Below are 56,178 nucleotides of genomic sequence, written 5' to 3' on the forward strand. Positions count from 1 at the left end.
GCCTCCCCGGAGCATCCGGTATTAGCCGCCGTTTCCAGCGGTTGTCCCGGAGCGCGGGGCAGGTTGGTCACGTGTTACTCACCCGTTCGCCACTCTATATCTGGCCGAAGCCAGTTTAATCGTTCGACTTGCATGTGTTAAGCACGCCGCCAGCGTTCATCCTGAGCCAGGATCAAACTCTCCGTTCGAACAGCGCCCGGAGGCGCCGTAGGATCGATGTGAGTCTCGATTCTGTTTGAAAACTCTCCGTCGGGGCCCCTCGGCCCCTGACAGGGAAAAAGTTAAAGCTTGCTCTCTCGAATGTCCGTCTGACATCCGAGAAGACGTATTGTCCGTCTCTCGAATTCCATCCTCAGTATCCGGTTGTCAAGGTTCCGCGGGAGGCTTCCCGCCCCGCCGCCCTCGCGAGCGGCGCAAGGAAATACTTTACGCTGTTTCGAAGTCCCTGTCAACCGCTTCACAAAACCTCAACAATTTTGTTTCAACGCTTGACAACCTCGAAGGTTCGTCAGAACCACTGTCTTTCGTACTTCCGAAAAAGACAGCTTGCATATAATACAGCTCCCCGGGTTTCGCGCAAGGGGTTTTTTGAAATTTATTAAAACTTTTTGCCCAGCTGCATCACGCTGTATCTTCTTATCTCGCAAAAGCCCTGTATAATAGGGATAAATCACCGATCCTAAGGACAAGCTCTATGACTGCCGCTCACCGCAACCCCAACACATCACCGCGTCCTTATCGCTTCTCCAACGACGCATCGCGGCCTTCAGACGCGACAAAGCCCGACGAGACGGTCGCTGTCCGTGCTGGACGTGAAAACAAATTCGCTCCCGGCGAAGCGATTCGGGACGATCTTCCCCAAGCGCTGCCCCTTCCTCTTGCCGCCCATGATGCTCTGGAAATCATCGAGGAGGCCGGAGGGGAGGCATGGTGCGTGGGCGGCTTCGTTCGCGACGCTCTGCTCGGGCGGCCCATCCACGATGTGGATATCGCGACGAGCCTGCCCTGGCCCGCGGTGCAAGAGGCCTTTCGTGATGCCGGCTGGGGCACCGTGGAGACCGGCGTCGCCCATGGCACGCTCACGGTAGTGCGCGACGGCGAGCCGTTGGAGATCACCACCTACCGCACCGACGGCACCTACAGCGATGGGCGCCACCCTGACTCCGTGACCCAAGCCTCCTCCATTGAGGAAGATCTGAAACGGCGCGACTTCACCATAAACGCCCTGGCTTACCACCCTGCGCGCGGGATCATCGATCCCTTCGGCGGCGTGGCCGACATGGAGCGCGGCGTCCTGCGCAGCGTGGGAGACCCGACGACGCGCTTTTCCGAGGACGCACTGCGCATCCTGCGAGCCTGTCGCTTCGCCTCACAGCTCGGTGTGGCCATCGACCCTGCCACCTTCGAGGCCATGATCGCCTGCAAAAACCTGCTGCGCCAAGTGTCCGGCGAGCGCGTCTACCGCGAGCTGGAGCGCTTCGTCTGCGGCGACTATGTGCACGATGCGCTTATGGCCTGCGTCGATGTACTGGCCTTCGTGCTGCCGGAGCTTGTGGCCATGAAAGGCTGCGCCCAGGTGACGAAGTACCATATATACGATGTGCTCGAGCACACCGCCTGGGTGGTGCAGCGCACGCCGCCCGAGCCGCTGCAGCGCTGGAGCGCCCTGTTCCACGACATGGGCAAGCCCGCAGCGGCGTTCTTCGAGGAGACCGACGAGGGGCCCGTGGAGCACTTCTACGGCCATGCCGCCGTCAGCGTGTCATTGGCCTGCGGCATCATGCACCGCCTTCCCTTCCCTGCCTGGCTGCGCCGGGACGTGCCGCCTCTCGTGCGGGCCCACGACGACGTGGTGCCCCCCAACGCCCGAGCCGTGCGCCGCATGCTGGGGCGGCTCGGGGGACGCACCGACCTGTTCGCGGCCCTCTGCGACATCAAGCGGGCCGACGCCCTGGCCCAGGCGCCGTTCTGCGCTCCCCGAGCCGATACCGCCGACGAGCTGCGCGCCCTCATGGAGCAGATTCTGGAAGAGGAGGCCGCTTTCACGGTGAAGCACCTCGCCATAAACGGCCGCGACATCATGGCCCTCGGCGTGGCGGCCAGCCCGGAGGTGGGCCGTCTGCTGGATGCGTGCCTGGACGCTGTCATCGACGAGCGCGTCCCCAACGAGCGCGAGGAGCTGCTCGCCTTCGCGGAAAAGCTTCGCAGGGAGACGTCCTAGGCCAGAAGGTCGGTAACGAGGCGAATGGCGAACAGGACAATGACGACGAGCATGATGGGGCGCAGGATGAGCGCCCCTTTCTTGTCGAAGAAGGTGGAGCCGAGCCAATTGCCGGCGATATTGAAGGCCGCCGCGGCGAGCCCCAGCGGGATGAGCACCGCACCATTGACGAGAAACACCGCCAGGGCGGCGACGTTGGTGGCCAGGTTGATCGCCTTGGTGGTGCCGGCGGCCGTGCGCACGTCCTGGTGGGCCACGGCAGCGAGCAGCAGCATGAGGATGGTGCCCGTCCCCGGCCCGTAGAACCCGTCGTAGACGCCCACGGCCAGGGCGATGAGGGCCGTGGCCGCAAGGGCCAGGCGCGGGGGCAAGGGACGTTCGGCGAAACGGTCGAGGTTCTTGGAGCGGAACACGAGGAACGCCACGGGGGGAAGTGCCACGAGCATCACCACGGTGAGCACGGTGGCGTCGGCCAGAAGCGCCAGATTCGCGCCGATGGCCGAACCGACCAGGCCGCAGGCGACGCCTGCGACAACGAAGCGCTTCACCATGTAACCGAACAACGCATAGCGTACGGTAGCCACCAGCGTGCCCAAGGTGCTGGAGAGCTTGTTGGTGGCGATGGCGGCATGGGGCGGCAGGCCGGCAAAGAAGTAGGCGGGCAGGGAGATGAGCCCTCCCCCGCCGGCGATGGCGTCCACGAAACCGGCGATGAGCGCCAACGGGCACACGATGAGAAACTCCACGACGCCTTCCCTTCTCGCCTCTCCGCCACACTCGCCGGACGCAAAAAGAGCCGCCCGAGGGCGGCTCGTGAGTTCTTGGTAGCTCCGACCGGATTCGAACCGGCGACCTCCGCCTTGAGAGGGCGGCGTCCTAAACCGCTAGACGACGGAGCCACATGGGCGCTTCATGAAGCCGGGAGACGTGGCGCCTCCCGGCCCGGATTCCTTGGTAGCTCCGACCGGATTCGAACCGGCGACCTCCGCCTTGAGAGGGCGGCGTCCTAAACCGCTAGACGACGGAGCCACGAAATGCCACGCGAGAAAATGGCTGGGGTGGAAGGAGTCGAACCCTCACATACGGCACCAGAAACCGCTGTCCTGCCATTAGACGACACCCCAACATAACTTTCTCGCCACACCGCCCGAAAGCGGCGAGCGCAAGTGAGTATGTTACGGAAGCAAGCGCCCCCCGTCAAGCCCCAATTTTGGGAATTACGAAAAATGCGGGGAGCGGCCGCAACCGCATCGCGTGAAAAGCTCGCGCGAAAACCCCAGTACGACAGAGCTGTTCTCGCCCTAGCAGGGCATGGGGGTGCCGTACTGCCACATGTGGTCGAGGGGACCCGAGCCACGCCCCAGGTTCAGACCGGCCGCGAGGGCGCCGGCCACGTAGGCCTTGGCGTCGCGCACGGCCACGTCCACGGAAAAGCCCCGGGCCAGGCCGCAGGCGATGGCCGAGGAGAGGGAGCAGCCGGTGCCGTGGGTGTTGTCGTTGGCGATGCGCGTACCCCGCAGCCACACCGATTCGCCGTCGGCCATGCGCAGGTAGTCGTCGGCGGCGTCCGGCTCGTCCACCCCGTGGCCGCCCTTGATGAGGATAGCGGGCACGGAAGGCGCTGCGTCCGTGAAATCCGACGCGTTCTCCCAAACGGCGACGCAGCGGTCGGCGATCAACGACGCAGCCGCCTCCACGTCTTCCGAAGATGCGATGGCCCTGCCCGAGAGCACCTCGGCCTCGGGGATGTTGGGGGTGATCACCGTGGCCCGGGGAAACAGCTGGCGCACCAGCGCGTCCACGGCGGCGTCGGCGATGAGCGCCGAGCCCGACGTGGCCACCATAACGGGATCGACCACGACATTGGCGGCTTTGTGGCGATCGAGTCCATCGGCGATGGCGCCCACGATGGCCGACGACGACACCATGCCGATCTTCACCGCATCGGGCCGGATGTCGTCGAAGACGGCGTCGATCTGGGTGCCCACGAAAACGGGATCCACCTCGAGCACGTCGGTAACGCCGAGCGTGTTCTGGGCCGTGAGCGCCGTGATGACGCTCTCCCCGAACAGATGATGGGCGGCGATGGTCTTCAGGTCGGCCTGGATACCCGCTCCCCCGCTGGAATCGGATCCGGCAATGGTGAGAACCGCTTTCATGGCATTCCTTTCGCGACGGCGTCGACCGCTTCCCGAACGGCCGCATGAAACCATCATTTCACACGAAAGGGGCGCGCCTGCACGGCCGCCCCTTTCTGGCAATCAACCGTTGATGAGACGGGGGCTACCCCTCGATGAGATTCACGGCCTCATTGGTGTCGACGACCTTGGCAGCGTAGCACACCTTCATGTATTCGAGGCCCTCCTCCTGGTTGCCCACGAGGAAGGTGGCCGTGGCGTCGCCCACCACGATGATGTTGAAGTTGTTGAAATAAGCGTCGGCCACCGTGTGCTTCACGCAGATATTCGTATCCATGCCGCAGCAGATGAGGGTGTCGACGTCCAGCTCGTTCAACAGCAAAAGCAGTCCCGTCTGGAAGAAGCCGCTGTAGCGGCGCTTCTCCACCACGTAATCGGTGGGCTGAGGATCGAGCAAGGGCGACGTTTGGGCCTCGGGGGTTCCGGCGATGCCGTGGGCGCCCCACAGGGCCAACTCGCGATCAATGCCGGGGAGGTGGGCGTCGTTGGTGAAGACGACGGGCATACCGACGGCGCGGGCGGCCGTCGTGAGCTTGGCCGTCTGCTGGATGGCAGGCAGGAGCACCGGCTCGAGCGGGCCTCCCGTGGGATCGCCCAGCTCGTCGATGACGAGCAGCGCGCACTTCGCGCGATCGATGGAAGTGAGGTCGATGAGGTCGTTGTTGTTCTCGTCGCCGAGCATGGATGTTCCTTTCTCGCTAACGGGTCTTCCGATTCCCGTCCCGTTTCTCCCTGCGCGTTGCCCGAAGCCAGGAGCGCCGCCCCTTTCGCGGCTGCGGCAAGCAGGCGACCATGACTTAAATACTCAGGGTTTCGTCGATGATACGGGAAAGCTCGCGTGTTGCGGCCTCAATATCGTCAGCGGCGAAGATGGCGCTCACCACGGCGGCGCCGTCAACGTCCAGCTCGGACAGGCACGGCACCGTGGCGGCATTCACGCCGCCGATGGCGACGACGGGGATGTCCACGGCAGCGACGATAGCGCGGAACTCCTCGGCTGCGAGCACCCCGGCCTCGGGCTTGGTGGCCGTGCCGGTCACGCCGCCGACGCCCAGGTAGTCGGCACCGGCCGCCTCGGCTGCCCGCGCCTGCTCCACCGTCTGGGTAGAGACGCCCACGATGGCGTCGGGGCCGAGCAGCGCCCGCGCCCGTTCGCAGGCCATGTCGTCCTGGCCCACGTGCACCCCGTCGGCGCCCACGGCGAGCGCGCATTCCACGTCGTCGTTCACCACGAAAGGCACGCCGGCCGCGCGGCAGAGCGCGAGCAGCTCCTCCGCCTCGGCCCGCAGCGCATCGCCGGTCGCCTGCTTGTCGCGCAGCTGCACGAAGGTCGCACCCCCGGCAAGCGCTGCTTCCACGCACTGCGCCAGCGACCTCTCCCCCAGCCACGCGTTGTCCGTCACCGCGTACAGCTTCAAGGCACAGCGAATGGCCTCCGCCGACCACTTTCCACGTTCCCGTACAGGCATGTTCACTCCTTGTTCCAAACTGGGTGTTCGTTCTGGTCACTTTTTTCGAGTTGTTAGACATTGCGCAAGCGCGATGCCGAGCAAACAGGAGGAAACACTACGAAAATGCCTGGTCAGACCTTTTTAGTTCATTGTTTCCGCAAAATGCCCTGCTGAAAAAGTCTAACAACTCGATTTTTCTGCCTCAATAGGGGGCGAAGATCGACCCGACTCTGCGCCTCGCGCCCCATTCTCTTCCAACGCCTCCTTGGCGCCCCTACTCCGCATCCAGGTCGACCACGAGACCGTCCATGATGTCGTTCACGGTCTTCATGGCGCACATCTTGCCGCACATGGTGCAGGTGCCCTCGGTGGAAGGCGGGGCGCTCTCGAAGACGGCGCGGGCGCGGACCGGATCCAGCGACAGCTCGAACATCTCGTCCCAGGCCACGCGGCGCCGCGCATCACTCATGCGATTGTCGCGATCGCGCGCGCCGGGCACGCCTTTGGCGATGTCGGCGGCGTGGGCGGCGATCTTCGTAGCCACCAGCCCCTCGCGCACGTCGTTCGCGTCCGGCAGGCGCAGATGCTCGGCCGGCGTCACGTAGCAGAGGAAGTCGGCGCCGGCAGAAGCCGCGATGGCGCCTCCGATGGCCGCCGTGATGTGGTCGTAGCCCGGGGCGATGTCAGTCACAAGCGGCCCCAGCACGTAGAAGGGCGCCTCGTGGCACAGCCGCTTCTCCAGCTTCATGTTGGCGGCGATCTCATCGAGCGCCATATGCCCGGGGCCTTCCACCATCACCTGCACTCCGGCGTCCCAGGCGCGGCGCGTCAGCTTGCCAATTTCGATGAGCTCGGCGATCTGCCCGGCGTCCGTGGCATCGTAGCCGCTGCCGGGACGCATGGCGTCCCCAATGGAGATGCACACATCGTGCTCGTGCAAGATGGCGAGCACCTCGTCGTAGTACTCGTAGAAGGGGTTCTCGCGACCGGTGGCCTCCATCCAGGCGAAGATGAGGGAGCCGCCGCGGGACACAATGTTGGTAAGCCGCCCCGTCTCCTTGAACGACTCGATGACCCGGCGGTTCATGCCGGCGTGGATGGTGACGAAATCGACCCCGTCCTCGGCATGGGCGCGCACCACCTCCAGGAAGTCCTCGGGCGTGATGGCGATCAGCGCTTTTTCCAGGTAACCGATGGCGTCGTACATGGGCACGGTGCCGATCATAGCCGGCGACTTCTCAACGAGCGCGCGGCGGAAGGCGCGGGTCTTGCCGGAGTTGGAAAGATCCATGATGGCGTCAGCGCCCAGTTCCAGGGCCACGTCCACCTTCTCCCATTCCAGAGCCTCATCGGCCAGATCGCCCGAGATGCCGAGGTTCACGTTCACCTTCGTGGAGAGAGGGACGCCCTCCAGGGTGGAACCGACGCCGGCGGGCGCGAGGCTTGCGTGGTGGATGTTGGCCGGAATGGCGATGCGGCCGGTAGCCACGGCGGCGCGGATGTCCTCCGGCTCGCGACCCTCGGCAGCGGCAACGGCGGCCATTTGAGGCGTGACGACGCCGGCGCGGGCGAAGTCGATCTGCGTGATCGGCTGTGCTGCGTCGGCAGACTGGCTGTCAGTCATGAAAACTCCCTTCGTTGGCATTACCCATATCAGGTTTTGCGGGTCGGGGCGAATTCGGCGCCCCCTCTCAGCCTGCCCGGCCGCCACGCGGCTGCAAGCTCCCCAAGTCTATGGTTGTAGTGCCAGTATAGGGAACGGCACAGCGCTAGAGCGGCAAAAACACTGCCAGCGTGCCGCTTTCCAGGGCAATGCGGGCCGGCGTGCCGACAAGCTCGTTGGAAAGGCCCCAGCTCGTGCGGTTCGTGAGGGCCACGCCATCGAGGCCGTACTTCAGGCCCTCTTCCACAACCCCCGTGGAAACGTCGGTGAGCGAGAACACCGACACGATACCGCTCGGCAACGCGGGAAGGCGCAGCTCGCCGGGGCCGACGAGAAACGCGATAAGCTCGCGCTCCCCCACTGCGGCCACAGCGAGCCCCCGCTCGGCAAAGGAGGCCAAGAGCTGCAAGTTCGCCACCGTGTGGTCGAGCCGCCCCCCGAGCGCGCCGTACACCTCCACGGCATCGGCGCCGCGCGCGAGGGCCTCCTCCAAAGCCAATTCCATATCCGACGCGTCCTTCTCCGGCGAAAACGCCTTCACGGACATGCCCTCGGGCACGTATCCCAGCGAGTCGAAGTCGCCCATGGCCAGATCAGGCGCGCAGTCCACAGCTGCCAGGGAGGCAAACCCCCCGTCCACGGCGATGACCGCATCGAAGGCGCCCTCTTTCCAATGGGCGGCAAAGTGAGCGGCATTGAAATCCGATGCGCCAACTAATGCGACCGTGCTCAAAACATATCCTCCATTCACATTCACCATGTCATCCTTAAGCGAGCGCAAGTCGAAGGATCTCATTGCGGGGAGCCGCTAGATCCTTCGACCTCGTGCTGCGCGCTCCGCCCAGGATGACACGGTGTGTCACTCGTGTGGTTCGACCAGGGTGAAGCAAGTTCTGCTACAATACCACAGGCGAGCGAGCCAGACGGCCGCGTACCCTTTCAGGGTGCGAGGAAAGTCCGGGCTCCGCAGGGCAAGATGCCAGCTAACGGCTGGGCGGGGCGACCCGACGGATCAGTGCCACAGAAAAGAAGACTCCCCTGCTCGGAACATGCTGCGATGCGCAGCATGCGCGACACAGGAGAAAAGCTGAAACGGTGCGGTAAGAGCGCACCAGCGCGGCGGCAACGTCGCGGCTTGGTAAACCCCATCTGGAGCAAGCGCAAATAGGAGCGCCATACGGTGGCCCGCCGTGCGCTCGGGTTGCGTGCTAGAGGCGCGGGGCGACTCGCGTTCGAGATAAATGGCCGTCCCAAGACAGAACCCGGCTTACAGGCCCGCTCGCCTTTCTGTTTGCACTGCCTCTCCATGAATCAAAACGGTCCACTGCGACTACGCAGCGGACCGTTTTTAAGGAAGGGGATCACCCAAAGGGGTCGAGGGGGCTATCCGAGTAACTGCGACACCGCATCAATTACCGGGTCGGCATGAAGGCCGGCCATAACGATGATGAAGCGCAGAGCGCAGCCGCCGATCATGGCGCCCAAAGCACCCCAGAGCGTGGCGCCCTGGGCCTTGTCGGACTTGCCCACCAGGGCGACAAGCGCCGCCGCAAGGGGGCAGACCAGTCCAACCAGGACGACCAGCGCCCAGAACGGCAGAGCCAGATCGCCTCCGATGATGAGTGCGGCCGATTGGGCGGCAACGGCGGCCTCGTGGGACTCCTGAACCGGCGAGCCCGCCATGGAGACCAAAAGGAGGGCCAACACTGCCAGCTCCAACACCACCAGCGCCACGACCGCGTACTCCAAAATGCGGTTCGTCTCCTTGGAAAGCGCGGCCTTCTTACGGTTGGCCAGCGCGATAACCTCCACCAGAGCCACGCCGGTATCCAGCGCCGACACCGTGAACAAGCACGGCAGGAGCAATGTGTTCCAGAGCGGAACACCCGGAGCGCTCATGAGCAGAATGCCCGTGTACACCGCCACGCAGAAGCCCAGCACGCAGCTGACGACGCCTAACGCGCGCGCCAGCTTCGGCGCATACCCGTCGAAGCCCTTGATGCGCTTCGCCAAAGCCCCGGCCGTCTTCTCCCAGACGACGATGGCCTCAAGAGCGAATACCACGAGAGCCGCGAACACGATCCAGGCGCCGAAGGTCATCCACGAGCCGAAGTTCGAGAAGCTCTGCCACATCATCATACCGCGCAAGGGCGTGATGAGCTCGCTCAAAAGCAGCAGCAGGCCCACGGCGAGGCAGACAACAGCGGCCACAAGCGACGCGAACACCGTGGAGCGCGCCTTGTCGCCCTCCCTGAAGTACACCACCATGGCAGCGATGAACGCGCCGGCGCCCATGCCGCCCAAAAACAGGTACAGGGCGGGCTGCCAGCCCCAAATATCTTGCAATCCTTCCATTCTCTCTCCTTAGCACGAAATGGTTTTCACGGTGGGGCGCGGCACTCAGGCGCGCCCCGGTCATCTATCGGCTAGGCCAAATAGAAGGACGGTTTCGTGGACGCCTCCACCACCTTGGCGTCGGGACACTGGGCCAGAAGCTCGTCTACCGTGCCGAAGTGAAGCGCCCCGAACTTGCAGGCCTCGGCGCAACGCGGGGCGTTGCCCGGGCGCGTGCCGCCCAGGGTGCAGCAGTCACACTTGTCCATAGCGGCCGAGCTGTAGGTGGGCACGCCGAAGGGGCAGGCCTGGTAGCAGTACTTGCAGCCGATGCAGCGATCCTTATCGACGTAGACCACCCCGTCCTCCGCCTTCTTGATGGCTCCGGCAGGGCACACCGACGCGCAGGCCGGCTCCTCGCAGTGCATGCAGGACGTCGACACAAACAGCGCCTCGCCGTCTTTCTCGTACTTGGTAATGTGGCGGCGAGCCGGGCGCGATTCGGGGGTCTTGTTGAACTTGCGACAAGCCTCAACGCAAGCTTGGCAGTTGAGACAATTGTGCGGCTTCACGAGAAAGCCCACGCGGCCAGCGTAGGGACCCGTTTCCCTGCCGCCCTCGGCCCGACCCTCGTCTTCGGCGTGTGCCGCGTCCACCATGAAGATGCACGCTCCGCCGGCGGCAAGAAGGGAAGCGGCCGCCGCGATCTTCACAGCGCTGCGTCTATCGAGAGCAGTCGTCGAGATACTCATCTTACGCACTCCTTTTCAATGATTCGTGGAGCCGCCTAGTGGCAGGTACCGCACTCGTAAACGTTCTCGTGGTGGCAGCTGAGGCACTTGTCGGTGGCTGTTTGATAGGCCTCCCCCTCCTTGTGCGTCAGATGGCAGTCGGAGCACTTGATGTCCCCGTGGGAAGTGCCCACATTGTGAATCTCATGAGGGTTCACCGTCGTGCCGTTGGCATCCACCAAAAGCTTGTCGTCGGGAATGTTCGCGATCATCTCGTCATAGTTGTGGCAGTCTTCGTTCAAGCAGGTCTGATCGGTCACCTCTGTGCGCTTCAGACTGTCGGCCTCCTTGCTGTCAGCCGAAAGCTTGCGGTGGGCCCCCTCCAGAGCCTTATCCTTCGTATGGCAATCGAGGCAGCCAATGTCCTGGTGGTCCTCGATGCCGGCAAGGCAGAGCTCGTTTTGAGCGGAGGCCACTTCCGAGTCATGGCAGGCATCGCATTCCGACTCCTCGGTCAGCTTGAACTTCACCTTGTCCTTAGGTGTGGCTTGAACAGACGTTATGCCGTTCCAGTCAATCGCGCTTCCTGTGGAAGAGAGTGCCTGCTGCGCACAGCCGGCCAGCGCCGCCACGAGCGCCACGCCCAAAAGCATGCTGCCCAGAAATAGTTTCTTGTTCATGATGGTACCGTCCTTGTTCTCGCTATTGAGCCGAAATTACTCGAGATCAAAGTCCCACGGCTCCAGCTCGGCGATGCTGCTGATCGCCACGCCGGCCTGGCCCCAGCAGCCGTTGACGGCGATAGGCTGCATATAGGTGACCACGTTGCCGATGTTGCCCGCGCTGTACAAACGGGGAATGGGCTCGTTGCGCCATGTGAGCGTGCGACCGTACTCGTCGGTGGTCAGACCGCCGATGGTGTAGATAATGGAAGGCGCAAGCTCGATGGCGTAGTAAGGGCCATCGCCCAAAGGAGCCATCTTCTCGGGGTTGCGGCCAAAGGCATCGACTCCGGCAGCGCAATCGGCATTGTACTTGTCGATGGAGGCCTGCAGCTTCTCAGCGCTGATGCCGATGGCCTCGGCGATGTCCGCCACCGTCTCGCCGCGCATGATCCAGCCCTTCTCGAGCTCGGCCTGGTTGTCCGCGCTCCAGATGTAGCCGCCCACCTCCTCGGGCATGCAGTTGGCCCAGCTGCAACCAGCGTTGGCGTTACCCAAGGTGAAGGCATCAAAAGTCGCCTGATCCACGATCTCGAACATCGAGGAGTTCACATAATGGGCACCGTCGGCGCGGCACTGCATCATGTCGCCTTCGAAGTCGAACAGCGGCAAAGTGGATTTGTTGTGGGTGAACGAGCAGAACTCGTCGATGAACCGGTCGCCGTTCTGGTTGACGATCATGACGCTGCCGTTGTCGGGGGGCAAACAGAACATGCCCGTACCGATCTCCTTGCTAGCCGCTTTGGAAGTAAGGTACATGATCTCGTAGCCCTTGGCCAACTTGGAGAGCTTCGCCCCCAGCTCGCCAGCCATAATGAGGCCGTCGCCCGTCAGATGGGGCGAGCCGACCGAGAAGTAATCCATGCCCATGAGGTGAAAGTTCGCCATGAGCTCCTTATTCATGGTATAGGCGCCTGTGGCCAGAAGCACGCCGTAATGCGCCTTCACATTGAGGGGCTCGTCCTTGGTGCCGGCCACCACGCCAACCACCTCCCCCTCGTCGCTGGTGATGAGAGATAAGCCCGGGGTCTCGTAGAGAATCTCGGCCTCGGCGTCGATCGCCGCCTGCAGCAGTCCCTTGTAGATGCCCGGGCCCGCGCCATCGATGACCACATAGGGCTGATCGGCCCACTCCATGTACTTGTGGGCAACGAGCCAATCGATGGCGTCGGTACCGTACTCGTCGATGCCGTAGACCAGATCCTCGTTGGCTTCACCGAACGAGCCAGTGCTCATCAGCACGTTGGGATCAGTCGATATGGGGAACAGATAACCGCCGCAGCAGCGCACATCGCCGCCGGCCGACTCCTCGGGCTGCTTTTCCAGCACAATAGCGGAGAGGTTGTTGTCGTAGGCTTGCACGGCGGCCCAAAGCCCCGCCGCACCGCCGCCCACGATGACGACGTCGGCCTCCTTGTCCCACTTAATGCCGGTGGTGTCCTGCTTCGCGTAGGCCTTTCCGGCGCACCCGGACAAAGCTGCGGCACCTACCATGCCCGCTCCAGCAATGAGGGCACCTCCGATAAAATTCCTGCGGCTCAATGCGTTTTCCATCATTCCTCCTCTGATCGAGCTTCGAAAAACCCTTCCGTCTTCCTCAAGACTAACCACAGTTTGCGCTTCAGAACGCTCGATTTCCAGGCAAGGGTTGGCAATGCGGAGCATCAGTTGGAGAAGTTTTCGTTTAACTGATATTTTCGCTATCGAACAATTCTTCCCACACAACCCGTGCAAGAACGCGTTGGTTCCCGTAATATGTGACATGAAGGTTTCCGGGCGGGACGGAGGGGTCCTCTGCCGGCACTGGAAAAGGAAGCTTCCCGAAATGCATGCGAACAATGCGAGGAGGCAGGGCATGGAAAGCGCAGCTCCTATTTCCGACATGATCACAGGATTGACCCTTTACTGCCGACTCGTCGAGGACATCATCGAGGGCGAAACTGAGCTCACTCTAACCGAATACCGTATGCTCTTTTTCCTCAGCATGACCCCCGACAAGCGGGCGCGCATCCATACGCTGGCCGAGGCCCTGTATCTCAGCGCCAGCACCATAAGCGATGCCGCCAAGAATCTGGAAGCGCTGGGATTCATCGAAAAGGCCGACAGTCGGAACGATCTCAAGGCTGTTTGGGCGGTCGTTACTAAAGACGGCGAGCGAGAGCTCGGCCGATGCACAACGGCGCTCGTCGAGTACTCCCAAGAATACTGGAGCCTCATCGGCCCCCAAACTACGCAGATTTATCTCTCCTCGGGTGCAAAGCTCATCGAGCATAGCAACTACCCCATTCAAGCCGCCCTCGAGCTGCCGGGACAAGCCTTCTACCCCTTCGTAACGAGGATCTATCTTCTCAGCGCAGTCAGTTGGTTCAAGAGCACCTACAACCTAAGCCTCCTCGACGCCCGCATCCTCATGCTGCTGCTCGAGCGAGGCACCGTGCTCACGTGCGCGGAGATATCCCATCTTCTCAAGGTATCCAACAGCGCGGTATCGAACGCCGTGCGCAGCCTCAGTCGCGTAAAACACTACGTCGAACGAGAGAAGGTAGCGGGATCCGGAAAGATTAAAGTGCAGCTTACAGAAGAGGGCGTCTCTACCGCGCAGGAGATACGCGAACGGTTCATCACTCGCTACATGAAGCAGTTCGACGTGACCCGCGAGGAATTCGAGGAGGTGCTGAAAGCGGTGCATCCGCGCCACCGGAAGAGCTATATGCAGAAGGTCTTCGGGGAAAGCTTCGCGGGCATCTAAAACATTGCTTGCACCATAAAGAAAAGGCCCCGTGGGGCCTTTTCCGTTCTACCAGGGAGATTTCCTCGGTTGGTTAGTCGATCTCTTCGAACTCGAAGTCGTCGGCGTCGCCGAAGCCGGAGAGATCCTTCTCGTAGGGAGAGGCAACCGGGGTGGCGGCGGCCACGACGGCGGCCGGAGCCTGGGGCGTCACGTAGGCGGAAGGCGCCACGTACTCGTCGATCTCGAAGTTGCCGGTGAGGCCGGGCACCACGTCGTACTCGCCATCCAGCGCCGTGGCGGCAGCCGGCACGTTGGCGCCGATGTCGGCCAACTTGCGGGAAGCGTCGGAGATGATGTCCTTCAGCAGGTCGGCGTACTCCTCGCGGGCGTCCTCGCGGTCGTCCTGCAGCTTGCGGATGGCATCGATGACGTCCTGACGGTCGGTGTTGGCGCGATCGATGATGCGCTGGGCCTCGTCACGGGCGTCCTGAATGGTCTCGGTGGCGTTCGCGTTGGCCTTGGCGAGAATCTCGTCGGCCGAGCGCTGGGCGATGATGAGAGCCTGGGCGATGGCATTGTCGTCGGCGCGCTTGTCGGAAAGCTGGCGCTCCAGATCGGCGATGATAGCGTCCTTCTGGGCGAGCTGAGCGTCGTACTCGGAGGTGTCGACGGTCGCCGCGGCCACCTCGGCGATGGCCACCGTGGAGGCGGCAGGCGCGTCGAAGCCGCTGAAACGATCGGCCTCCAGCTGATCCTGAAGGTGCGCGATCGTGTCGTTCAAAATATCGATCTCGTCGGCGACATGCTCGAGGAACACGTCCACTTCATCCACATCGTAGCCTTTGCGGTCGATGGAGAAGCTCTGATTGTGGATGTCGGAAGCGGTGATTGCCATGTAGGTACCTCAGTTTCTTACGATGTTACGTCGCTGACACGTCGGAATGCCGGCCGTCTGAATTTAGAAAATCATCACCAGCAAACGTACCCCGAATTGTAATACAAGCAGAGCGATGATGGGAGTCACGTCCACCATTCCTCCAAGGGGCGGAATCAATTTTCGGAACAAGTTCAAATACGGGTCGCACAGCTTTCCCAGAGCGCGGTAGATGTCGCCGATGATGCCGCTTTGGGTGTTCGGCAGCCAGGACATCATCACGTAGATGAAGATGATCATGGAGTAGGCGTCGGCCAGTCTCACGAGGAGGTAGGTCAGCATAGTTCAAAGGCTCCTTAGTCGGAAGGTCTTAAGGGCGCGCCAAGCGCTAGATGATGCCCTGAGTGCGCAGGTAGGAGCGCTCGGCCTCGGTGAGCTCGTCGATGCGAGTGAGGGCGAACACCTTGTTGCCCACACATTCCACGTTCGCATCCAGCGCGCTGGCCACGCCGAAGGAGAAGTCCAGGATGCGCTTGGCCAGCGTATCGGGAGTGGCCGCCAAATTCAGCACCACCGCATTGCCGAGCTTGAGCGCCGTGGAGACGGCCTCGGCGTCGTTGTAGGCGCCGGGAGCCACCACCTTCAGCGTGCGAGAGGGGGTGAAGCGCGAACCGGAAGCGGAGGCAGAAGCGCCCCGCGAGCTCGTCGGGCGCGTATCGGTCGGAGGCGTGGTGGATTCGAACAGTGAGTTCAAACCCTCGGAGCGGGCGTGATGCACCGCCGAGGCGGCGGCCGAGGCAGCGGCCGTGCCCTCCGGGGTCATCTGCGGCGGCAGCGAGGAATCGACCATCGTGCGGAACGAGCTGGAGGAGCCGCGGCGGCTCGCGGGCGCATCGTCGTCGGGCAGCGTGGGGACCGCCGTGCGGGCGCGCACGTCGTCGATGGAGACGAGACGGGGCATGGAGGAGCGGCCACGGGAACGCTCGCCGGGCTCGCGGGTGGTCACCGAGTCGTAGGGGTCATAGGCCGAGCCGGACGTGCGCTCGTAGGACTCGTCGTAGCCGTACTCGCCGTAGTCGTCGCCCTCTTCGAATTCCTCGTAGTCCTCGTAGAACTCCTCGTAATCGTTCTTACGGCCGAAACCCAGCTTCGACTTGATATCGCCGAACATGCTCTTGCCGTCCATGGAGCCTCCTGCTTCGTGTGGGCGGTGCCGCCCGCCGTGGTTCTAAGGTCTAAAGGGGCGCTTGCGGCCCCGCAGTGTTCTCGATCATCATACCAGCTTGAAGGCTACTCCTGATAAGATTCACTAAAGATGGCCCGCCCGACGCGAACAATGGTAGCCCCCAGGGGCACCGCCTCGCGCCAGTCGTCGCTCATGCCCATGGAGAGCTCCGTGAAAACGGCGGCGTCATCGGCGGGAAGCTGGGAGCGAATCTGGGCGGCAAGTTCAGCTAGTCCCGCGAAGGCCTCGCGGGCCGCCTGCGCGTCGCCGGCAGGGGCCATGGTCATAAGCCCGCGCACGGACACGTGGGGCAGGGCGGCCACTGCGCGCACGAGCTCGGCAGCCTCGGCCGGCGCCACCCCGCTCTTCGACGCCTCGCCCGACACATTCACCTCGATGAGCACGTCCTGCACCTTGGAAAGCTCCGCGGCCGCGCGGTCGATCTTCTCGGCATGGCGTCGTTGGTACAGGGAGTGGATGAGCGTTGCGGAGGCGACGATCTCGGGAATGCGGCGCGACTGGATATTGCCGATGAAGTGCCAGCGGGCCTCGGGGAAGGCGGCGGACTTCAGTACGATCTGATCGGGACGGTTCTCCCCGAAATCCCGGGCGCCGCCCTTGATGGCCTCGGCCACGCCCTCAGGCCCGACCGTCTTCGACACGGCCACAAGGAGCACGTCCTCGGGCGCGCGGCCCGCAGCCATCGCTGCCTCGGCCACCTCCGCGGCCACCCTCTGATAGCGCTCGGCAATACTCACAAGCTCATTCCTTTCGACCGGCGAAGGCGCTGTGGCGTCCGCAGCGGCCTCCGCTTTTGCGATACGAGAAGTAAAGGTCGTCGCGGCAGGCGGTGCACTCCCCCGACGACGCGATGCGCTCCGGCGCGATACCGGCCTCGGCGAGGCTGGCGCGCACGGCAGCTTCCAGATCCAGGTGATCGGCGCCGCGGGCGCACGAGGCCCCGAAGCGCTCGACGAAACGGCCGACGAGGTCGGGGCCGCACTCGTAGCACTCCGCGCCGATATGCGGGCCGACGTAGGCGTTGTATTCGGAAGGATCGACGGCTCGTCCCGCACGGACATCGAGGGCTGCCAGCGCCGCCACGGCCTTGGCGGGAATGCCGGCGAGCGCCCCGCGCCACCCCGCGTGGGCCACGGCGTAAGCCCCCGACGGGGACACGACGATGACCGGGGTGCAGTCGGCGAAGCACAAAAGCGCCGTCACATCCGGCGCGGCCACGGCCACGCCGTCGGCACCGGCGGCCCCGGCGCGCGCCACCGCTTCCCATGCGGCAGCCGCATCGTCATCCAGAGAGAGCACGACATCGCCGTGCACCTGGTTGAGCGTAAGCAGCCGAGTACTCCCAAGGCCCGCGGCGTCCAGGAGGAGCGCACGGTTCTCAGCCACGGCCATCGGGTCGTCTTCCACATGATCGCCCAAATTGAGACCGTCGTAAGGGGGCTCGCTCACCCCGCCCTGACGGCGAGAGAAGCCCAGGCGCACGCCTGTGGCCGCAAACAGGGACTCGTCGGTTAAAAAGGACAGGCCCGCTGACGGGCGGGCCTGCAATGTCGGCTTGGGAAGTGCCATGGGATTCGAACGTCGGCCTCTCCCCTAGCGGGCACGCTTCAAGAAGTCGGGGATGTAGTCCTCGTCCGTGAAGCGGCTCGTGGGTGCGGGAGCCGAAAAGGTGACCGGCGCCTGCTGAACCGGCTGGGGCGCGGGCTCAGTGGAGGCGAACAGGTCCTTGCGCGGCGCGAAGTCCATGGAGGACTGGGAGGCGCCCACCTTGAAGCCCGTGGCGATGACTGTGATGCGCACGGCGTCCTTCAGCTCCTCGTCGATGATCTGGCCGTAGATGATGTTGGCGTTCTCGTCGGCACAGGCCTCCACCGTGCGGGCCGCCTCGGAGACCTCGGTCAGCGTGAGATCCGGGCCGCCGGCGATGGAGAACAGCACACGCGAGGCGCCGGCGATGGAGGACTCCAGCAAGCTGGAAGAGGTGGCCTGCTGGGCCGCGTCCAGCGCGCGGTTCTCGCCCGTGGAGATGCCGATGCCCATCATGGCCGTGCCGGCATCCTTCATGACCGTGCGGATGTCCGCGAAGTCGAGGTTGATGAGGCCGGGGATGGTGATGAGGTCGGTGACGCCCTGGATACCCTGGCGAAGCGTGTCGTCGCAGATGCGGAAGGCGTCGATCATGGACGTCTTCTTGTCGACGATCTCGAGCAGGCGGTCGTTGGGAATGACGATGAGGGTGTCGACCTTCTGGGAGAGCAGATCGATACCCTGGTCGGCCTGATTGCGGCGAAGGCGCCCCTCGAAGGAGAAGGGCTTGGTGACGACGCCCACGGTAAGGGCGCCGATCTCCTCGCGGGCGATCTCGGCCACGATGGGGGCCGCGCCGGTGCCCGTGCCGCCGCCCTCGCCAGCGGTGACGAAGACCATGTCGGCCTCGGCCAGAGCCTCGCGGATCTCCGCGCGGCTCTCCTCGGCGGCCTGACAGCCCACCTGGGGGTTGGCGCCGGCGCCGAGACCACGGGTCAGCTCCTCGCCGATGTGGATGGTCTTGTCGGCATCGGACATGAGAAGGGCCTGGCGGTCAGTGTTCACGGCGATGAACTCCACGCCGCGCACGCCGGCCTCCACCATGCGGTTCACGGCGTTCGTGCCGCCGCCGCCGACACCGACGACCTTGATGACGGCCAAATGTTCAGAGCCTGGAATGTTCGGCATTTCGTCCTCCACACCTGTTGCGTTTTACTGCTGCGTTTGTCTCGTTTCCGCGCGTCGTTGCTCGGGCGCGCCCTGCGGTCCGCCCAAAGGCGGCATTTATGCAGGACATTGTACACGATGCCCATTCGTTTGCAACGCAAATCACCGCCAAAGGAGCCTGCAGATACACGAATACGACAAGAAACCCACCGCATCGCGCTTCGCAGGGCGGCAAAGCGGGCAACCGCGCCGTGCTTCGCAGGGCTCCGAAGCGAGCGACCGCATCGTTTTCTCGCTTCCTGGGAAAACTCTCGGTCGGCGAACCTCCCCGTTTCTGCAGCAAATCTTGAGTTATAAGCGTCTCGATGCGGGAGAGAAGGCCCGCAGAAGTTTCCATATTTGCAAAACCCCAGGTCGTGAGCATTGGCTGCGGGGGTTTCAAAAAGTTCCGCACCCCCTAGACGCTTACAACTCGCGATTTGCTGCAAAAACGGGGGTGTTCGCCGACCGAAGACCGCGACACCTGCTCGGTAGACGCGGTTGGGAGGGGCGACCAAGGTCGCCCCCTACGGGAAAGATCGCTCACGGTTTCGCCCGAGGAAGTCAGGGAGAAGCCAACCGGTGCCTGTCGGGCGCGCAGCGTCGGCAGGGACGTTCGTCCCGTAGGGCGAGCGAAACCTCCTAGACGGCGCGCCAGGTGGGGCGGTCGGGGACGCGGACGTTGATGTAGGAGACTTTGCCGGGGTTGTCGGCCATGATCTGCAGGACGATGCGTTCCTTGTCGCGGATATCCTCGGCGGTGCCGAAGGCGATCTCGATGCCGTTGTCCAAGGTCAGGCACGTGGAGGCGGCGTCGGTGGCCGTCACCGTCTTTACCTGCTCGGCAAGTTCCGTGGAAAGGCCGTCCAAGATGGCCAGGGCGTTGTTCACGTTGCCGTCGGCGCAGTAGGTGCCCACCTCGGGCGTGAGGCCGAAAGGCACGCCGGTGATATGCAGCACCCGGTCGGCGTCCTCGTAGATCTGCGGAGAAATGGTGGCACCAAGTTCGGAATCGCGGGCGGGAATCTCCATGAGCCACATGCCGTCGGAGGCGATGGCCCACATCTGGGTGACCTTCGCGTTGTCGGCCGCCACTTCCACGATGGCGGCGATCTCGCGCTCGGTGACGTTGATCTCCAGCGTATCGGGGAAGATGCGGTTCACGGACACGTCGGCGACCCAGGCGTCGCGGTCGACGCTGTTGGCCACCGAAGACGTGTCCACGTTCAGAAGCGTCGTACCCTGAGGCACGGCGGCGAGGATGGCCATCTCGTCGTTGGTGAGGTGGTCGGCGCCGTTGACCTTCACCGACGTGATGGCGAAGGCCCCGCTGAAATAGAGGGCCGCATAGGTGATGCCCAGCACGCAGACGAGCACAAGCGCCACGATAAAGGCTTTGAAGGCGCCGGAGCGCTTCGGGCGGGCGATGGCCCGGGCCGCCGGCGCGCGGCGGTCGCCACGAGACGCGGGCAAGTCCCCCAGGCGCACCGATGTCGTCACCGTGCGGGGCGCGGGGCGCGCGCCCGAGGCGCGACCGCCGGCAGAGCGGCCGGCCGCCGAAGATGCCGCCGAGCCGAAATGTGCGCGCGAGGTCGGGCGCACGGACGGGGCAGGTCGGGACGAAGCCGGGCGCATCGGGGCCGACGCGGGGCGCCGCGACGGCGAGGCGCTGCGCGAAACGCCTCCGCGCGCACTCCCCCGCGAGGTGGAGCCCCGGGGAACCGAGACGTTGCGGTTGCTCGATCTCCTAGCCACGGCGACCGTCCTCGTCGCGCCCCTCGACTGTGGAAAGCGCGCCAGCCTCGCCAGCAGTCTCGCCAGCGGCCGCGTCAGCGGAAGGCGTGCCGCGCTCGCCGGTAGAAGGCGCGGAGCCCGCCGTAGAGGCAACGCTCGCGCCCGTGCCAGCAGTCTCGCCAGCGGCACCGCGCGCGCACTCGTCGCCAAATGCCTCGTCGGCACCGCGCGCACTCGGGAAATCTTCGTCGAAGCCCAGCATGCGCACCTCGGGCACAAGCTCGACGCCGGCGCTCGCGAGCACGGTCGCGCGCACCTGTTCCATGAGAGCGCGCACATCGGCGGCCGTGGCGCCACCGCGGTTCACTATGAAGTTGCCGTGCAGCTCGGACACTTTCGCACCGCCCACCTCGGCGCCCTTGCATCCCGCCCCCTCGATGAGGCGCCCGGCCGAGGCACCCTCGGGGTTCTTGAACACGCTGCCGCAGGTGGGCTCGGAAAGCGGCTGGCAGCCCTTGCGCCGGGCGAGGTTGCCCTCCATCTTGTCGCGCACCCGATAGGGATCGGCGCCCTCGGCGGCCAGCTCGCATTCCAGAATCACCTCGTCCGGCGCAAAGGAACTCGCGCGGTAGCCCCAGGAGATCTCGTCGCCGCGTCGTCGGGCCAGGCCGCGCCCGGGCCGGTAGGTGGTGACGGAGACGACGCGCTGGCCTATCCACTCGTCGGCCGTGCCGGCGTTCATGCGCAGGGCGCCGCCCACGGTACCCGGAGTACCAACGGCGAACTCGAAACCGCCGATAGCGCGCTTGAAGGCCTCCTGCACCACTGCAGAGAGCGAGGCGCCCGCGCCCACGATAAAGCGGTCATCATCGAAGCGCAGGGTGCGGAAGTCGCGGCCGAGCACAATGGCCACGCCGGCGAATCCCGCATCGGCCACGAGCACATTGGAGCCGCGGCCGAGCACGACCCAAGGCGTGCCCTCGGCCGCGCAGACGTCCACCAGCCCCGTGAGCGCCCCCACGGAATTCGCGCGCACGAAGAAGCGCGCCGGACCTCCGATGCGGTAGGTGGTGTGGCGACTTAAGGGCTCGTGGGCGTAGACGTCGCCGTCGAAGCGGTCGTCCACAAGCAGCGATTGTACGGGCGAGGCGTGACGGGCCATGGGGCTCCCTTAGCGGCCCAGTTCGTCCACAAGTTGTGGCGCGATGGCGGTCACGTCCCCCGCGCCCATGGTGATGACGAGGTCACCGGGCTCGGCCACTTCCAGCATATGGGGCACCGTGTCGATGCGGCGCGGCACGAAGACGGCATGGGGATGCCCATGGTCGGTGACCACGTTCAAGAAGGTCTTGCCGGTAACGCCCGGCACCGGCGCCTCGCCGGCGGAGTACACGTCCATGAAGGTGACGGTGTCCGCTTCATCGAAGGCGCTGCCGAACTCGTCGCGCATGATATCGGTGAACAGGGCGACGCGGGAATAGCGGTGCGGCTGGAACAGCACGTGCACACGGTTGAAATCCAGGGCCTTGGCCGCCTTGATGGTGGCGGCGATCTCCGTGGGGTGATGGGCGTAGTCGTCCACCACCGTGACCCCGCCGGCCTCGCCGATAAGGTCGAAGCGGCGACGAACGCCGGCGAACTCCTGCAGCTTCTCGGCCGCCAGATCGACATCGAGGCCCAGAAGCGAGATGAGCGTCAGCACCGCGGCACCATTGGAGACGTTGTGCAGGCCCGGGTTCTGCTTGATGCGGCTGGCCACCACGCGCCCGTCGGGCAGCCGCAGGGTGAAGCGGGTGCCCACGCCCTGGGCCTCCGTGGCCAGGATGCGGGCGTCGCAGTCCTCGGAAAAGCCGTAGGTGGTCACGGTGCGCCCGATGCCGCGGGCCACTTCCACCAATTTCGGGTCATCGCCGCACACGACGATGGGACCGCCCTCTCGCACCCCGGAAAGGAACGCGGCGAACTGGGCGTAAATCTCCTCGAGTCCCTCGTAGTGGTCCAGGTGATCCGCCTCGATGTTCGTGACGATGGCCGCCGCCGGGGAGAGGTAGGTGAAGGACTTGTCGGACTCGTCGGCCTCCACCACGTAGGAGCGGCCGCGCCCGGAATGGGCGTTGGTGCCGTAGGCCCGCACGATGCCGCCGATGAGGAAGGTGGGATCGTAGCCCATGGCGTCCAGCGTGCTGGCGAGCATGGAAGAGGTCGTCGTCTTCCCATGGGTGCCCGCCACGGCCAGCGTGTCCAGATCGCGCCCGAGGCGAGCGAGCATCTGGGCGCGGTGCACGATGGGAAGGTTGCGCCGGCGCGCCTCGATGAGCTCGGGGTTGTTCTCCAGGATGGCCGTGGAGACGACCACCGTCACGTCGCCGTCGGGGATGTTCGCGCCGTCCTGGCCGATGAACACGGTGACCCCCGCATCGCGCAGCTGCTTGGTGTAGCGGCTCTCCTTGATGTCCGAGCCCGACACGGCCATGCCCTGGTCGTGGGCGACCCGGGCGATGCCGCTCATGCCGACGCCGCCGACCCCGATAAAGTGAAGCTGCTCTTGTTCGCTATTCACGTCGCCTCGCCTTTCGTCCTCGTTGCAATCCCGCTATTGTAAAGCATCAGCGCGCCGTGGCGACGCCGACCACAACATCTGCCAAGGCGGCCGCCGCCTCGCCGGTCTTCTGGGCCCGGGCCGCCGCGACCATGCCCTCGCGCACCGACGCGTCGTCGATGAGCGCGAAGAGCTTGGCTTTGAACTCGTCGCTTCCCAGCTCGTCGTCGGGCATCATGAACGCGGCGCCCGATTCCACCCACGCGCGGGCGTTGGTGGTCTGATGGTCCGCCGTGGCGAAGGGATAGGGCACGAGCAGGGCCGGAATGGCCAGCGCGGAAATCTCCGCAAGCGAGGTGGCCCCGGCGCGCGACACGATGGCGTCGGCCGCGGCCAAAGTCTCCCCCATGCGATCCTGGTAGCCCAGAAGGTGCCAGCGGCGCGCCTCGTCATCCGTGAGCGCCAGCGCCTCGGTCACCGCATCCAGCTCCTTGGGGCCCGTGATGTGCACGATGTGCAGGTTCGGGCGCGCGAGCAGCTCGTCTTTCAGGGCGACGACGGCCTCGTTGATGTGGCGCGCGCCCAAAGACCCACCGAAGACGAGCAGCATGAAATCATCCTCGGCAAGGTCGAACAGCGCCCGGCCCGCGGCGCGATCGGCCTCGATGACCGAACGGCGCACGGGATTGCCCGTCACGGTGACCGGCGCGGCCGCGCCCAGGCTCTCCGCCGAGCACTCGTAGGTCACGCAGACGGCGTCAGCCCGCCGGGCCAGATACTTGTTTGCCATACCCGCCACGGAATTCTGCTCGTGCAGCACCACGGGCACGCCGGTCTTCTCGGCCGCCCGGGCCACGGGAATGCACACGTACCCGCCAAAACCCACGACGACGTCGGGCTTGATGTCGGCAAACCACTTTTTCGCCTTGCCCGTGGAGGCGGCGATCTTCGCCACGCCCTTCGCGAGGGAGGCCGGATGCGATCGGTCGAACCCTGAGGCCTCGAAGGCCGTGAACGGGATGCCGGCGGCGGGCACGAGGCGCGACTCCACCCCGCCGGGGGTGCCGGCGAAGCGCACGTCCCAGCCGCGGCTTACCAGCTCGTCGGCCAGAGCGAGGGCGGGGTTGATATGCCCGGCGGTGCCTCCGCCGGAAAGAACGGCCAGCATGAGCTTACCTCCTGTAATTGGAACGGTTAGATGGGCGCGCGGAGCGGGATCGGGCCGAAGCATCGATGCGACCGGATCCGCTACGACTCGAGGCGCCCGCGGAACGCGAGCGCAAAGACTCCCCCGACCGCGTTCGGCCCGACGGCGCAGGGGGCGCCGGCTCCCGGCGCACGAGGCGCAGATCGGCCCGGCGCTGCTCGTAGACGGACGGGGCGGCCGGCGCCGCGGACACGGAGAGCACGAGCCCCACCAAGATGAACGAGGCGATCATAGACGTGCCGCCCGAGGAGATGAAGGGCAGCGGCTTTCCCGTCGTGGGAAACACGCCGATGACGCAGGCGATGTTCAGGAACGCCTGGAACACGAGCATCACCGTGGCACCGCCGGCGATCATGGCACCGATGTCGTCGGCCGCCCGCTCGGCGATGGCGAGCCCCGCATACAGCACGCAGAAGAACAGCCCGATGACGAAGAGCGCCCCCACAAGCCCCAGCTCCTCGCCGATGACGGCGAAGATGAAGTCGCTCTCCGAGGCGAACAGGTACTGGAACTTCTCATGGGAATTGCCGAGCCCCACGCCGAAGATACCGCCCTCGGCCAGCGCGTAGTAGGAGCGGATGATGTTGTAGCCGGTGCCGTAGCCGCCCTCCCCGTCGTTCCACGGATCCATGAACACGAGGCGGTCGGAACGGTAGCCGGTGCCGAAGATGGCCACGAGACCGCCGAGCACGGCCACGCCCAGACAGGCGAAGATGACCCGGCGCGATACCCCGCCCATCCACATGACGGCGAGAATGCCCACGAAGCAGATGGCCGTAGTACCCAAATCGGACTGGGTGCGGTACATGAGCGCGATGGGGGCGATGATGAAGATGAGAGCGCGCACCATGGTGGCCCGGCTCTCCACGAGCCCCGCCCGCCAATCGACGACGAGGCGCACGGCCACCAGGATGAAGGCGATCTTGCAGAACTCCGAGGGCTGCAGCCCGACAGGCCCGATATAGAGCCAGCGCTGGGCGCCGTAATGGTCGGTGCCAGCGAGCCACACGGCGAAGATGAGCGCCACGGCCACGGCCCACACGGCCCATACAATCGGCCCCACCCAGAAGCGGTAGGGCACGACTTTCCACAAGAAGAGGGCGCAGGCCGCGCCAAAAACCACATATAGGAGCTGGTCGGTGAAGAAGTCCGTCGCCGGCTTGCCGGCATCCAGCGCCTTTACCATGGAGGCGGAATACACCATGACGAGCCCCACCAGCACAAGCGCCAGCACACACAGAAGCAGCAGAACGCGAGGCCCCTGACTGGAGGGGCCCGCGGACGTCTCGCTATGTCGGGAGGAGCGGCTCAAAGGCCTAGGCCTTCCCGGCCCGGTCGGCCACGAGGCGCTTGAACACGTCGCCCCGCTCCTCGAAGCAGCTAAACTCGTCGAAGGAGGCGCAGGCCGGCGAGAGCACGACCACGTCCCCGTCCTCGGCGATGGAAAGAGCCGCATCGAGCGCCTCCTCCATCGTGCCGGCAGAGAGCACCGGGGAGACCGCCGAGCCCGCGAAAGCCGCCAGGAACCGCTCGCGCGCCTCGCCGAAGCAGACCACGGCCCGGGCGTTCTCTTCGCAGGCCGCCACGAGCGGGGCCAAATCGGTGCCCTTGTCGCGGCCGCCGAGCAGCACGATGGGGCGCGTCGGCAGAAAGGCGGTGAGCGCCACCAGCGTGGCGTCCACGTTGGTGGCCTTCGAATCGTTGTAGCAGGCCACGCCGTCCACGAGCCCTGCCGGCTCGATGCGATGCTCCAGGGGGCGGAAGGTGAGCAGACCCTCGCCCACCGCCGTGTCCGTGGCGCCCAGTACGAGCGCGCATGCGGCGGCGGCCAGGGCGTTCTGTTGGTTGTGGCCGCCCTTGATCTGGAGATCGTCCACGAAAACGAGGTCGGAGACGCGGCCGTCCCACGCCACGACGAGCTGACCGCCGTCGCCGCGGAAGGCGGCGGCGCCAGTGCCGCAGGTGGCGCGCATGTCGGCGCCGAGACCGGAGGCGCCCCCGATAGGGATGTAACGGAAGGGAACGCCGCCTCGGGCCCGCAGCTCGCGGATCTTCGCGCGCACGGCGTCGTCGCAGGCATCGAGCACGGCCACACCGCCGCTGACGCCCAGATTGGCGAGCACCTTCCACTTGGCCGCGGCGTAGGCCTCAAGGCTGCCATGCCAGGAAAGATGATCCGGCGTGATGTTGAGCACCACGGCCACATCCGGCGCGAACAGGCGCGTCGAGGCCAGCTGGTAGCTGGAGGTCTCCGCCACGTACACGTCGGTGTTCCCGGCGGCCACCGCATCGATGCAAGTCTCGCCGATGTTGCCCACGGCGGCCGCGTTCATGCCCGCCTCCCGCAGCAAATGGCAGGTGAGCGCGGTCGTAGTGGTCTTGCCGTTGGTGCCAGTGATGGCGACCCACTTCGAGGAAGCGTCGCTCTCGCGCCAGGCGAATTCCACCTCGCTGATCACCTCGGCGGAGGCCGCAGCGGCGCTCCGATAGAACGGGGAGTTCTCGGAAATGCCGGGGCTCGCGATGCACAAATCGTAGGCGCCTTCGATGGTCTCGTGGTCGAAGAGCACCACGGCCCCGCGCTCGCGGGCGCCCTCGGCCCAGGCCAGCGCCGCCTCGCCCGGCGCGCCGGCGGCCACGGCCAGCGTCTCCACGCGGCTGCCCAGCGCATCCAAGCAGTACTCCGCCGCCGCTGTGCCCGACTTTCCCAGCCCTAAGATAAGCACGCGCCCGAGGTTCTTCGGGGCGTGTTTCTTGCCGGCGATCATCTCCACGTTTTCCATGCCTTCCCTAGCCATTGCCTCTACGCCCCCAGCGTCGTCGCGAAGTACAGCACAAAGCCGCAGGCGGCCAGCATGCCCGAAACGATCCAGAAGCGCACGACCACCTTCGTCTCCGACCAGCCCTTCTTCTCGAAATGATGGTGCAGAGGCGCCATGAGGAAGATGCGCTTTTTGGTCTTTTTGTAGTAGAACACCTGGATCATGACCGAGAGCGCCTCGGCCACGAACAGGCCGCCGATGATGATGACGACGAACTCCGTCTTGGTCACCACGGCGAGGCACCCGAGCGCCATGCCGAGGGCGAGCGAGCCGGTGTCGCCCATGAAGATGTCGGCGGGATGCGAGTTGAACCAAAGGAAGCCGATGCAGGCGCCGGCGAGCGCCCCGGCGAACAGGGCCGGCTCAAGCACGCCCGCGCGGAAGGCGATGGCGGCCATGACGAGCATGACCACCATGACCGTGCCCGCGGCCAAACCGTCAAGCCCGTCGGTGAGGTTCACGGCGTTGCAGAGCCCCACGAGCAGGATAAGGCAGTAGATAAGGTAGAGCCAGGGAATGGCGATGCCGTCGCCCACGGGCACCACCGTGGTGAGCACGCCCAAATCGAGGGTGGCCACAAACGGGATCTCCACGGTGGGCTTGATGCCGAGCAGGTTCACCGCCACCAGCACGAAAACGGCAGCGATGAGAAACTGGCCGATCAGCTTCGCCTTGGGCGTGAGCCCGAGCGATCGCTCGTGGGCCACCTTCGAGGCATCATCGATGAGCCCGAGGATACCGGTGGCCACCGTGGCGCCGAGCAGAAGCCACAGCTCCGCGGTAGGGGCGCCCACCGAGGCGAGCAAGGTGAAGACGATGACGGCGATGAGCATGATGACGCCGCCCATAGTGGGGGTTCCCTGCTTCACCAGATGGCTCTGGGGGCCGTCGGCGCGCACCTGCTGGCCGATGTGGCTCGTCTTCAGAAAGCGGATCCAGGCGGGCATGAGCACCATGGTGATCACCATGGCGATGGCCACGCCGAGGAAGATCATGAACGTGGGGTAGGCGGAGAACAGAGAGAACATTAGTTGACCAATCCTTCGACGATACGGGTAAGGCCCATGAAGTGCGAGGCCTTCACGAGCACGGCGTCGCCCGGCTCGAGCAGCGCGTCCAGCTCCTCCAGCACGTCGGCGACGGTGTCGGCGCGGCTGATGCGCGCCGCGTCCATGCCGGCGGCCTCGGCGCCTGCGGCGATATGCCGCGCCAGCTCGCCGATGCAGATGAGCTTATCGAGATGGTGCGAGGCAGCGGCGGCGCCGACGCCCTCGTGGCAGGCGGGGGCGAAGCTGCCGAGCTCGCCCATGTCGCCGAGCACGGCGATGCGCCGGCCGGCCACGTCCGTGGCGGCGAAGGTCGCGAGCGAGGCGCGCATGGAATCGGGGCTCGCGTTGTAGGCGTCGTTGATGACCGTGAAGCCGCCGCGGGCGGCGATGATTTCCTGGCGCCCCGGCTCGGGCACCGACGCTCCCAGCGCGGCGGCGATGGTGGCCAAATCGAGCCCCAAGGCGAAGCCCACCGAGGCGGCGGCGCAGGCGTTGTCCACGTTGTGGGCGCCGGTGAGGGAGAGCGCGCAGGGCACGCGTTCCACGGTGGCGAATAGGGCGCCGTCGTCGTGGTCGGCGGCATCGCGGGCGCACAGGGTGAAGCGGGGGCGGCCCTCGGCGTCCAGCGACACGTCCTCGGCCCAGACCGCCTGATCGCAAGCGGCGCTCTCGCGCTCGAGCGCCCCGCGGAGGGCCGCATCGGGATGCCCGGCGAAGCCTGAGAGGGCCACAGAGCGCTCGGACAGGCGTCCGCGCTCGGCCATAAAGGCGGCGAAGTCGTCGTCCAGGTTGGCGAAGGCGCGGCCCACACCGGCGGGCAGGGCCTCGAAGAGCTCGGACTTGGCCCGGGCGATGTTCTCCCGACTGCCCAGAAGCTCGATGTGGCTCTCGCCCACGTTGGTGATAAGGCCCCACACCGGCCGCACGAAATCGCACAGCTCGGCAATTTGCCCGCGGCCGCGCATGCCCATCTCAACGACGACCACGGCCGTCTCCGGATCGGCGTTGAGCAATGTGCGGGGAACGCCCAGCTCGTTGTTCTGATTGGCCTTGGTGGCCACCACGCTGCCGTAGGCGGCGCACACGTCCCGGGTGAGGTTCTTGGTGGTGGTTTTGCCCACCGAGCCGGTCAGCCCGATGACGCGGCCCCGCAAATGGGAGCGCCAGGCCCGGGCCAGGTCGGTGATGGCCGAGGCGGTGTTGGGCACCTCGATGATGGCGGCCCCCAGCTCCCGGGCCAAAAGGGCGCAGGATTGCGAGGGGCCATCGGTGACCAGCGCGCCCGCGGCGCCGGCGCGTAGGGCGGCCTCCACGAACTGATGCCCGTCGACGCGCTCGCCGGGCAGGGCCACGTAGAGCCAGCCCGGGCGCACTTCCCGCGAATCCCAGGTGATGCCCGTCATGAGGGCGCTGGCGTCGATGGGGTCTACAAGGAACTGGCCGCCGGTGTATGCTGCGATTTGTTTTGCGTTGAGGCGCACGCCGAGTCCTTTCGCCTAGTCCGAACACGCACCGCCGAAGGCGCGCTCCAACTCCTCGGCCGCCACAACGCGGTCGTCGAAGGAGAGCACTTCATCGCCCACGAGCTGGTAGTCCTCATGGCCCTTGCCGGCCACGAGAATGGCATCGCCCGGGCGTGCGAGCGCGATGGCGGCCGCGATGGCACTACGGCGATCGGGCTCCACGGTGAAGCGCTCGGCGTCTTCCATACCCGCCACGATATCGGCGATGATGGCATCGGGCTCCTCGTGGCGCGGGTTGTCGCTCGTCACCACGGCGTAGTCGGCGGCCAGCGCCGCAGCTCCCATGATGGGGCGCTTGGTGGCGTCGCGGTTGCCGCCGCAGCCGAAGACGACGATGGTGCGTCCGCCCGAGAGCTCCTTGATGGAGGCGATGGCCTTGGTGAGCGCGTCGGGGGTGTGGGCGTAGTCCACGTAGACGGAGACCGGTGCGTCCACCGCAGGGCGCACGCGCTCCAGGCGGCCGGGAACCGCCGGCATGGTGGCCAGGGCCTCGGCGATGATCTGGGTCGGAATCCCTAAGGCCAACGCGCAGCCGAAGGCCGTCATGACGTTCTCCACGTTGAAGCGCCCCACGAGCGGGTACTCCACCGCGATGCGCGTCCCGCGCACCTCGAGCACCGCCTTGGTGCGGGCGGCCTCGTAGGTGACCTCCACCGGATGGATCTGGGCGGAGACGTCGAATCCCGTGGTGATGACCTCGTCGCCGGCCGCGGTGCAGCGGCGCAAAAGCTCGCGCCCCCAGGAGCCGTCGATGGAGATGACGCGGCGAGCCGGGTAGTCCTTCGAGAACAGAAGCGCCTTGGCCTCGAAGTAGTCGTCGAAGGTGTGGTGGTAGTCCAGGTGGTCCTGGGTGAGGTTCGTGAACGCCGTCACGGCGAAGTCGGTGTCCCAGGTGCGGCGCAGATCGAGCGCGTGCGAACTCACCTCCATGGCCACCACGGTGCAGCCCGCGTCGCGCATCCGTGCGAACAGCTTCTGCAGGTCGGGCGACTCCGGCGTGGTGCGCTCGGCGTGTTCCATGACGCCGGCGATCTTGTTGCCCACGGTGCCGATGACGCCGCAGCGGTTGCCGGCCACGCTCGCGATGTGCTCCACCAGATAGGTCGTGGTGGTCTTGCCGTTGGTGCCCGTGATGCCCACGAGCGAGAAGGCCCGGGAGGGGTTGTCGTAGTAGTTCGCCGAGGCGTAGGCCATGGCCTTGCGCGAGTCGGAGACGACGACCTCGGTGACATCGGTGGCGTCGGCCAGGTACACCTTGCGCTCGGCCACCAGCGAGGTGGCCCCGCGGTCGATGGCGTCCTGGGCGAAGGAGTGGCCGTCGACGACGGTGCCGACGATGCAGAAGAACATATCGTTCGGGCGAACCTCGTCGCTGCGGAACGCCAGCCCTGCCACCTCCTCGTTCCCGTTGCCGATGATAGTGCAATCCATCCCTTGGAAGAGCTCTGAGCAGGTCTTGGTCATAACGGTATCGTTCCTCTAATTCGACGGCATCGAAGTAATGTTGTACTGCTTGACAGCATTCTCCATTATATCGTTGAAGATCTGCGTGGTCTGGCGCATGGCGTAAACCTCGTTGGCTCCTACAAAACAAACTAAATTGCTTGACGAGTTGTCAATGAAGCCGCAGAAGCCGATATTGTAGACTTCCTTCTTGTAGCCGCCCTCTTCCGAGGCGATTTCCGCCGTGGACGTCTTGCCGCAGACCTCGTAGCCCTCGATGTCGGCGGCGGCTCCCGTGCCGTCGGTGACCACCGAGCGCAGCATCGAGCGCATATCGGCGAGCACCGCTTCATCGACGCCCGTCTCCTCGCTTTCCCATTCGGCCACCTCCCCGCTCTGGGGCTTCGAGATGAGGAAGTGCGGGGTCACGAGCGTCCCGTCGTTGGCGATGGCGCTGTAGAAGCGCACCATCTGCAGCGGCGTCACCGCGATGCCCTGGCCGAAGCTCACGTTGTAGCCGGTTATCTTGGCCCAGTTGTCGAAGTCGAGCACGTTGCCGCCCGCCTCGCCGGGATAGTCCACGCCGGTGGGCTCGGTGAAGTGGAAGCGCTTGATGTTGTCGTAAAGCTTGTCGAAGCCCGCCTGTTCCGTGGCCAGCGAGATGCCCACGTTCGACGAGTGGTTCAGGATCTCGCGCAGCGAGTAGGTCTCGCCGTCGCGCTCGTGGGAGTCGGAGACGTCGTAGTCGTCGGCGGAGATGGAGCTCGGGCAGAACATGGTGTCCTCGGGGCCCATGGTGCCTTGCTCCAGGATGGTGAGCGCCGAGACGGACTTGAAGGTGGACCCGGGCTCGTAGGCCTGGGTGATGGCCTTCACCGATTCGCTGCCCACCTGCGACGAGGACATGTCGGCCGGGTTCATGTAGGGCAACGAGCATGCGGCGTAAATCTCGCCGGTGGCGGCGTCCATGACGATGGACGAGCCCTCCTCGGTCTCCAGGTCCTTCACGCCCTCGGCGAGCGCCTGTTCCACGGTGTCCTGCAGCTTGATGTCGAGGGAGACCATGATGTCCTGGCCGTTGACGGCCGGCGTCTCCTCCTTCACGCCGCCGGGAATGGGGAATCCCTGCTCGCCGCGCTCGGCGGTGTAGGTGCCCGGCGTGCCGGAAAGGATGTCGTTGTACTGCAGCTCGAGGCCGGTGATGCCCTCGCCGTCGACGTTGCAGTAGCCGATGACCTGGCCGCCGATGGAGCCGTTGGGGTACTCGCGGCGGGTGTCGGCGATGAAGTAGACGCCGTCCAGCTTGAGTTCTTTGACCTTATCGGCCACTTCCACGTCGGCCTGGCGCTTGATGTAGACGAAGGTGGTGGAAGGAGTGGACAGAAGCTCGCGGTAGTCGGCCGCATCTCCCCCGAGCACCGAGGCCAGAGACGCCGCCTCGGCCGCTGCATCGGTCACCTCCACGGGGTTCGCGTAGATGGTGGTGGCCTCCACCGAGGTAGCCAGCACGATGCCGTTGCGGTCGTAGATGGTGCCGCGGCGCGGCGTCGTCTCGAAGCTGACCGTGCGGGACTCCTCGGCCATGGCCGAGTACTGATCCGATACGATGACCTGCAGAAACACCAAGCGCAGGAAGAACACGGCCGCTATGGCGGCGAAAGCCAGCAGCAGCACCTTGGCGCGCCCGGAGACCGTCGGCATGGCCGCGTCGATGGCGGCGCCCACGCCTGGGCGGCCCGGACGAGCGGCGCCCGCGCGCCCCGAGGGGCGGCCGGACCGGTTGCCGCCTGCAAAGCCACGACCCTGCGAGGAGGCCGAGGCCCGACCCGTGCGCGAGGAGGCGCGCCGGGGCTCGTCGAAGGCGCGTCCGCGGACGCGCCCGGTGCGCGAGGCATCGGCGCGGCCGCCGCGGCCGCTTTTGTCGGGGTAGCGGTAGCGTTCCATGGGATTAGAGCCCCTTCATGCGCGCCACCGACTCCGACAGCGACAGGCTGCCGGCGCCATCGGTGGCGACGATATCGGGAGACAGCGTGATCTGCTCGCTGTATTCGGGGGCCGGGGCCGCCATGCCGAGGGCCGTGGCCTGGGCCTTGATGCGCGAGGGGTTCGCCAGCACGCTCTGGGACACCTCAAGCTCGTTGCCCTCGGCCCGGGCGGTCTCGATGCTCGTCTGCAGCGAGCGCGTCTCAAGCGCGCAGGAAGCGGCAGCCGAGGTGATGGCCACGCGGGCCATGGCGATGAGCGCTATGACGATGCAGATGACGGCGCAGGCCTTCGCCAGGGAAAGCGCGGCCGTCGAGATGCCCTCGCTCCGGGCGCGGCGACCGGCACCGGGCACCACCGAGATGGAGGGCGCCTCTTCGAAGGAGAGTTCCTCGGCCAGAGACGAGGAGACGTAGCGGGCGCCGCGGTAGCCGGAGGCAGCGCCGGCGCGTCCGGCGGAGGAGCGACCGTAAGAGACGCGGTCGGTGCGGGGGCGCGACGTGCGCGAATATGATGCGGCGCTCATCTTGGCCCTCCTCACTCATTCTGCGGCTCAAGCGTCCATTAAGGCTTAACAAGCCCGATGACAGCGTCCTCGGGCTTGCTTTTGTTCTCTTGTCGGGCGACTCCCCTAGCGCTTGTGCGCCACGCGCAGCTTGGCACTGCGCGAGCGGGGGTTCCGCTCGATTTCCTCCGCCGTCGGCAGCAGAGGCTTGCGGGTGATAAGATCGAGTACCGGCTGCTTTCCGCACACGCACACCGGAATGTCCGGCGGGCAGGTGCATCGGTTCGCGAATGCCGCGAAGGTGTCCTTCACGATGCGGTCTTCCAAAGAGTGGTAGCTGATCACCGCGATGATGCCGCCCGGATTGAGCCAGCGGACCGCCGCATCAAGGCCGCGACGCAGAACGGTCAGCTCCGAGTTGACTTCAATCCGAAGGGCTTGGAAGGTGCGCTTGGCGGGATGTCCCCCCGCGCGCCTCGCCGAGGCGGGTATGGCCGCCTTGATCACATCGACCAGCTGACCACTCTCGGTTATCGGAGCGTCCGCCCGCGCCTTCACGATGAAGTCCGCGATGCGGCTCGCCCACTTCTCGTCCGAGTAACTGCGAATGATCCGAGTGAGATCTGCTGCGTTGTAGGTGTTGACGATCTCTTCTGCGGTTAGGGTTTGTTTCCCCGGATCCATCCGCATGTCGAGGGGGCCGTTCTCCTTGAAGGAGAAGCCACGTGATTGCGTGTCTATCTGCACCGACGAGACGCCCAGATCGAACAGTATCGCGTCGATGCCGGGGATCTCGCAACTCGCGAGCAGTTCATCGAGGTCGCCGAAGTTGCCGCGCAGAAGCGCGAGTTCGGGACGATCGCCCGCAGGTATCGTTTCCAGCTTCGCGGCGGCCTCGGTGAGCGCCACCTCGTCCTGGTCGATGCCGATGAGCAGGCCGCCTGGGCCCAATTGCTTGGCCGCCTCGAAGGAGTGCCCCGCGAAGCCGAGCGTGGCGTCCACGAACACCGGATGGTCCGGAAGGTCGAGGGCGTCGATGCATTCGGTGAGAAGAACGGGTATGTGCCGGTATTCGCTTGTCACGGTTCGCTCGCTTTCCGCCTAGCTGTAGAACAGCCCCAGATCGACTTCGTCGCTCATGGCCTTGAAGCGGTCAGCGTCCCAGATCTCGAAGCGGCCCGTGTTGCCCACGACCACGACTTCCTTGTCGATGCCGACGGCGGCGCGCACTTCCGGGGACAGCATGATGCGCCCCGAGGCGTCCACCTCGACATCGCGGGCGCGGCTCTTCAGCACGCGGCGAAGCTTGACGTGCTCGCGGTCGGACTCCTTGTACTCGCCGAACCGGTCGATGAACAGCTTCTCGACCCATTCGTTGAAATCGGGCGTCTCGAACACGTACACGCACTCGTTGGTCAGCTCCGGCGTCACCACGAGATCTTTGGAAAGAACCTTGCGGAACTTCGCGGGAAGGGCCATGCGACCTTTGCCGTCGACCTTGAAATGGAACTCGCCGTTGAGATCTACCCCATGTTGGGGCAGCTCGCTTGTCCCTTCGGTGTCGGCAGTGGCGGCCACGTGTTCCTTTCCGTGCTGCGTTTTGAGGGGGATTTGATTTCGTTTGGAGTGCGTTTCGAAATCCCGCTCGGTCGTTTTCCACAGCACGCATATTACCCCATAATGCCCCACTTCGCAACATTTTCTCCCACTTTTGCCCTATTTTCGCCCCACTTGTCATCCTCAAGATATGGAAGGGTAACCAAAGGAAAATGAGAGTATTTCCCATATCTTGTATTCGTATTGAGGTATTGCGCACAATGGCCACTAGATATGCCCGACCCATGGGGATGGTGGGGCGCGGTGGGGCATGTACCCGCGCACGCGCCACCTGTGAACGAGATTTGAAGAGGCGCGCCAAGACGGGCGCTGAGCGGCTACAATGAGGCTCGCGCACCCTGCGCCGAGTCCTGCGCCGCCCCGACCGGAGGCGCAGCGAGAAGTCGGAAGATCTCCCGAGAGAAGGAGCCCCGTGTTCGAATTAGAGAACGCCCTGGACGAGTACTTGTCCCATCTGCGCATCGAGCGCGGGGCATCGCCGCGCACGGCCGAGGCCTACCGACGCGATCTGGAGGACTACCTCGCCTTCCTCGACGGCGAGGGCGTGGAGGGCTTCGGCGACATCGACCGCGAGAAGGTGGCCGCCTTCGAGCGCAGCCTCATGGAGCAGAACCTCGCCGTCACCACCGTGCGCCGGCGCATCTCCGCCGTGCGCGGCTACCACCGGTTCCTCGTGCGCGAGGGGCTCACCGATGCGAACCCGGCCGACGCCGTGGACATTCCCAAGGCCGCCGACCGGCTGCCGGACGTGCTTTCCATCGAGAAAGTGGGCGAGATGCTGGACGCCTTCGTGGGCACCCGGCCGAGCGACTTGCGCGACCGGGCGCTTCTGGAAGTGCTCTACGGCTGCGGGCTGCGCGCCAGCGAGGCCGTGGGGCTCGACATGGAGGCCGTCAACTTCGACGACGGCTTCCTGCGCGTGTTCGGCAAGGGGTCCAAGGAGCGCATCGTGCCCATTGCCGGCGCGGCCGAGCGCGCGCTGCGCCGGTATTTGGCCGAAGGGCGCCCGGCCCTCGCGCGCGCGGCCGCCAACCCGACCGCCGATGCCACGGCTGCGGTGTTCCTGAACCAGCGGGGCGGCCGCCTCGGGCGCCAGAGCGTCTTCAACCTGGCGCGCAAGGCCGGCCGCGTCATCGGCCGCTACGATCTGCACCCCCACACCCTGCGCCACTCGTTTGCCACCCACATGCTGAAGGGCGGCGCCGATCTGCGCGTACTGCAGGAAATTCTGGGCCACGCCGACATGTCCACGCTGCAGGTGTACACGCACCTCGACCGCACCCACCTCCACGAGGAATACGCCCACGCCCATCCCCGCGACAAAATGAATATCTAGACCGTCATCTCCCCGGCGAGGGGGCGCGCCACGGCGGCGGCCACCTCGGCCGCCGTGAGGCCCTGGCCGAACAAATGCATGAGCTTGGTGAGGGCCGCCTCGCAGGTCATGTCGTAACCGGACACGACGCCGGAGCGCGCCAGAGCGTCGCCGGTGGCGTAGCGTTTCTCCTCCACACCGCCCGCAGGGCACTGGGTCACGTTCACGACCACCTTTCCCGCGCGCACCGTATCGGTGATAAGCTCGGTGAACCACGACTCGGTGGGCGCGTTGCCGGCGCCGAACGTGCGCAGCACGACGGCCTTCACGGCCTTCGATTCCAGCTGGGGCCGCAGCACCGCCTCGGTGATGCCGGGATACAGAAACACCACCGACACCGCATCGTCCATGGAAAGCGCCGGCGCCAGCGACCCTCCCGCAGCGGGCCGGGCGAGCAGGCGCTCGCGGAACACAATGTGCAGGTCCATGTCGGCCAAGGGCGGATAATTGAACGATTGGAAGGCGCCGAAGTTCGTGGAGCTGACCTTCGTCGCGCGGTTGCCGCGCCACAGATGGCGCCCGAAGGAGATGGTCACCTCCTGCACCATGGGTGCGCCGGCCTCGGTGCGGGCCGCGGCGATCTGCAGCGCCGTGATGAGGTTCTCGGTGCCGTCCTCGCGGATCTCGCCGATGGGCAGCTGGCTTCCCGTGAGCACCACCGGTTTGGCCAGACCGGGCAGCATGAACGAGAGCGCCGAGGCGGTGTAGGCCATGGTGTCGGTGCCGTGCAGCACGACGAAGCCGTCGAAGTCCTCGTAACGGTCGGCGATCGCACGCGCTATTCGGGCCCAGCAGGCCGGGTTCATGTTCGAGGAATCGATAGGCGGGTTCATCTCCACGTGATCGAGGTTAAAGCCGAGACGCCCGATCTTCGGTACGTTCTTCATCAGATGATCGAAGCTGAAGGGCACGAGCGCACCGGTGGAGAGATCCTCGGTCATGCCGATGGTGCCCCCGGTGTACACGATGAGAATGCGCGGTTGCATAAGCTAATCCTTTCGATGGCGAAACCACGAGGCGCGGGTAGCGGGCTCCTTCTTGCGATGCAGGGTGGCGCGGCGAAACAGCTCGGCGCAGAAGTGCTTGGCCGTTCGCGCGCCACGGGCCACCTTCGGCGTGAGGTCGGCCTCGTCGGAGGTCTTCCAATCGTAGTACACCGACAGGTAGCGCAGAAACACCACGGTGAACACGCAGGCTGTCGCCGCCAGCACAAGCGGTGCCTTCGCGAAAGCCATGGCCGCGAACACGAACGCGCCGCCGAATCCGGCCACCGCGTAGAAGTTCGAGCGCTGGAACACGCCCGGCGTCTCCCCCACCGAGATATCGCGCAGAGCGCCGCCGCCCACGCTGGTAAGCGCGCCCAAAATGACCACCATCACGAAGCCCTCCCCGCAAGCGAAGGCCTTGTTGGCCCCGGCCAGGGCGAACAGGGCCACCGAGAGCGCGTCGGCGAAGAACAGCACCTGGCCCGTGTGGCGAAACAGCCCCCGGAAGTAGAACACGAACACCGCCAGGCAGATGCATATGAGGATGACCTCGGGATATTCCATGAAGTAGACCCCGTGATCCTGCAGCAGCAGATCGCGGATGATGCCGCCGCCGTAGGCCGTCACGAGCCCCAGCACAATGGTGCCCACGATGTCCAGCTTGCGATCGCAGGCGAAGATGGCCCCGGTGAGAACGCCCACGGCGACGCTGAAGAAGTCGGCCCCGAAGGGCACCTGCAGGGCGCCTCCCCCGGCGAAGAGCTGCTCCATGGCTTACTTGTGGTAGTAGCGATGCTGCTCGTACTTCGGCTCGCAGCACACGTTGATGCCGAGCGTGCGGTAGAGCTTCTCGTCGGCCGCCGAAATGATGACCGAGAAGTAGGCGTCGCAGCCGCGCAGCTTGTCCACGTTGTCGATGAGCCTCTCCGCCAGCGGGTTGTGCACCGAGGAGATGGACAGCGCCAGCAGCGTCTCGTCGGAGTGCAGGCGCGGATTGTGGCTGCGCAGATGGGCGGTCTTCAAGTGGCAGATGGGCTCCAGCACGTCGTCGGAGATGACGTACAGCTCGTCGTCGACCCCCGAGACACCCTTGAGCGCATTCATGAGCAGAGCCGACGCCGCGCCGAGCAAATTGCCCGTCTTGCCCGTGACCACGCGCCCGTCGGGCAGCACCATGGCGCCGGCGGGGCCTCCGGTGGTCTCCTCCTTCAGCAGCGCCGCGGAGCGGGCCGGCGAGAGGTTCTGGTTGATGCCCGCCTGGTTCATCAAAAGCTCGATCTTCTTCAGGGCCGCCTCGCCCACGCCCGTGCGTTTGATCTCCTCGGCCGTTTGGAAATAGCGGCGCACGATCTCGTTGTTGCCCGCCTCGCGGCACACGGCGTCGTCGGAGATAGCAAGCCCCGCCATGTTCACGCCCATATCCGTGGGCGACTGGTACGGACATGCGCCGGAGATGCGCTCCATCGTGGCGCGCAGCACCGGGAAGATCTCCACGTCGCGGTTGTAGTTCACCGTGGTCTCGCCATAGGCCTCCAGATGGAAGGGATCGATGATGTTGTCGTCGTCCAGATCGGCCGTGGCCGCCTCATAGGCGATGTTCACCGGATGGGTGAGCGGCAAATTCCAAATGGGGAACGTCTCGTACTTCGCATAGCCGGCGGTGACCCCGCGCTTGTGCTCGTGATAGAGCTGCGAGAGGCAGGTGGCCATCTTGCCCGAGCCCGGACCGGGAGCCGTCACCACCACGAGCGGACGTTCGGTCTCGATGTACTCGTTCTTGCCGAAGCCCTCATCCGAAACGATGCGATCGATGTCGTTGGGGTACCCCGGAATGGGATAGTGCAGATAGCTCGTGATGCCCATGGCCGTGAGGCGGCGGCGGAACAGGTCGGCGTTGGGCTGGTTGGCATAGCGGGTGATGACGACCGAGCCCACCTTGAATCCCATGGAGCGGAAGATGTCCATGAGGCGCAGCACGTCCTCATCGTAGGTGATACCCAAGTCCCCGCGCACCTTCGAGCGCTCGATATCGTTGGCGTTGATGGCGATGACGATCTCCACCTCGTCCTTCATCGACTGCAGCATGGAGATCTTCGTGTCAGGCTTGAAGCCGGGCAGCACGCGGGAGGCATGGTAGTCGTCGAAGAGCTTGCCGCCGAATTCCAGGTACAGCTTGCCACCGAACTGGTTGATGCGCTCGCGGATGCGCTCCGCCTGCAACTCGATGTACTTGTCGTTGTCGAAACCTTCGCGCATGGGCGACACTCCTTTGACGACCGAGATCCCACCACCGGCGCCACTCGCTGGCAGCGCCCCGATAACCGATTCAGTATAGCGCAGGGCCCATCGCCGTCGCCGCGAAATCACCACGTTCGCCGCTTCTGCACAGACACCGCAGAGAGGCCCCGGCCGGGCACATACAAAGAGCGCCGGCACAGGGCCGGCGCATCGAATCAACGATTCACGCGGAAGGAAGTGGTTAGCACTTGCCCAGCTCGCACTTGAGTTCTTCCTCGTCCTTGATGGAAAGAGAAGTCTGCAGCACGTCGCCGCCGAAGGGGCGCATGGCGTCGACGAACTTGTCCTCGGTCATCTCGTTCACCACCATGAACACGGCGGCCTCGTCCTTTTCGGTCAGCAGATTGCGCACGCGGTTCTGGAAATCCTCGTCCACGCCGCGCTTCACGAAGAACCCGGTGATGGCTCCCAGCCCGGCGCCGATGGCCGCGCCCCAGAAGGGAATAAGGAAGATAAGGCCGAACAGCATGCCCCAGAACAGTCCCCACACGGTGGAGTTGCCAATGGGCTGGCCGGGCGTGACCACATCGAACTTGCCGTTGTCGCGCTTGGCCACCACGGCGACCGACTGCAGGTTCACGATAAGATCGTTGTCGAGATTCAAGACTTCCTGGTAGGCCTGCTTGGCCTTATCCTCCGTGGGGTACCCCAGAACAAGCAAAGTTGACATGAGTGCGTCCTTTCTCTGATGTATCAGCGACTCCCTCACTGTAAAGAAAGCCCGCTCGCCTTTTTCGCGCGGAGGGCTCGCCGTTGCCGCCCCTCCCCCATTCAGTCAACGCCGCGTCACCTATCCCTCCATGCCCCGCGGCTCTAAACCCCGAGAGCGGAGCTCACCCTTCGTCCGAGCCGTTTTCGAATTTCCGTGAGAAAATGCCAGTTCGACCCCGAAATGGCACGAAGCCCCCTCGTTCGTCCGGCCATTTCTGGGCTCAACTGGCAATTTCTGCCATTTCGGTCCCCAACTGGCAGCTGTTCCTTGCCATTTCGACCCTCAACTGGCACCTACTTCGGGAAATCCAAAAAAATGGAGGACAAAGCGCTCTCCAACACAGGAAAGGCCCGCGACGCGGGAGGAAAGCCATGGGAATTCGGAAAGACGCGAGAAGCCGTGGGACTGAAGCAACATAAGAAAGCCACGGCAGAAGAAATACCCTGTAAATCCGTTTCCTGTTGGAAACATTTCGGGGCTATGCTGGATAAGCGTTGGGAAGTTGCGCGGGCGCGCGGCTTCGGGCGCATTTTTTATGCCCGGAGCCCGCAACAGGCGCGCTGCCCCATGGCAAGAGATTCGCTCGCAATGATAAGGAGACTCGTATGGCCAAGCACATCTTCGTTACCGGAGGCGTCGTCTCGTCGCTGGGCAAGGGCATCACCGCCGCTTCGCTCGGCCAGCTTCTGAAGGCCCGCGGCTACAAGGTGACCATGCAGAAGATGGACCCGTACCTGAACGTGGACCCGGGCACCATGAGCCCCTTCCAGCACGGCGAGGTGTTCGTCACCGAGGACGGCCACGAGGGCGATTTGGATCTCGGCCACTACGAGCGGTTCATCGACGAGAACCTCTCCCGCGAGAGCAACTTCACCCAGGGCTCCATCTACCAGACGCTCATCGCCCGCGAGCGCCGCGGCGATTTCCTCGGCGGCACCGTGCAGGTCATCCCGCACGTGACCGAGGCCATCAAGGAGCGGATCCGCCGCGCGGCCGAGCAGTCCGGTGCCGACATCGTCATCTCGGAGATCGGGGGCACCATCGGCGACATCGAGGGCCTGCCCTTCATCGAGGCGGCGCGCCAGTTCAAGAAGGAGGCTGGCCCGGGCAACGTGCTGTTCGTCCACGTGACGCTCGTGCCGTATATCGCCGCGGCCCACGAGGTGAAGACCAAGCCCACCCAGCACTCCGTGAAGGAGCTGCGATCCTTAGGCGTGCAGCCCGACTTCATCGTGTGCCGGTCCGATCACGAGATCACCGACGGCGTGCGCGAGAAGATCGCGCTGTTCTGCGACGTCGATACCGACGACGTGCTGGCCTGCCCCGATGCGCCGTCCATCTACGAAGTACCCATCAGCCTCTACGAGCAGGGATTCGACATCTCAGCCCTGGCGAAGATGGGACTCGCGCCCCGCAAGATAAAGCTCGCTCCCTGGCGCGCCTTCCTGAAGGCGAAGGACGCCTGTTCGGGCGATCTGGACATCGCCGTGGTGGGCAAGTACGTGAGCCTGCCGGATGCCTACCTCTCCATCAACGAGGCGCTCGTGGCCGCCGGCATCGCGGCGGGGCGCCACGTGAACGTGCACCTCATCGACGGCGAGGAGCTCACCGACAAGAACGCTGAGAAAGTGCTCGGCGCCATGGACGGCATCCTCGTGCCGGGCGGCTTCGGCGCCCGCGCCTTCGAGGGCAAGATCGCCGCCGCCCGCTACGCCCGCGAGAACAATGTGCCGTTTCTAGGCATCTGCCTGGGGCTTCAGGCGGCCGTCTGCTCCTTCGCCCGCGACGTGTGCGGTTTGGAAGGCGCCACCTCCGCCGAGTTCGCCGATGCGGCGCCGGAGGGGACGCCCTTCGTCATCGACCTCATGCCCGAGCAGGAGGACGTGGAAGACAAGGGCGGCACCATGCGCCTGGGGGCCTATCCCTGCAAGGTGGTGCCCGGCACCCGCGCGGCGGCGGCCTACGGCGAGCCCATCGTCTACGAGCGCCACCGCCACCGCTACGAGGTGAACAACGCCTATCGCGACGCCCTTGTGGAAGGGGGTCTCGTGATTTCGGGCCTCTCCCCCGACGAGCGCCTGGTGGAGATGATCGAGCTGCCCGACCATCCCTTCTTCGTCGCCAGCCAAGCCCACCCCGAGTTCAAGAGCCGCCCCACTAACCCCCATCCCCTGTTCCGCGCCTTCGTGGAGGCCGCCAACGAGCGCAAAGAGGCATAAGCCTACACGGGCCGCGGATGCCCCTCCTCGGCGGTGAGGACGACCGGGCCGTCCTCGGTGATGGCGACGGTTTTCTCGAAGTGCACCGAGGGCTTCCCGTCGCGAGTGCGCACAAGCCAGCCGTCAGAGCATTGCTTCACCTTGCGAGTGCCCGCATTCACCATGGGCTCGATGGCGAGCACCATGCCCGGCAGAAGCTTCAACCCCGTGCGACGACGCCCGAAGTTCGGGACGTTCGGATCCTCGTGCATCTCGCGGCCGATGCCGTGGCCCACATAGTCGCGCACCACCGAGTAGCCGGCCGCCTCGGCCAGCGACTGCACCGCATGCCCGATGTCGCCGAGGCGCTTGGTGGGACGTGCGTTGTCGAGCCCCTCCCACATGCAGCGCTCCCCCACCTCGAGCAGGCGCTGCACCTCGGGCGCCACCTTCCCCACCGGGTACGTCCAGGCGTTGTCGCCCACCCAGCCGTCCACGATGGCGCCGGTGTCGATGGAGATGATGTCCCCCTCGCGCAGGACGAGCTTCCTCGAGGGAATGCCGTGCACGACGGCATCGTTCACCGAGGCGCAAATGGAGCCGGGGAAGCCGCCGTAGCCCTTGAAGGCGGGAATGCCGCCCTCGGCGCGGATGACCTTCTCGGCGATGGCGTCCAGCTCGGCGGTGGTGATACCGGGCTCGACCGCCTCGCCCACACGCCGCAGCGCCAGCGCCGACACGCGGCCCGCCTCCTTCATGGCCTCGATCTGAGCCGGAGACTTCAACTTCACTGCCATGGAATCACGCTTTCTCGTTGTTACCGCTTCAGCTTCCGGGCGACCTTCCGCACTGCACCGGAGATAAACGACGCCTCGGGCCAGTTGCCGCGCACGGCAGGGCCGAACGTCACGGCGAGGGCCGCCAGGCCGCCGACAACCACGTAGGCGAAGGCGCGGGCAACGCTGCCGTCCATGGGCCCGAAGCCGAGCGTGAGCCCCACGAGCACCCCGTAGCCCACCACAGCCCCGGCGCCGCCCAAGGCGAGCGCCACGAAGAACGAGCGCATCACCGCGCCGAGCCCCATGGGGCCGAAGTGACGCCGCAGGTACGCGAAGGCGATCACGTCGCCGATCACATAGGAGACGATGGTCGAGGCCGCGATGGACTCCAACGTCACGTCCAGCCCCTGCTGGTAGGCCCAGGCCGCCCCCAGCGTGACCGCCACCTGGGCCGCCACGGCCACAAAGTTGATGACCGAGAAGACCCCCATGCGCCGGATGGAGCTGAAGATCTTGTTCAGGTAGGCGTTCACCCCGTAGAACGGCAGCGCCACGGCCATGACGGCCAGATAGCTCGCGATCTGCCCGATGGCATCGGCGGTGAACGCGCCGATATGGTACAGCGTCACGAGCGGTGTGGAGAACACCATGAGGTAAAGCGCCATGGGGATCATGAGAAAGAGAATTTGCCGCGTGCCGTCGATGATGCCGGCGACGACGCCGCGGGTATTCCCGTCGGCCTGCATGTCCGACAGCTCCGTGAACAGCGTCGTGGTCACGGGCACCGCGAGGAACGAGTACGGGAACGTGAACCACAGCCGCGCGTAGGCGATGACCGAAGGGCCGTTGCCGGCGAACACGTAGGAGGCGGCGTTCTGGGCGGACACCGTGGCAAACGAGCACACGGTGACGAACACCGCCGGCGCGCCGAGGCGCAGCGTGTCGGCCAGCGCCGGGTCGTGCCAATCGATACGCGGCCGCAGACGGATGCCCACCTTCTTCAAGGCCGGAATCTGGAAGGCCATCTGCACGAAGACGCCGAGCGGATTGCCAATGGCGATGGCGAGGAAGGCCAGATTCTGGTCGGTTTGGGCGATGATGGCATACAAGATGAACGAGGCGATGACGATGAGGTTGTTGAACACCGGCGCAAAGGAGGACCAGAAGTACTCGCGGTTCGCGTTCAAAAGGCCTGACACGATAGACGAGGCGCCGTAGAAGACGATCTGGATGGCGAAGAATTGGAAGAAGAACACCGCGAGCACCATCTCGTCCTGGTTCGAGTAGAAGCTCTGGGTATAGATGATCTGCCCGGCGAACACCATGCAGAGCACCGAGACGATAGCGAGCAGCACCACGACGATGGTGAGCAGATTCGATGCGTACTCGTTGCCCCGCCTGTCGCCGAGCTGCTTTTTCACCGAGAGGTACACCGGCAGAAACGCCGTGATGAGCATGCCGCCCATGACCAGCTCGTAGAGCATGTTCGGCAGATTATTCGCCACCTGGTAGGAGCTGGAGACGAAGGTTGAGCCCAACGCGAAGGCCATGGCCCAGGTGCGGGCGAAGCCGGTGATGCGGGAGATAATGACGCAGATGGAAATGAGGGCTGCGCTCGCCCCCACCGATTCGGCCGACAGCGCGCCGCTGCCCTCGCTGCGCCGGTTCGCGACCTCATCCTCGGCGGCCTCGGCGACGATCACCTCCTGCTGGCGGATGGATCCCTCGGCGGTGGCGCCGGGGATGGTGCGGTCGAGGCCCGCATGGGAGCCGACGACGGGAATGAGCCCTGTGGCGCCCGGGTCGGTCGGAGGACGCAGGAGCGTCTTGTCCACGCCGCGATGGCGACCGCGGGCGGGAATGCGCGCCTCGGCGTTCGCCCGCGGGTTGTTGCGGGGGGCTCCCTGGGCCTGGGGCGCGTCGCCGTCGCCGCTCGCCGACGGCCGGCCGTGGCGGCCCAAAGGCGCAGCATTCCTATCCGTCGGGTCGGGCGGATTCGGGCGTATATGACGGGCTCGTTGGAGCTTGTCGGACATGGGCGAACTCTTCGATGATGAGCGGTATAATTCATCTATCATAGCAAACTCGGAAAGCAGAGCCCCATGCACATACTTGTCGTACGCAATAACTCCAACCCGCAAGCTGTTGACGCCTCGCTGCTGCTCACCGCCTATCTTACGAGCCAGGGAATCGAGGCGCTGCTCGTCGATTCCTCATCGCTGGGCACCGATGCGGGACGCCGCGAAGTGCGCGCGCAGCTGCCCGGGCAGCTGGCGCTGGTCGTCGTGCTCGGCGGCGACGGCACCGTGCTGCATACCGTACACCTGCTCCATGACCGCCAGGTTCCCATCCTGCCCATCAACTTCGGACGGCTGGGGTTTCTCGCCAACGCCGATACCGATGGCGTGGTGCCGCTGGTGGCCGAGGCCCTGGCCGGCGACTTGCGCGCCGAGCGCCGCAGCATTCTCTCCATCGAGGTGGTTTGCGAAGGCGAGCACGATCCGTACGGGGAGGCGAACGGGGCCGGAGAAGGCGCCGTCTGGGACGGGCCCGACGTGAACGCGAAGCTGAGCGCCGCCACCCCTCCTTCGGTTCGCAGGCCCGGGGAGACCGAAGGCGCCCCCTGGACGCCCGTCCCGGGTCGCTTCGGCGTCAACGGCCGGGGGCTCTCCGGCGCACGGCAGTTCTTCGCCCTGAACGAGGCGGCCATCACCCGCGGTGCCATGGGACGCATCATCGAGCTGACCCTGAACGTCTCGGGGGTGGACGTGGCCCGCATGCGCGGCGACGGCCTCGTCGTCTCCACGGCCACCGGCTCGACGGCCTACGCGCTCTCGGCCGGCGGCCCTTTGGTCTCCCCCGGCTTCAAGGGCATGATCGCCGTGCCGCTCGCTCCCCATACCCTGCGTTCCCGCGCCGTGGTCACCGATGCCAGCGACGTTATCGAGGTAGGCTTCGACGACACCGACGAGTTCCGCGAGGCGACCTTGTTCGTCGACGGCGATATCGTTCCGTTCGACGCGCCCCTGCGGAAGATATACGTGCAGTGCGCGCCCTTCGACGTCACGCTCCTGCGCGCCGACGGCGCCTCCTTCTACGAGCGCATCAGCAAGGATTTCTTCGGGGAGTAAAGAAGCATTCGCAGGTTGTTCCGTAGGGGGCGACCTCGGTCGCCCCTCGCCGCAAGCAAGATCAATCCTGTCGGGAGGGCCGACCAAGGTCGGCCCCTACGGAACAACCCGCATGGTGCGTGCAGAATGTCCCAACACGCAAAAGGACCCCGCCGAAGCGGGGCCCTTGCTCTTCGATAGAGAATCGTCGATTTACTCGGCGGACTCGGTGTAGGCGCGGGTCACGGAGGAGTCCACGGAAACACCGGGAGTCATGGTACCGGACACGGTGATGGACTTGACGTACTTGCCCTTGGCCGCGGCGGGCTTCATGCGCAGGATCTCGTCGTAGACCGCGCCGTAGTTCTCGGCGAGCTGCTCGGGGGTGAAGCTCACCTTGCCGAGGACGACGTGCGCGATGCCGTAACGGTCGGCGCGGTACTCCACGCGGCCGCCCTTGAGCTCCTTGATGGCCTTCGCCACGTCGTTGGTGACGGTGCCGAGCTTCGGGTTGGGCATGAGGCCGCGGGGGCCGAGGATCTTGCCGAGACGGCCGACCTTGCCCATCTGATCGGGCGTGGCCACAGCGGCGTCGAAGTTGAACTCGCCGGCCTGAATCTGCTGCATGAGCTCGTCGGTGCCCACGATGTCGGCACCGGCCTCCTCGGCGGCCTGGGCAGCGGCGCCCTCGGCGAAGACGGCCACGCGGACGGTCTTGCCGGAGCCGTTGGGCAGGCTCACGGTGCCGCGCAGCTGCTGGTCGGCCTGACGGGTATCGATGCCCAGGCGGAAGTCGCCGGTCACCGTCTCGTCGAAGTTGGCCACGGAGATCTCCTTCAGCAGCTTCATAGCGGCGAGCGGGCTCACCGGCTCGGCCGGAATCTGCTTCTCGGCCTCAACGTACTTCTTTCCGTGCTTAGTCATTGCATTTCCTTTCGTGGTAATGGCGGGCGCTTCTCACCCTTCCACTGTTGAACCAAACTTAGTCGACGGCCTTGCCCTGAAGCATGGCGGCAACCTTGCGGCTGGGCACGTACTTCTTCTTCATCTCGCGGCCCTCGATGCGCACGCCCATGGAGCGGGCGGTGCCGGCCACGATCTCCATGGCCGCCTCGATGTCGTTGGCGTTCAGGTCGGGCATCTTGATCTCGGCGATCTCGCGGAGCTGATCCTCAGTCAACGTGCCGGCCACCTGAATCTGCGGAATGGCGGCGCCGCTCTTAATGCCGAGCTTCTCCTTGATGAGCACGGCCGCGGGCGGGGTCTTGCACACGAAGGTGAAGGACTTGTCCTCGTACACCGTGATCTCGACCGGGATGATGGTGCCGGCCTGGTCCTGCGTCTGGGCGTTGAACGCCTGGCAGAACTGCATGATGTTGACGCCCTGGGCGCCAAGGGCCGGGCCTACCGGCGGGGCCGGGTTGGCAGCGCCGGCGGGGATTTGCAGCTTTACAAATCCAGTGACTTTCTTGTCAGCCATCTGTGACTACCTTTCAGATGAATCGACGTTTACTTCTCTATCACTCAAAACTCGAAGGCCGCGAGAAGCCCCGGTCCACGCGGGCACGGCGATCGAGTCAAAGTGCTTGCAAAATTAGATCTTGGCCACCTGGTCGAAGGAAAGCTCGACGGGGGTCTCGCGGCCGAAGATGGAGACCATGACCTTGACCTTGCCCGCATCGGGCATAACCTCGGAAATCGTGCCATCGAACTCGGCGAGAGGACCGTGGGTCACCTTCACCGACTGACCGACCTCGAGGTTCGTGGAGGTCTTCTTCGGAGCCTCGCGGCTCGTGCGCTTCATGATCTTGTTGTACTCGTCGCGGGTCAGCGCCTGGGGGTTGCCCTGGCTGCCCACGAAACCGGTGACGCCCGGCGTGTTGCGAACGGCGGCCCAGCTGCGGTCGTCCAGCTCCATGCGGACGAGCACGTAGCCCGGGAACACCTTCTTCTCGCTCTCCACACGACGGCCGCCCTCCTTGATCTCGGTGACCATCTCCGTGGGGATCTCGATGCCGAAGACGTTGTTCTCGAGACCCATGGCCTCGATGCGCTGCTCGAGATTCGACTTCACCTTGTTCTCGTAGCCCGAGTAGGTGTGCAGCACGTACCATTTCTTAGCCATCGATTACGCCCCAATCCCAGAGATGAACACGAGCAGCGGCGTGATAATCACGTTATCCAGCAACGCCACGAAGATGCCGAAAAACAGCAGGGCCACCACCACGACGCCGCTCCAGCGGAGCACATCGGTGCGGGTCGGCCACGTCACGCGCTTCATCTCGGACTTCACGTCACGGAAGAACTGGAAGCGCTTCTTCTTCGGCTTGTCGTCCTTCTTGGAGGACTTCGCGGTATCGTTGGAAGACGCAGACTTGTCCTCGGAGCCCTTCTTGAACAGGCCGCCCTTCTTCTCTTCCGTCGCCTCGGCAACGGAAGTCGGGTTCTGCTCTTCCAGCTCGCGGTTGGCCTTGCGCTGCTGACGGGCAGCGGAGGCCTTGGCCTTCTGTGTCTTGGATTTCTTTGCCATGGAATTCCTTATGGAAAGTCTCTTGTCTAATCGCCAAAAAAGCAGCCTCTAGGCTGCTCACGAAAACAAGCTGGCAGGCCAGGAGGGACTCGAACCCCCAACATGCGGTTTTGGAGACCGCCGCTCTACCAATTGGAGCTACTGGCCTATGCCTGTTTCTTCCTTAACCTCTTATCGGGTCTCTTTGTGCACCGTGTGGGCGTTGCACCACTTGCAGTACTTCTTGAGCTCGATGCGGTCAGGATTGTTCTGCTTGTTCTTCTTGGTCGTGTAGTTGCGGCGCTTGCACTCGGTGCAGGCCAGAGTGACCAGAGTACGCATGAATTCTCCTTTTACCTATAAAGCGAAACGCAGGGTTGATCATACACATGAAGCGCAGGGGGCGGGGCCTGCCTCGCAAAAGACAGGCCCCGCGAAATCACTCAGTAAGAAGGACTTACTTGAAGATCTTGGTCACGCGACCAGAGCCCACGGTACGGCCACCCTCGCGGATAGCGAACTTCAGGCCCTCTTCCATGGCGATGGGGTGAATGAGCTCGCCCTTGATCGTCACGTTGTCGCCAGGCATAACCATCTCGGTGCCCTCGGGGAGGTGCGCCACACCGGTGATGTCGGTGGTACGGAAGTAGAACTGCGGACGATAGCCATCGAAGAACGGGGTGTGACGGCCGCCCTCTTCCTTGGTCAGGATGTAGACCTGGCCCTCGAACTCGGTGTGCGGAGTCACGGAACCGGGCTTGCAGAGAACCTGGCCACGGACGATCTCCTCGCGCTTGATGCCGCGCAGCAGGCAGCCGATGTTGTCGCCGGCCTGAGCCTCATCGAGCAGCTTGCGGAACATCTCGATGCCGGTGCAAACGGTGTTCTGGGTCTCGCGGATACCCACGATCTCCAGCGGGTCGTTCACATGGAGCACGCCGCGCTCCACACGGCCGGTGGCAACGGTGCCGCGGCCGGTGATGGTCATGGTGTCCTCGACGGCCATCAGGAACGGCTTGTCGACGTCGCGGTCGGGAGTCGGGATATAGGAGTCCACAGCGTCCATGAGCTCCCAAACCTTCTCCTGCCACTCCTTGTCGCCCTCCAGGGCCTTCAGAGCGGAGCCGCGGATGATCGGGGTGTCGTCGCCCGGGAACTCGTAGCTGTCGAGCAGCTCGCGAACTTCCATCTCGACGAGCTCGATGAGCTCCTCGTCGTCGACCATGTCGCACTTGTTCAGGAAGACCACGATGTAGGGCACGCCCACCTGACGGGCGAGCAGGATGTGCTCGCGGGTCTGGGCCATGGGGCCGTCGGTAGCAGCGATAACCAGGATGGCGCCGTCCATCTGGGCCGCACCGGTGATCATGTTCTTCACGTAGTCGGCGTGACCGGGGCAGTCGACGTGAGCGTAGTGACGGGTATCGGTCTCGTACTCGATGTGAGCGATGGAGATGGTGATGCCGCGCTCGCGCTCCTCGGGGGCCTTGTCGATCATGTCGAAGGCAGTGAAGTCAGCGTGCGCCGTGCCGTGGGAGCCGTCGTTCTCGGACAGAGTCTTGGAGATGGCGGCCGTCAGCGTCGTCTTACCGTGGTCGACGTGACCGATGGTGCCGATGTTAACATGCGGCTTCGAGCGCTCGAACTTCTCCTTAGCCATGTTTCATCCTCCTTCAAGGGTGATTGCGAAACGAATTGCAACAAAATAAACGCGCCCAGAAAGGACGCGGTAAATCTAAATGGTAGCGGTGACTGGATTTGAACCAGTGACGCCACGGGTATGAACCGTGTGCTCTGACCAACTGAGCTACACCGCCAAGTGGAGCCTGCGACCGGACTTGAACCGGTGACCTCTTCGTTACCAACGAAGTGCTCTACCGACTGAGCTACACAGGCAGAAATGGTGGGCGCGCTAGGATTCGAACCTAGGTAGGCATAACCAACGGGTTTACAGCCCGTCCCCTTTAACCACTCGGGCACACGCCCATTTCGGCGCTTAATTCATGTGTACTTTTCAAGCTGCCACCCGTCTTTCGCGTTGTTCCGCGAAAAGCGAGCGAACGGAATAATACGCTACGGCAACAAGCGTGTCAACCATTTACACGCCCCCGGGCGTGTCTCCACGATTCCTCCCCAACCTCGAACGAGGAACCCGGCGACCGTCTTTTCTTCTTACTATATAAAGAGACACTTGGACACCATATGTTGGATGAGAAAGCGCACCTCTCCCCCAAGGTATGGAAACCCTCCTTCACTCATGATTTTTTTCGGCCGCGAACGGCGCGAATTCCCGCGCGGATGGGCTGAGGTCGGCTTGTGAATCCCTTCTGTGGGGGTCGTGAAGAGGCGCCATCCGTGCTATGATACGAAGCTAGTTTGCCCCAACGCACCAGATGCTCAACCAGGAGGATACTTTTATATGAGTGAGCATACACGTCCCTTCAGCAGACGCGCCTTCGTCGGCACGGCGGCCGCTTTCGGCATCTCGCTGTGCCTGCCCCCGCTCATGCCCGCCAAGGCTCACGCCGTCACGGCCGCCGAGAAGCAGGCCGAGGCCAACGCGGCACTTGAGAAGCTCAACGCCATGCAGGAGAAGCTCGACCGCGCCGAGGTCTCCCTCTATGCGGCTGAAACCGAGCGCGACGATGCCCAGGCCCGCATGGACGAGGCTCAGGGTCGCATCGATTCCGCTTCCTCGCGCATCAGCGAGCTGCAGGACAAGCTCGGCAACCGCGCCCGCTCCATGTACCGTTCCGGCTCGTCTACGTTCCTCGATCTTCTTCTGGGAGCCACCACGTTCCAGGCCTTCGCCTCGAACTGGGATCTCCTGAACGATATGAACCAGAACGACGCCGACATGGTGGAGGAAACCAAGACCCTGCGCTCCGAGGTGGAATCTGAGAAGGCCGTCTACGAGGAGCAGCGCAACGTCGCCGCCCAGAAGGCCGAGGAGGCCGAGGCCGTCAAGAAGGAGGCCGAGAGCCTCGTCTCCCAGATGGAGGAAACCTACAACTCCCTATCCGAGGAAGCGGCTCAGCTTCTCGCCGAGGAAGAGGCCGCCCGCGAGGCTGCGGCTTTGGCTGCCGCCCAGGCGGCCGAGGAAGAGGCCCGTCGCCAGGCCGAGGAGGAAGAGCGCCGTCAGCAGAGCAATTCCGGCGGCAACTCCGGTGGAAACTCGGGCGGCGGCTCCGGCTCCGGCGGCAATTCCGGCGGCAGCTCGAGCGGCGGCTCCAGTTCCGGCGGTGGCTCGTCGAACAACTCGAAGCCCCAGACCGTCGGCGGCACGGCCGTCGACCGCGCTTACGGCGAGCTGGGCAAGCCCTATTCCTGGGGCGCCGTGGGACCGGATTCCTACGATTGCTCCGGTCTGGTGAGCTACTGCCTGCTCGGCCGTCACAGCCGCCTGGGCACCGCCGCCAGCTTCATGGGCTACACGCGCGTCTCCAACCCCAAGCCGGGCGACATCTGCTGCAACGACCACCATTGCGGCATCTACATCGGCGACGGCCAGATGATCCACGCGCCGCGCACCGGCGACGTCGTGAAGATCTCCGCCGTGCATTCCGGCATGATTTATACCCGCTATTAGAGCGTATCTGCCAGCTAGCGAAGGGGCTCCCGTTGGGAGCCCCTTTTTTCGCTCGCGTTCCTGCTCTTTAGGCCCTCTCGTGAAAGAGACTCACGTAGTCGACGATAGCGTCATGCAGGGCATTCAGACCCTCCTCGTCTTCCACCCATTGGTGGGTAAGCGGGGCTTCCGGCAGCGTGAACTTGCAGCTCTCCAGAGCCTGGTACACCTCGTTGGGGCCCATGGGCGCCCAACCGTAGCTGCCGAAGGGAATGCCCACGCGCCCGGCCGGCGCCAAGCCCCGCATGTAGCAGAGAAACGACGCCACCGTGGGCATCATGGTCTTGTTGAGCGTCGGCGAGCCTACAGCGATGTAGCGCGCGTTCAGCACTTCGGCCATGATGTCGGAAATGTGGTTCACCTTCAAATCGAGCAGGCGCGCGGGGATGCCCATCTCGATGAAGGCCTCGGTGATCTCCGTGGCCATGGCCTCGGTGGTATGCCACATGGAGTCGTAGACCACGAGCGCGTACTCCTCGGGAATGCCGCTGCTCCACTTCTTGTACATCTCCAGAATCTCCGGCACATGGCTGCGCCAGATGATGCCGTGGGCCGGGGCGATCATATCGAAGGAAAGGCCGGAGAGCGCCTTCAGGGCCGCTTCCACATTCTTACCGTAGGGCATGACGATGTTGGCGTAGTACTTCTGGGCCTGGACGAGCACCTCGGGCAGGCCCACCTCGTCGTCGAAGCGCTTCGAGGAGGCGTAGTGCTGGCCGAAGGCGTCGTTGGAGAACAGGATCTGGTCGTACTCGTCGTAGGTGACCATGGAATCGGGCCAGTGCACCATGGGCGTCTGCACGAAAGCGAGCGTACGCTTTCCGATCTCGAGGGTGTCGCCGGTCTTCATGCCCACGAGGTTAAGACCGTCCCCGTAATGAGCGCGAAGTCCCTGGATGCCCTTGGGCGCACCGGTGACGATAGTGGCTTTTGGAGCGATTTCAGCCAAAGCCGGAAGGCCTCCGGAATGATCCATCTCCACATGGTTGGACACAATATAGTCGATGGAGGCCGGATCCACGATGGTGCCGATGCGTTCGATGAGCTCGCCGGTGAAGGGCTTCTTGCAGGTGTCGATGAGCGTGATCTTCTCGTCGAGGATGAGGTAGGCGTTGTAGGTGCTTCCGCGCTCGGTGGTGTAGCCGTGGAAGTTGCGCTCGTTCCAATCGATGCCGCCCACCCAGAACACGTCCGGCTTGATCTCGATGGCCTTCAACATATCGCTCTCCTTGTCTCACGGTTGACATTCGCATCGTAGCCCGAAACAGCAACGGAGCACCCCGCTTCGGAGTGCTCCGTTGAGAAAACGTATCGTTGCCGCGCAGCGCTACACGTCAAGCTCCATGTAGGTGTCGAAGTCATCGGTGACTTCCTTGCTCGGCTCCTTGGTGAGCTTGGAGACCACCACGATCACGAGTAGCGCCAGCAAAAAGCCGGGAAGCAGCTCGTAGACAGCGAACCAGCCGCCGAGCGGGGCAATGAGGTTCTTCCACACCACCACGGTGACGGCGCCGGTCAGCATGCCGGCGATGGCGCCAGGCAGCGTGGTGCGGCGCCAGTACAGCGAGCACAGCATGAGCGGGCCGAAGGACGCGCCGAAGCCGGCCCAGGCGTAGGACACGATGTCGAAGATGGAGGAGTTCTGGTCCATGGCCAGGAAAATGCCCAGAAGCAGAATGACCGTCAGCGTGATGCGGGCCACGATCATGACCTGGTTGTCGGTGGCATCGCGCTTGATGAGACCCTTGAAGATGTTGGTGGCCACAGCGGAGCCGGAGATGAGCAGGTAGCTGGAAGAGGAGCTCATGGCCGCGGCGAAGATGCCCGAGACCACAAGGCCGCAGAAGAAGCTCGGCAGTAGCATCTTCGACAGTACGATGAACACGGACTCGGCGGCCGACTGGGTGAGGAACTCGGTGGGAATGACCGCGCGGCCGATAAGGCCGATGCACACCGCCGAGGACAGGGAAACCACGAGCCAGATCATGGCGATGATGCGCGATTTCTTGATCTCGTCGGAGTGGCGGATGGACATGAAGCGGATGAGCACCTGGGGCATGCCGAAGTAGCCGAGGCCCCAGGCCAGGCCGCTCACGATGGTGATGATGCCGTAGGTGCCGGCCGGGCCGAACATAGGCTCGTTGCCCTCGATGAGCTGGTTGCCCGCCTCATCGAGCAAAGGCGTGGCGATCTCGGTGCCCGAGAGGAAGCCGGGGATGTTCTGCAGGAAGACGACGGTGTTTTCCACGCCGCCGGCCGCCGTGACAGAGCCGATGAACACGGTGGCCAGCGCGAAGAACATGAGCATGCCCTGAATGAGGTCGGTGGTGCACACCGAGAGGTAGCCGCCCATGAAGGTATAGAGGAACACGATGATGGCGCCGATGACCATCATGACGCCGTAGTCCCAGCCAAACAGCGTGGCGAACAGCTTGCCCACGGTGACGAAGCAGGACGCGGTGTAGATGGTGAAGAACAGAAGGATGATGACCGCGGCGATGGTCATGAGGATGTGCTTCGTGTCATGGAAGCGATTGGAGAAGAAGTCGGGCACCGTGATGGCGTTGCCGGCCTTCTCGGAGTACTTGCGCAGGCGCTTGGCCACGAACTTCCAGTTCAGATAGGTGCCGATGGCCAGGCCGATGGCCGTCCACATGGCATCCGACGCGCCGGTGAAGTAGGCCACGCCGGGCAGGCCCATGAGAAGCCACCCCGACATATCCGACGCTTCGGCCGACAGAGCCGTGAGCCACGGTCCCAGGCCGCGGCCGCCGAGGAAGTACTCCTCGGACGACGAGTTGGAGCGCTTGGCGTACACAAAGCCGATGACCACTACTACGACGAAGTAGAGCAGCATGGCGAGTACGACTTGCATATCGCTTTCGATCATGTTTCCCCTTCCGCGAGAATCCTTGCAACACGTTTGGAACTCCCAGGGTCGGTTTCGGCAAGAGGCGCCAGCGGGCCAGCCCCCAACGCCGCCCTGCCGAAACCGACACCGTATGGCCAGCCATTCTTGCGAAGCGCCATATTCCGTGTCGTTTCATTGACCTTTGGGATTATACTTTACCGTGATGGAGTGACACTCCGTATCTTATGCAGACGAGCAGTTTTACGGCGAAAGGACGGAATATGCCGCGCTATGCAGAGATGTCCAAGGCGGAATTGGAGGCCGAGCTCGCCGAGGTGCGCGCCCGCTACGGCGAGATGGCGGCCCGGGGCCTCAAGCTGAACATGGCCCGCGGCAAGCCCTCGGC

Annotated in this window: 50 protein-coding genes, 7 tRNA genes, 1 rRNA gene, 1 other RNA gene and 1 riboswitch (1 of these 60 only partly in view); of the genes, 8 read left to right on the forward strand and 51 right to left on the reverse strand. The window is 64.7% G+C overall.

Annotated features, from left to right (window positions below; genetic code table 11):
- A 16S ribosomal RNA gene (locus tag ACYVRU_RS08305) occupies positions 1-188 on the reverse strand; the annotation flags it as partial.
- 506 nt (positions 189-694) lie between these two features.
- Here ACYVRU_RS08305 and ACYVRU_RS08310 point away from each other — a divergent pair.
- Entirely contained in the window at positions 695-2,221 is a 1,527-nt protein-coding gene (locus ACYVRU_RS08310) for a CCA tRNA nucleotidyltransferase (protein WP_157012208.1), read from the forward strand.
- Here the strand turns inward: ACYVRU_RS08310 and ACYVRU_RS08315 are convergent.
- From ACYVRU_RS08315 to ACYVRU_RS08355, 9 genes are all read right to left on the reverse strand, one after another.
- Positions 2,218-2,967 carry a sulfite exporter TauE/SafE family protein gene (locus ACYVRU_RS08315; RefSeq protein ID WP_288221096.1) on the reverse strand — a complete coding sequence of 250 codons (750 nt, stop codon included), beginning with the start codon at positions 2,965-2,967 and terminating at the stop codon, positions 2,218-2,220. The genes ACYVRU_RS08310 and ACYVRU_RS08315 overlap by 4 nt on opposite strands.
- 76 nt (positions 2,968-3,043) lie before the next feature.
- Positions 3,044-3,120 (reverse strand) — tRNA-Glu (locus ACYVRU_RS08320).
- 53 nt (positions 3,121-3,173) lie between these two features.
- Positions 3,174-3,250, reverse strand: a tRNA-Glu gene (locus tag ACYVRU_RS08325).
- A 21-nt stretch (positions 3,251-3,271) separates the two neighbouring features.
- Positions 3,272-3,345 (reverse strand) — tRNA-Gln (locus ACYVRU_RS08330).
- A 177-nt stretch (positions 3,346-3,522) separates the two neighbouring features.
- Complete coding sequence (thiD, locus tag ACYVRU_RS08335; RefSeq protein WP_157012209.1) at positions 3,523-4,380, reverse strand: bifunctional hydroxymethylpyrimidine kinase/phosphomethylpyrimidine kinase; 858 nt, start codon at positions 4,378-4,380, stop codon at positions 3,523-3,525.
- 124 nt (positions 4,381-4,504) lie between these two features.
- Positions 4,505-5,101, reverse strand: coding sequence for a cysteine hydrolase family protein (locus tag ACYVRU_RS08340; RefSeq protein ID WP_173112482.1), 597 nt, complete (start codon positions 5,099-5,101; stop codon positions 4,505-4,507).
- Between the two features lie 115 nt (positions 5,102-5,216).
- Positions 5,217-5,888 (reverse strand): thiamine phosphate synthase, encoded by a 672-nt coding sequence (gene thiE, locus ACYVRU_RS08345; protein WP_173112479.1) that lies wholly within the window; start codon positions 5,886-5,888, stop codon positions 5,217-5,219.
- Between the two features lie 256 nt (positions 5,889-6,144).
- Positions 6,145-7,494, reverse strand: a complete 1,350-nt coding sequence (gene thiC, locus ACYVRU_RS08350) for a phosphomethylpyrimidine synthase ThiC (protein ID WP_173112476.1) — start codon at positions 7,492-7,494, stop codon at positions 6,145-6,147.
- Positions 7,484-7,609, reverse strand: a riboswitch (TPP riboswitch). It overlaps the preceding gene by 11 nt.
- A 30-nt stretch (positions 7,610-7,639) precedes the next feature.
- Positions 7,640-8,266: a thiamine diphosphokinase gene (locus ACYVRU_RS08355; RefSeq protein ID WP_461186015.1), complete on the reverse strand. Its 627-nt coding sequence runs from the start codon at positions 8,264-8,266 to the stop codon at positions 7,640-7,642.
- Positions 8,267-8,444: 178 nt separating this feature from the next.
- Between ACYVRU_RS08355 and rnpB the strand changes: the two genes are divergently transcribed.
- Positions 8,445-8,819: RNase P RNA component class A (gene rnpB / locus ACYVRU_RS08360), an RNA gene on the forward strand.
- A gap of 97 nt (positions 8,820-8,916) precedes the next feature.
- Here the strand turns inward: rnpB and nrfD are convergent.
- The 4 genes from nrfD to ACYVRU_RS08380 form a co-directional block, all read right to left on the reverse strand.
- On the reverse strand, positions 8,917-9,888 hold the full coding sequence (nrfD, locus tag ACYVRU_RS08365) for an NrfD/PsrC family molybdoenzyme membrane anchor subunit (protein ID WP_157012219.1): 972 nt from the start codon (positions 9,886-9,888) through the stop codon (positions 8,917-8,919).
- A 71-nt stretch (positions 9,889-9,959) separates the two neighbouring features.
- Positions 9,960-10,619, reverse strand: a complete 660-nt coding sequence (locus ACYVRU_RS08370; RefSeq protein WP_269434848.1) for a 4Fe-4S dicluster domain-containing protein — start codon at positions 10,617-10,619, stop codon at positions 9,960-9,962.
- 35 nt (positions 10,620-10,654) lie between these two features.
- Positions 10,655-11,278 (reverse strand): cytochrome c3 family protein, encoded by a 624-nt coding sequence (locus ACYVRU_RS08375; protein ID WP_157012221.1) that lies wholly within the window; start codon positions 11,276-11,278, stop codon positions 10,655-10,657.
- Positions 11,279-11,314: 36 nt separating this feature from the next.
- Positions 11,315-12,874: an FAD-dependent oxidoreductase gene (locus ACYVRU_RS08380; protein ID WP_173112469.1), complete on the reverse strand. Its 1,560-nt coding sequence runs from the start codon at positions 12,872-12,874 to the stop codon at positions 11,315-11,317.
- Positions 12,875-13,175: 301 nt separating this feature from the next.
- Here ACYVRU_RS08380 and ACYVRU_RS08385 point away from each other — a divergent pair, with 301 nt between their 5' ends.
- Positions 13,176-14,069 (forward strand): MarR family winged helix-turn-helix transcriptional regulator, encoded by an 894-nt coding sequence (locus tag ACYVRU_RS08385; RefSeq protein WP_173112466.1) that lies wholly within the window; start codon positions 13,176-13,178, stop codon positions 14,067-14,069.
- 73 nt (positions 14,070-14,142) lie between these two features.
- Here the strand turns inward: ACYVRU_RS08385 and ACYVRU_RS08390 are convergent, their stop codons facing one another.
- The 19 genes from ACYVRU_RS08390 to ACYVRU_RS08480 all read right to left on the reverse strand — a co-directional run bounded on the left by ACYVRU_RS08390 (position 14,143) and on the right by ACYVRU_RS08480 (position 35,287).
- On the reverse strand, positions 14,143-14,946 hold the full coding sequence (locus ACYVRU_RS08390; protein ID WP_461186016.1) for a DivIVA domain-containing protein: 804 nt from the start codon (positions 14,944-14,946) through the stop codon (positions 14,143-14,145).
- Positions 14,947-15,009: 63 nt separating this feature from the next.
- Positions 15,010-15,267, reverse strand: a complete 258-nt coding sequence (locus ACYVRU_RS08395) for a YggT family protein (RefSeq protein WP_022740272.1) — start codon at positions 15,265-15,267, stop codon at positions 15,010-15,012.
- A gap of 46 nt (positions 15,268-15,313) precedes the next feature.
- A complete protein-coding gene (locus tag ACYVRU_RS08400; protein WP_461186017.1) occupies positions 15,314-16,111 on the reverse strand; it encodes a cell division protein SepF in 798 nt (265 codons plus the stop codon).
- A gap of 104 nt (positions 16,112-16,215) precedes the next feature.
- The gene (locus tag ACYVRU_RS08405; RefSeq protein ID WP_173112460.1) at positions 16,216-16,908 is read right to left on the reverse strand and encodes a YggS family pyridoxal phosphate-dependent enzyme; all 693 of its coding nucleotides are present in this window, start codon (positions 16,906-16,908) and stop codon (positions 16,216-16,218) included.
- 4 nt (positions 16,909-16,912) lie between these two features.
- Complete coding sequence (locus ACYVRU_RS08410; protein WP_173112457.1) at positions 16,913-17,740, reverse strand: purine nucleoside phosphorylase YfiH/LACC1 family protein; 828 nt, start codon at positions 17,738-17,740, stop codon at positions 16,913-16,915.
- 24 nt (positions 17,741-17,764) lie between these two features.
- Entirely contained in the window at positions 17,765-18,886 is a 1,122-nt protein-coding gene (ftsZ, locus tag ACYVRU_RS08415) for a cell division protein FtsZ (RefSeq protein ID WP_022740276.1), read from the reverse strand.
- Between the two features lie 660 nt (positions 18,887-19,546).
- Positions 19,547-20,659: a cell division protein FtsQ/DivIB gene (locus tag ACYVRU_RS08420; protein WP_231699598.1), complete on the reverse strand. Its 1,113-nt coding sequence runs from the start codon at positions 20,657-20,659 to the stop codon at positions 19,547-19,549.
- The gene (murB, locus tag ACYVRU_RS08425) at positions 20,652-21,800 is read right to left on the reverse strand and encodes a UDP-N-acetylmuramate dehydrogenase (protein ID WP_461186018.1); all 1,149 of its coding nucleotides are present in this window, start codon (positions 21,798-21,800) and stop codon (positions 20,652-20,654) included. The genes ACYVRU_RS08420 and murB overlap by 8 nt, the downstream gene beginning before the upstream one ends.
- A gap of 9 nt (positions 21,801-21,809) precedes the next feature.
- On the reverse strand, positions 21,810-23,198 hold the full coding sequence (gene murC / locus ACYVRU_RS08430) for a UDP-N-acetylmuramate--L-alanine ligase (RefSeq protein ID WP_452040568.1): 1,389 nt from the start codon (positions 23,196-23,198) through the stop codon (positions 21,810-21,812).
- Between the two features lie 46 nt (positions 23,199-23,244).
- A complete protein-coding gene (murG, locus tag ACYVRU_RS08435) occupies positions 23,245-24,345 on the reverse strand; it encodes an undecaprenyldiphospho-muramoylpentapeptide beta-N-acetylglucosaminyltransferase (protein WP_302012441.1) in 1,101 nt (366 codons plus the stop codon).
- Positions 24,346-24,349: 4 nt separating this feature from the next.
- Entirely contained in the window at positions 24,350-25,696 is a 1,347-nt protein-coding gene (locus ACYVRU_RS08440) for an FtsW/RodA/SpoVE family cell cycle protein (protein ID WP_269434847.1), read from the reverse strand.
- A gap of 4 nt (positions 25,697-25,700) precedes the next feature.
- Positions 25,701-27,167, reverse strand: coding sequence for a UDP-N-acetylmuramoyl-L-alanine--D-glutamate ligase (gene murD / locus ACYVRU_RS08445; protein ID WP_173112445.1), 1,467 nt, complete (start codon positions 27,165-27,167; stop codon positions 25,701-25,703).
- A 20-nt stretch (positions 27,168-27,187) separates the two neighbouring features.
- Positions 27,188-28,234: a phospho-N-acetylmuramoyl-pentapeptide-transferase gene (gene mraY, locus ACYVRU_RS08450; RefSeq protein ID WP_114549109.1), complete on the reverse strand. Its 1,047-nt coding sequence runs from the start codon at positions 28,232-28,234 to the stop codon at positions 27,188-27,190.
- On the reverse strand, positions 28,234-29,736 hold the full coding sequence (locus tag ACYVRU_RS08455; protein WP_418380706.1) for a UDP-N-acetylmuramoyl-tripeptide--D-alanyl-D-alanine ligase: 1,503 nt from the start codon (positions 29,734-29,736) through the stop codon (positions 28,234-28,236). The genes mraY and ACYVRU_RS08455 overlap by 1 nt, the downstream gene beginning before the upstream one ends.
- Positions 29,737-29,751: 15 nt before the next feature.
- The gene (locus tag ACYVRU_RS08460) at positions 29,752-31,242 is read right to left on the reverse strand and encodes a UDP-N-acetylmuramoyl-L-alanyl-D-glutamate--2,6-diaminopimelate ligase (RefSeq protein ID WP_461186019.1); all 1,491 of its coding nucleotides are present in this window, start codon (positions 31,240-31,242) and stop codon (positions 29,752-29,754) included.
- Positions 31,243-31,257: 15 nt separating this feature from the next.
- On the reverse strand, positions 31,258-33,165 hold the full coding sequence (locus tag ACYVRU_RS08465; protein ID WP_461186020.1) for a peptidoglycan D,D-transpeptidase FtsI family protein: 1,908 nt from the start codon (positions 33,163-33,165) through the stop codon (positions 31,258-31,260).
- Positions 33,166-33,169: 4 nt separating this feature from the next.
- Positions 33,170-33,730 (reverse strand): cell division protein FtsL, encoded by a 561-nt coding sequence (locus ACYVRU_RS08470; protein WP_117285284.1) that lies wholly within the window; start codon positions 33,728-33,730, stop codon positions 33,170-33,172.
- Between the two features lie 105 nt (positions 33,731-33,835).
- Positions 33,836-34,792 carry a 16S rRNA (cytosine(1402)-N(4))-methyltransferase RsmH gene (rsmH, locus tag ACYVRU_RS08475; RefSeq protein WP_223900903.1) on the reverse strand — a complete coding sequence of 319 codons (957 nt, stop codon included), beginning with the start codon at positions 34,790-34,792 and terminating at the stop codon, positions 33,836-33,838.
- Between the two features lie 18 nt (positions 34,793-34,810).
- On the reverse strand, positions 34,811-35,287 hold the full coding sequence (locus tag ACYVRU_RS08480; protein WP_022740289.1) for a division/cell wall cluster transcriptional repressor MraZ: 477 nt from the start codon (positions 35,285-35,287) through the stop codon (positions 34,811-34,813).
- Between the two features lie 451 nt (positions 35,288-35,738).
- Here ACYVRU_RS08480 and ACYVRU_RS08485 point away from each other — a divergent pair, with 451 nt between their 5' ends.
- Positions 35,739-36,662 (forward strand): site-specific tyrosine recombinase, encoded by a 924-nt coding sequence (locus ACYVRU_RS08485; protein ID WP_223900904.1) that lies wholly within the window; start codon positions 35,739-35,741, stop codon positions 36,660-36,662.
- Here ACYVRU_RS08485 and ACYVRU_RS08490 read toward each other — a convergent pair.
- From ACYVRU_RS08490 to ACYVRU_RS08505, 4 genes are all read right to left on the reverse strand, one after another.
- Positions 36,659-37,687, reverse strand: coding sequence for an asparaginase (locus ACYVRU_RS08490; RefSeq protein WP_223900905.1), 1,029 nt, complete (start codon positions 37,685-37,687; stop codon positions 36,659-36,661). The two genes, ACYVRU_RS08485 and ACYVRU_RS08490, sit on opposite strands and share 4 nt — an antisense overlap.
- Before the next feature lie 3 nt (positions 37,688-37,690).
- On the reverse strand, positions 37,691-38,458 hold the full coding sequence (locus tag ACYVRU_RS08495; protein WP_461186021.1) for a trimeric intracellular cation channel family protein: 768 nt from the start codon (positions 38,456-38,458) through the stop codon (positions 37,691-37,693).
- Between the two features lie 3 nt (positions 38,459-38,461).
- Positions 38,462-39,943, reverse strand: a complete 1,482-nt coding sequence (locus tag ACYVRU_RS08500) for a DUF1846 domain-containing protein (RefSeq protein WP_461186022.1) — start codon at positions 39,941-39,943, stop codon at positions 38,462-38,464.
- 223 nt (positions 39,944-40,166) lie between these two features.
- The gene (locus ACYVRU_RS08505) at positions 40,167-40,655 is read right to left on the reverse strand and encodes a DUF1269 domain-containing protein (protein WP_114549101.1); all 489 of its coding nucleotides are present in this window, start codon (positions 40,653-40,655) and stop codon (positions 40,167-40,169) included.
- 647 nt (positions 40,656-41,302) lie between these two features.
- Here ACYVRU_RS08505 and ACYVRU_RS08510 point away from each other — a divergent pair.
- Entirely contained in the window at positions 41,303-42,916 is a 1,614-nt protein-coding gene (locus ACYVRU_RS08510; protein WP_223900906.1) for a CTP synthase, read from the forward strand.
- Positions 42,917-42,918: 2 nt separating this feature from the next.
- Here the strand turns inward: ACYVRU_RS08510 and map are convergent, their stop codons facing one another.
- Complete coding sequence (gene map / locus ACYVRU_RS08515; RefSeq protein ID WP_223900907.1) at positions 42,919-43,692, reverse strand: type I methionyl aminopeptidase; 774 nt, start codon at positions 43,690-43,692, stop codon at positions 42,919-42,921.
- A 20-nt stretch (positions 43,693-43,712) separates the two neighbouring features.
- Positions 43,713-45,710, reverse strand: a complete 1,998-nt coding sequence (gene murJ, locus ACYVRU_RS08520) for a murein biosynthesis integral membrane protein MurJ (RefSeq protein ID WP_223900908.1) — start codon at positions 45,708-45,710, stop codon at positions 43,713-43,715.
- Positions 45,711-45,776: 66 nt separating this feature from the next.
- On the opposite strand from murJ, the gene ACYVRU_RS08525 reads away from it, so the two are divergent.
- Positions 45,777-46,805, forward strand: a complete 1,029-nt coding sequence (locus ACYVRU_RS08525; protein ID WP_223900909.1) for an NAD(+)/NADH kinase — start codon at positions 45,777-45,779, stop codon at positions 46,803-46,805.
- Between the two features lie 192 nt (positions 46,806-46,997).
- On the opposite strand, the gene rplA is transcribed toward ACYVRU_RS08525, so the two are convergent.
- From rplA to ACYVRU_RS08575, 10 genes are all read right to left on the reverse strand, one after another.
- Positions 46,998-47,708 (reverse strand): 50S ribosomal protein L1, encoded by a 711-nt coding sequence (gene rplA, locus ACYVRU_RS08530; RefSeq protein ID WP_022740301.1) that lies wholly within the window; start codon positions 47,706-47,708, stop codon positions 46,998-47,000.
- 58 nt (positions 47,709-47,766) lie between these two features.
- The gene (rplK, locus tag ACYVRU_RS08535; RefSeq protein ID WP_022740302.1) at positions 47,767-48,264 is read right to left on the reverse strand and encodes a 50S ribosomal protein L11; all 498 of its coding nucleotides are present in this window, start codon (positions 48,262-48,264) and stop codon (positions 47,767-47,769) included.
- Positions 48,265-48,378: 114 nt separating this feature from the next.
- Positions 48,379-48,909 carry a transcription termination/antitermination protein NusG gene (gene nusG, locus ACYVRU_RS08540; RefSeq protein WP_041714608.1) on the reverse strand — a complete coding sequence of 177 codons (531 nt, stop codon included), beginning with the start codon at positions 48,907-48,909 and terminating at the stop codon, positions 48,379-48,381.
- Positions 48,910-48,912: 3 nt separating this feature from the next.
- Complete coding sequence (secE, locus tag ACYVRU_RS08545; RefSeq protein ID WP_022740304.1) at positions 48,913-49,314, reverse strand: preprotein translocase subunit SecE; 402 nt, start codon at positions 49,312-49,314, stop codon at positions 48,913-48,915.
- Between the two features lie 71 nt (positions 49,315-49,385).
- Positions 49,386-49,462, reverse strand: a tRNA-Trp gene (locus ACYVRU_RS08550).
- Between the two features lie 23 nt (positions 49,463-49,485).
- Positions 49,486-49,635, reverse strand: coding sequence for a 50S ribosomal protein L33 (rpmG, locus tag ACYVRU_RS08555; RefSeq protein WP_022740305.1), 150 nt, complete (start codon positions 49,633-49,635; stop codon positions 49,486-49,488).
- 115 nt (positions 49,636-49,750) lie between these two features.
- Positions 49,751-50,953, reverse strand: a complete 1,203-nt coding sequence (tuf, locus tag ACYVRU_RS08560) for an elongation factor Tu (RefSeq protein WP_114539934.1) — start codon at positions 50,951-50,953, stop codon at positions 49,751-49,753.
- Positions 50,954-51,033: 80 nt separating this feature from the next.
- Positions 51,034-51,110 (reverse strand) — tRNA-Met (locus ACYVRU_RS08565).
- Between the two features lie 3 nt (positions 51,111-51,113).
- A tRNA-Thr gene (locus ACYVRU_RS08570) sits at positions 51,114-51,189 on the reverse strand.
- Between the two features lie 5 nt (positions 51,190-51,194).
- A tRNA-Tyr gene (locus tag ACYVRU_RS08575) sits at positions 51,195-51,279 on the reverse strand.
- A 433-nt stretch (positions 51,280-51,712) separates the two neighbouring features.
- On the opposite strand from ACYVRU_RS08575, the gene ACYVRU_RS08580 reads away from it, so the two are divergent.
- A complete protein-coding gene (locus tag ACYVRU_RS08580) occupies positions 51,713-52,882 on the forward strand; it encodes a coiled-coil domain-containing protein (RefSeq protein ID WP_114539935.1) in 1,170 nt (389 codons plus the stop codon).
- Positions 52,883-52,949: 67 nt separating this feature from the next.
- Here the strand turns inward: ACYVRU_RS08580 and ACYVRU_RS08585 are convergent, their stop codons facing one another.
- On the reverse strand, positions 52,950-54,140 hold the full coding sequence (locus tag ACYVRU_RS08585) for an FprA family A-type flavoprotein (RefSeq protein ID WP_173112404.1): 1,191 nt from the start codon (positions 54,138-54,140) through the stop codon (positions 52,950-52,952).
- Positions 54,141-54,248: 108 nt separating this feature from the next.
- The gene (gene putP / locus ACYVRU_RS08590; protein WP_173112401.1) at positions 54,249-55,811 is read right to left on the reverse strand and encodes a sodium/proline symporter PutP; all 1,563 of its coding nucleotides are present in this window, start codon (positions 55,809-55,811) and stop codon (positions 54,249-54,251) included.
- A gap of 242 nt (positions 55,812-56,053) precedes the next feature.
- Here putP and ACYVRU_RS08595 point away from each other — a divergent pair, with 242 nt between their 5' ends.
- A protein-coding gene (locus ACYVRU_RS08595; RefSeq protein ID WP_157012239.1) for an aminotransferase class I/II-fold pyridoxal phosphate-dependent enzyme crosses the window boundary here: on the forward strand, positions 56,054-56,178 show its 5' end (the start). The gene runs 1,165 nt beyond the window's last position; 125 of the gene's 1,290 nt are visible here — the first part of the coding sequence; its start codon is at positions 56,054-56,056; the stop codon falls past the right edge of the window.

This window comes from Adlercreutzia sp. CNCM I-6216 (genome assembly GCF_977113345.1).

Excerpts from the sequence above, each read along its gene's own strand:
- ACYVRU_RS08310 (WP_157012208.1), top strand. The coding sequence starts at position 695 with ATGACTGCCGCTCACCGCAACCCCAACACATCACCGCGTCCTTATCGC.
- thiD (WP_157012209.1), bottom strand. The coding sequence starts at position 4,380 with ATGAAAGCGGTTCTCACCATTGCCGGATCCGATTCCAGCGGGGGAGCG.
- ACYVRU_RS08340 (WP_173112482.1), bottom strand. The coding sequence starts at position 5,101 with ATGCTCGGCGACGAGAACAACAACGACCTCATCGACCTCACTTCCATC.
- thiE (WP_173112479.1), bottom strand. The coding sequence starts at position 5,888 with ATGCCTGTACGGGAACGTGGAAAGTGGTCGGCGGAGGCCATTCGCTGT.
- thiC (WP_173112476.1), bottom strand. The coding sequence starts at position 7,494 with ATGACTGACAGCCAGTCTGCCGACGCAGCACAGCCGATCACGCAGATC.
- nrfD (WP_157012219.1), bottom strand. The coding sequence starts at position 9,888 with ATGGAAGGATTGCAAGATATTTGGGGCTGGCAGCCCGCCCTGTACCTG.
- ACYVRU_RS08370 (WP_269434848.1), bottom strand. The coding sequence starts at position 10,619 with ATGAGTATCTCGACGACTGCTCTCGATAGACGCAGCGCTGTGAAGATC.
- ACYVRU_RS08375 (WP_157012221.1), bottom strand. The coding sequence starts at position 11,278 with ATGAACAAGAAACTATTTCTGGGCAGCATGCTTTTGGGCGTGGCGCTC.
- ACYVRU_RS08380 (WP_173112469.1), bottom strand. The coding sequence starts at position 12,874 with ATGGAAAACGCATTGAGCCGCAGGAATTTTATCGGAGGTGCCCTCATT.
- ACYVRU_RS08385 (WP_173112466.1), top strand. The coding sequence starts at position 13,176 with ATGGAAAGCGCAGCTCCTATTTCCGACATGATCACAGGATTGACCCTT.
- ACYVRU_RS08390 (WP_461186016.1), bottom strand. The coding sequence starts at position 14,946 with ATGGCAATCACCGCTTCCGACATCCACAATCAGAGCTTCTCCATCGAC.
- ACYVRU_RS08395 (WP_022740272.1), bottom strand. The coding sequence starts at position 15,267 with ATGCTGACCTACCTCCTCGTGAGACTGGCCGACGCCTACTCCATGATC.
- ACYVRU_RS08400 (WP_461186017.1), bottom strand. The coding sequence starts at position 16,111 with ATGGACGGCAAGAGCATGTTCGGCGATATCAAGTCGAAGCTGGGTTTC.
- ACYVRU_RS08410 (WP_173112457.1), bottom strand. The coding sequence starts at position 17,740 with ATGGCACTTCCCAAGCCGACATTGCAGGCCCGCCCGTCAGCGGGCCTG.
- ftsZ (WP_022740276.1), bottom strand. The coding sequence starts at position 18,886 with ATGCCGAACATTCCAGGCTCTGAACATTTGGCCGTCATCAAGGTCGTC.
- murB (WP_461186018.1), bottom strand. The coding sequence starts at position 21,800 with ATGGCCCGTCACGCCTCGCCCGTACAATCGCTGCTTGTGGACGACCGC.
- murG (WP_302012441.1), bottom strand. The coding sequence starts at position 24,345 with ATGCTGGCCGTTCTTTCCGGCGGAGGCACCGCCGGGCATATCAACCCC.
- murD (WP_173112445.1), bottom strand. The coding sequence starts at position 27,167 with ATGGAAAACGTGGAGATGATCGCCGGCAAGAAACACGCCCCGAAGAAC.
- mraY (WP_114549109.1), bottom strand. The coding sequence starts at position 28,234 with ATGTTCTCTCTGTTCTCCGCCTACCCCACGTTCATGATCTTCCTCGGC.
- ACYVRU_RS08460 (WP_461186019.1), bottom strand. The coding sequence starts at position 31,242 with ATGACCAAGACCTGCTCAGAGCTCTTCCAAGGGATGGATTGCACTATC.
- ACYVRU_RS08465 (WP_461186020.1), bottom strand. The coding sequence starts at position 33,165 with ATGGAACGCTACCGCTACCCCGACAAAAGCGGCCGCGGCGGCCGCGCC.
- ACYVRU_RS08470 (WP_117285284.1), bottom strand. The coding sequence starts at position 33,730 with ATGAGCGCCGCATCATATTCGCGCACGTCGCGCCCCCGCACCGACCGC.
- ACYVRU_RS08490 (WP_223900905.1), bottom strand. The coding sequence starts at position 37,687 with ATGCAACCGCGCATTCTCATCGTGTACACCGGGGGCACCATCGGCATG.
- ACYVRU_RS08495 (WP_461186021.1), bottom strand. The coding sequence starts at position 38,458 with ATGGAGCAGCTCTTCGCCGGGGGAGGCGCCCTGCAGGTGCCCTTCGGG.
- ACYVRU_RS08500 (WP_461186022.1), bottom strand. The coding sequence starts at position 39,943 with ATGCGCGAAGGTTTCGACAACGACAAGTACATCGAGTTGCAGGCGGAG.
- ACYVRU_RS08505 (WP_114549101.1), bottom strand. The coding sequence starts at position 40,655 with ATGTCAACTTTGCTTGTTCTGGGGTACCCCACGGAGGATAAGGCCAAG.
- ACYVRU_RS08510 (WP_223900906.1), top strand. The coding sequence starts at position 41,303 with ATGGCCAAGCACATCTTCGTTACCGGAGGCGTCGTCTCGTCGCTGGGC.
- map (WP_223900907.1), bottom strand. The coding sequence starts at position 43,692 with ATGGCAGTGAAGTTGAAGTCTCCGGCTCAGATCGAGGCCATGAAGGAG.
- murJ (WP_223900908.1), bottom strand. The coding sequence starts at position 45,710 with ATGTCCGACAAGCTCCAACGAGCCCGTCATATACGCCCGAATCCGCCC.
- ACYVRU_RS08525 (WP_223900909.1), top strand. The coding sequence starts at position 45,777 with ATGCACATACTTGTCGTACGCAATAACTCCAACCCGCAAGCTGTTGAC.
- rplA (WP_022740301.1), bottom strand. The coding sequence starts at position 47,708 with ATGACTAAGCACGGAAAGAAGTACGTTGAGGCCGAGAAGCAGATTCCG.
- rplK (WP_022740302.1), bottom strand. The coding sequence starts at position 48,264 with ATGGCTGACAAGAAAGTCACTGGATTTGTAAAGCTGCAAATCCCCGCC.
- nusG (WP_041714608.1), bottom strand. The coding sequence starts at position 48,909 with ATGGCTAAGAAATGGTACGTGCTGCACACCTACTCGGGCTACGAGAAC.
- secE (WP_022740304.1), bottom strand. The coding sequence starts at position 49,314 with ATGGCAAAGAAATCCAAGACACAGAAGGCCAAGGCCTCCGCTGCCCGT.
- rpmG (WP_022740305.1), bottom strand. The coding sequence starts at position 49,635 with ATGCGTACTCTGGTCACTCTGGCCTGCACCGAGTGCAAGCGCCGCAAC.
- tuf (WP_114539934.1), bottom strand. The coding sequence starts at position 50,953 with ATGGCTAAGGAGAAGTTCGAGCGCTCGAAGCCGCATGTTAACATCGGC.
- ACYVRU_RS08580 (WP_114539935.1), top strand. The coding sequence starts at position 51,713 with ATGAGTGAGCATACACGTCCCTTCAGCAGACGCGCCTTCGTCGGCACG.
- ACYVRU_RS08585 (WP_173112404.1), bottom strand. The coding sequence starts at position 54,140 with ATGTTGAAGGCCATCGAGATCAAGCCGGACGTGTTCTGGGTGGGCGGC.
- putP (WP_173112401.1), bottom strand. The coding sequence starts at position 55,811 with ATGATCGAAAGCGATATGCAAGTCGTACTCGCCATGCTGCTCTACTTC.